50 protein-coding genes and 3 pseudogenes (1 of these 53 cut by a window edge) are annotated in these 57,019 nt (G+C 59.1%); 29 read left to right on the plus strand and 24 right to left on the minus strand.

The genetic code is table 11. The features are described from left to right. Nucleotides 1-97: 97 nt before the first annotated feature. The 7 genes and pseudogenes from AC2FNC_RS05425 to AC2FNC_RS05455 form a co-directional block, all read left to right on the plus strand. A pseudogene (locus AC2FNC_RS05425) lies at nt 98-667 on the plus strand (RcGTA-type gene transfer agent tail tape measure protein); the annotation flags it as partial. 15 nt (nt 668-682) lie between these two features. Continuing rightward, nucleotides 683-1,315, plus strand: coding sequence for a phage distal tail protein, Rcc01695 family (locus AC2FNC_RS05430; RefSeq protein WP_496714775.1), 633 nt, complete (start codon nt 683-685; stop codon nt 1,313-1,315). After that, nucleotides 1,315-2,202: a phage/gene transfer agent baseplate hub protein gene (locus AC2FNC_RS05435; protein WP_496714776.1), complete on the plus strand. Its 888-nt coding sequence runs from the start codon at nt 1,315-1,317 to the stop codon at nt 2,200-2,202. The genes AC2FNC_RS05430 and AC2FNC_RS05435 overlap by 1 nt, the downstream gene beginning before the upstream one ends. Then, nucleotides 2,199-2,645 (plus strand): C40 family peptidase, encoded by a 447-nt coding sequence (locus AC2FNC_RS05440; protein WP_480485302.1) that lies wholly within the window; start codon nt 2,199-2,201, stop codon nt 2,643-2,645. Before AC2FNC_RS05435 ends, AC2FNC_RS05440 begins: the two co-directional genes overlap by 4 nt. Next, nucleotides 2,645-3,976, plus strand: a pseudogene (locus AC2FNC_RS05445) (baseplate multidomain protein megatron); the annotation flags it as partial. The gene AC2FNC_RS05440 and the pseudogene AC2FNC_RS05445, both read left to right, overlap by 1 nt. Nucleotides 3,977-4,129: 153 nt before the next feature. Further along, nucleotides 4,130-6,745: pseudogene (locus AC2FNC_RS05450) on the plus strand (baseplate multidomain protein megatron); the annotation flags it as partial. Nucleotides 6,746-6,753: 8 nt separating this feature from the next. After that, complete coding sequence (locus AC2FNC_RS05455; RefSeq protein ID WP_480473365.1) at nt 6,754-7,050, plus strand: DUF7742 family protein; 297 nt, start codon at nt 6,754-6,756, stop codon at nt 7,048-7,050. On the opposite strand, the gene AC2FNC_RS05460 is transcribed toward AC2FNC_RS05455, so the two are convergent. Then, on the minus strand, nt 7,031-7,369 hold the full coding sequence (locus AC2FNC_RS05460) for a TraR/DksA family transcriptional regulator (protein ID WP_496714777.1): 339 nt from the start codon (nt 7,367-7,369) through the stop codon (nt 7,031-7,033). The genes AC2FNC_RS05455 and AC2FNC_RS05460 overlap by 20 nt on opposite strands. An 84-nt stretch (nt 7,370-7,453) precedes the next feature. Here AC2FNC_RS05460 and cysE point away from each other — a divergent pair, with 84 nt between their 5' ends. After that, nucleotides 7,454-8,263, plus strand: a complete 810-nt coding sequence (gene cysE, locus AC2FNC_RS05465; protein ID WP_496714778.1) for a serine O-acetyltransferase — start codon at nt 7,454-7,456, stop codon at nt 8,261-8,263. A gap of 72 nt (nt 8,264-8,335) precedes the next feature. Here cysE and AC2FNC_RS05470 read toward each other — a convergent pair whose 3' ends face one another. The 6 genes from AC2FNC_RS05470 to AC2FNC_RS05495 form a co-directional block, all read right to left on the minus strand. After that, a complete protein-coding gene (locus AC2FNC_RS05470) occupies nt 8,336-9,649 on the minus strand; it encodes a pyruvate dehydrogenase complex dihydrolipoamide acetyltransferase (protein ID WP_496714779.1) in 1,314 nt (437 codons plus the stop codon). Nucleotides 9,650-9,663: 14 nt separating this feature from the next. Beyond that, nucleotides 9,664-11,037 (minus strand): pyruvate dehydrogenase complex E1 component subunit beta, encoded by a 1,374-nt coding sequence (locus AC2FNC_RS05475; protein WP_480553772.1) that lies wholly within the window; start codon nt 11,035-11,037, stop codon nt 9,664-9,666. 15 nt (nt 11,038-11,052) lie between these two features. Further along, the gene (gene pdhA, locus AC2FNC_RS05480; protein ID WP_209503593.1) at nt 11,053-12,042 is read right to left on the minus strand and encodes a pyruvate dehydrogenase (acetyl-transferring) E1 component subunit alpha; all 990 of its coding nucleotides are present in this window, start codon (nt 12,040-12,042) and stop codon (nt 11,053-11,055) included. A gap of 159 nt (nt 12,043-12,201) precedes the next feature. Next, a complete protein-coding gene (locus AC2FNC_RS05485; RefSeq protein ID WP_209503595.1) occupies nt 12,202-12,501 on the minus strand; it encodes an FtsB family cell division protein in 300 nt (99 codons plus the stop codon). 141 nt (nt 12,502-12,642) lie between these two features. Continuing rightward, a complete protein-coding gene (locus AC2FNC_RS05490) occupies nt 12,643-12,987 on the minus strand; it encodes a lysozyme inhibitor LprI family protein (protein ID WP_480553771.1) in 345 nt (114 codons plus the stop codon). A 72-nt stretch (nt 12,988-13,059) separates the two neighbouring features. Next, nucleotides 13,060-14,250 carry a phosphoglycerate kinase gene (locus AC2FNC_RS05495; RefSeq protein ID WP_496714780.1) on the minus strand — a complete coding sequence of 397 codons (1,191 nt, stop codon included), beginning with the start codon at nt 14,248-14,250 and terminating at the stop codon, nt 13,060-13,062. A gap of 133 nt (nt 14,251-14,383) precedes the next feature. On the opposite strand from AC2FNC_RS05495, the gene AC2FNC_RS05500 reads away from it, so the two are divergent. Together AC2FNC_RS05500 and AC2FNC_RS05505 are read left to right on the plus strand one after the other, a co-directional pair. Beyond that, a complete protein-coding gene (locus tag AC2FNC_RS05500; RefSeq protein ID WP_209503601.1) occupies nt 14,384-14,890 on the plus strand; it encodes a peptidylprolyl isomerase in 507 nt (168 codons plus the stop codon). Next, on the plus strand, nt 14,883-15,440 hold the full coding sequence (locus tag AC2FNC_RS05505) for a peptidylprolyl isomerase (protein ID WP_480504760.1): 558 nt from the start codon (nt 14,883-14,885) through the stop codon (nt 15,438-15,440). The genes AC2FNC_RS05500 and AC2FNC_RS05505 overlap by 8 nt, the downstream gene beginning before the upstream one ends. A gap of 41 nt (nt 15,441-15,481) precedes the next feature. On the opposite strand, the gene AC2FNC_RS05510 is transcribed toward AC2FNC_RS05505, so the two are convergent. The 7 genes from AC2FNC_RS05510 to AC2FNC_RS05540 form a co-directional block, all read right to left on the minus strand. Continuing rightward, nucleotides 15,482-16,324 (minus strand): alpha/beta fold hydrolase, encoded by an 843-nt coding sequence (locus tag AC2FNC_RS05510; RefSeq protein WP_480553769.1) that lies wholly within the window; start codon nt 16,322-16,324, stop codon nt 15,482-15,484. Nucleotides 16,325-16,422: 98 nt separating this feature from the next. After that, nucleotides 16,423-17,112, minus strand: a complete 690-nt coding sequence (aqpZ, locus tag AC2FNC_RS05515; RefSeq protein WP_496714781.1) for an aquaporin Z — start codon at nt 17,110-17,112, stop codon at nt 16,423-16,425. A 102-nt stretch (nt 17,113-17,214) separates the two neighbouring features. Next, nucleotides 17,215-18,036, minus strand: a complete 822-nt coding sequence (locus AC2FNC_RS05520) for a M90 family metallopeptidase (RefSeq protein WP_496714782.1) — start codon at nt 18,034-18,036, stop codon at nt 17,215-17,217. 118 nt (nt 18,037-18,154) lie between these two features. Then, nucleotides 18,155-18,655, minus strand: coding sequence for a bactofilin family protein (locus tag AC2FNC_RS05525; RefSeq protein WP_209596778.1), 501 nt, complete (start codon nt 18,653-18,655; stop codon nt 18,155-18,157). Continuing rightward, on the minus strand, nt 18,645-19,976 hold the full coding sequence (locus AC2FNC_RS05530; protein WP_480492992.1) for a DUF5930 domain-containing protein: 1,332 nt from the start codon (nt 19,974-19,976) through the stop codon (nt 18,645-18,647). Before AC2FNC_RS05530 ends, AC2FNC_RS05525 begins: the two co-directional genes overlap by 11 nt. 173 nt (nt 19,977-20,149) lie before the next feature. Continuing rightward, nucleotides 20,150-20,968, minus strand: a complete 819-nt coding sequence (locus AC2FNC_RS05535; RefSeq protein WP_496714823.1) for a ferritin-like domain-containing protein — start codon at nt 20,966-20,968, stop codon at nt 20,150-20,152. An 89-nt stretch (nt 20,969-21,057) separates the two neighbouring features. Next, nucleotides 21,058-21,519, minus strand: coding sequence for a peroxiredoxin (locus AC2FNC_RS05540; protein ID WP_480492993.1), 462 nt, complete (start codon nt 21,517-21,519; stop codon nt 21,058-21,060). A gap of 80 nt (nt 21,520-21,599) precedes the next feature. Here AC2FNC_RS05540 and AC2FNC_RS05545 point away from each other — a divergent pair, with 80 nt between their 5' ends. The 4 genes from AC2FNC_RS05545 (at nt 21,600) to AC2FNC_RS05560 (ending at nt 28,134) form a co-directional block, all read left to right on the plus strand. Continuing rightward, nucleotides 21,600-24,971, plus strand: coding sequence for a YhdP family protein (locus AC2FNC_RS05545; protein ID WP_496714783.1), 3,372 nt, complete (start codon nt 21,600-21,602; stop codon nt 24,969-24,971). A gap of 42 nt (nt 24,972-25,013) precedes the next feature. Next, nucleotides 25,014-26,063, plus strand: coding sequence for a tRNA preQ1(34) S-adenosylmethionine ribosyltransferase-isomerase QueA (gene queA, locus AC2FNC_RS05550; RefSeq protein ID WP_496714784.1), 1,050 nt, complete (start codon nt 25,014-25,016; stop codon nt 26,061-26,063). 108 nt (nt 26,064-26,171) lie between these two features. Then, complete coding sequence (locus AC2FNC_RS05555; RefSeq protein WP_480485322.1) at nt 26,172-27,449, plus strand: MFS transporter; 1,278 nt, start codon at nt 26,172-26,174, stop codon at nt 27,447-27,449. 109 nt (nt 27,450-27,558) lie between these two features. Next, the gene (locus AC2FNC_RS05560) at nt 27,559-28,134 is read left to right on the plus strand and encodes a DUF924 family protein (RefSeq protein ID WP_480476775.1); all 576 of its coding nucleotides are present in this window, start codon (nt 27,559-27,561) and stop codon (nt 28,132-28,134) included. 38 nt (nt 28,135-28,172) lie between these two features. Here the strand turns inward: AC2FNC_RS05560 and AC2FNC_RS05565 are convergent, their stop codons facing one another. Further along, on the minus strand, nt 28,173-28,607 hold the full coding sequence (locus AC2FNC_RS05565; protein ID WP_480517426.1) for a hypothetical protein: 435 nt from the start codon (nt 28,605-28,607) through the stop codon (nt 28,173-28,175). 215 nt (nt 28,608-28,822) lie between these two features. Here AC2FNC_RS05565 and lpdA point away from each other — a divergent pair, with 215 nt between their 5' ends. Further along, on the plus strand, nt 28,823-30,217 hold the full coding sequence (lpdA, locus tag AC2FNC_RS05570; RefSeq protein WP_480517424.1) for a dihydrolipoyl dehydrogenase: 1,395 nt from the start codon (nt 28,823-28,825) through the stop codon (nt 30,215-30,217). A 153-nt stretch (nt 30,218-30,370) separates the two neighbouring features. Here the strand turns inward: lpdA and AC2FNC_RS05575 are convergent, their stop codons facing one another. Then, the gene (locus AC2FNC_RS05575; protein ID WP_480473343.1) at nt 30,371-31,756 is read right to left on the minus strand and encodes a M20/M25/M40 family metallo-hydrolase; all 1,386 of its coding nucleotides are present in this window, start codon (nt 31,754-31,756) and stop codon (nt 30,371-30,373) included. A gap of 327 nt (nt 31,757-32,083) precedes the next feature. On the opposite strand from AC2FNC_RS05575, the gene hemA reads away from it, so the two are divergent. The 4 genes from hemA to AC2FNC_RS05595 all read left to right on the plus strand — a co-directional run bounded on the left by hemA (nt 32,084) and on the right by AC2FNC_RS05595 (nt 36,820). Beyond that, the gene (gene hemA, locus AC2FNC_RS05580; protein WP_480480456.1) at nt 32,084-33,307 is read left to right on the plus strand and encodes a 5-aminolevulinate synthase; all 1,224 of its coding nucleotides are present in this window, start codon (nt 32,084-32,086) and stop codon (nt 33,305-33,307) included. A gap of 129 nt (nt 33,308-33,436) precedes the next feature. Then, complete coding sequence (locus AC2FNC_RS05585) at nt 33,437-34,642, plus strand: helix-turn-helix domain-containing protein (RefSeq protein WP_496714785.1); 1,206 nt, start codon at nt 33,437-33,439, stop codon at nt 34,640-34,642. 71 nt (nt 34,643-34,713) lie between these two features. After that, complete coding sequence (ispG, locus tag AC2FNC_RS05590) at nt 34,714-35,835, plus strand: flavodoxin-dependent (E)-4-hydroxy-3-methylbut-2-enyl-diphosphate synthase (RefSeq protein ID WP_480473338.1); 1,122 nt, start codon at nt 34,714-34,716, stop codon at nt 35,833-35,835. Between the two features lie 166 nt (nt 35,836-36,001). Beyond that, nucleotides 36,002-36,820, plus strand: coding sequence for a DUF2189 domain-containing protein (locus AC2FNC_RS05595; protein ID WP_480473337.1), 819 nt, complete (start codon nt 36,002-36,004; stop codon nt 36,818-36,820). A 57-nt stretch (nt 36,821-36,877) separates the two neighbouring features. Here AC2FNC_RS05595 and AC2FNC_RS05600 read toward each other — a convergent pair whose 3' ends face one another. Further along, entirely contained in the window at nt 36,878-37,636 is a 759-nt protein-coding gene (locus AC2FNC_RS05600; protein ID WP_480553759.1) for a DsbA family protein, read from the minus strand. After that, nucleotides 37,633-39,015 carry a M48 family metalloprotease gene (locus AC2FNC_RS05605; RefSeq protein WP_496714786.1) on the minus strand — a complete coding sequence of 461 codons (1,383 nt, stop codon included), beginning with the start codon at nt 39,013-39,015 and terminating at the stop codon, nt 37,633-37,635. Before AC2FNC_RS05605 ends, AC2FNC_RS05600 begins: the two co-directional genes overlap by 4 nt. Here AC2FNC_RS05605 and AC2FNC_RS05610 point away from each other — a divergent pair. From AC2FNC_RS05610 to AC2FNC_RS05620, 3 genes are all read left to right on the plus strand, one after another. Continuing rightward, nucleotides 39,014-40,177, plus strand: a complete 1,164-nt coding sequence (locus AC2FNC_RS05610) for a pyridoxal phosphate-dependent aminotransferase (RefSeq protein ID WP_480624511.1) — start codon at nt 39,014-39,016, stop codon at nt 40,175-40,177. The genes AC2FNC_RS05605 and AC2FNC_RS05610 overlap by 2 nt on opposite strands. Nucleotides 40,178-40,243: 66 nt before the next feature. Continuing rightward, nucleotides 40,244-41,464, plus strand: a complete 1,221-nt coding sequence (locus tag AC2FNC_RS05615; RefSeq protein ID WP_496714787.1) for an N-acetylmuramoyl-L-alanine amidase — start codon at nt 40,244-40,246, stop codon at nt 41,462-41,464. Between the two features lie 94 nt (nt 41,465-41,558). Further along, nucleotides 41,559-44,048 carry a penicillin-binding protein 1A gene (locus tag AC2FNC_RS05620; RefSeq protein WP_480493002.1) on the plus strand — a complete coding sequence of 830 codons (2,490 nt, stop codon included), beginning with the start codon at nt 41,559-41,561 and terminating at the stop codon, nt 44,046-44,048. Here the strand turns inward: AC2FNC_RS05620 and AC2FNC_RS05625 are convergent. Continuing rightward, entirely contained in the window at nt 44,042-44,872 is an 831-nt protein-coding gene (locus tag AC2FNC_RS05625) for an aminoglycoside phosphotransferase family protein (protein WP_480553754.1), read from the minus strand. The two genes, AC2FNC_RS05620 and AC2FNC_RS05625, sit on opposite strands and share 7 nt — an antisense overlap. Nucleotides 44,873-44,949: 77 nt before the next feature. Here AC2FNC_RS05625 and prfB point away from each other — a divergent pair, with 77 nt between their 5' ends. From prfB to AC2FNC_RS05645, 4 genes are all read left to right on the plus strand, one after another. Continuing rightward, a complete protein-coding gene (prfB, locus tag AC2FNC_RS05630) occupies nt 44,950-46,077 on the plus strand; it encodes a peptide chain release factor 2 (protein WP_480473323.1) in 1,128 nt (375 codons plus the stop codon). A 1-nt stretch (nt 46,078) separates the two neighbouring features. Beyond that, a complete protein-coding gene (locus AC2FNC_RS05635; RefSeq protein ID WP_496714788.1) occupies nt 46,079-46,783 on the plus strand; it encodes a M50 family metallopeptidase in 705 nt (234 codons plus the stop codon). 102 nt (nt 46,784-46,885) lie between these two features. Further along, nucleotides 46,886-48,286 (plus strand): amidase, encoded by a 1,401-nt coding sequence (locus AC2FNC_RS05640; RefSeq protein WP_496714789.1) that lies wholly within the window; start codon nt 46,886-46,888, stop codon nt 48,284-48,286. 22 nt (nt 48,287-48,308) lie between these two features. Continuing rightward, nucleotides 48,309-49,094, plus strand: a complete 786-nt coding sequence (locus AC2FNC_RS05645) for a DUF2189 domain-containing protein (protein ID WP_480553751.1) — start codon at nt 48,309-48,311, stop codon at nt 49,092-49,094. A 9-nt stretch (nt 49,095-49,103) separates the two neighbouring features. Here the strand turns inward: AC2FNC_RS05645 and AC2FNC_RS05650 are convergent, their stop codons facing one another. The 3 genes from AC2FNC_RS05650 to AC2FNC_RS05660 form a co-directional block, all read right to left on the minus strand. Beyond that, nucleotides 49,104-49,823, minus strand: a complete 720-nt coding sequence (locus tag AC2FNC_RS05650; protein WP_480553750.1) for a helix-turn-helix domain-containing protein — start codon at nt 49,821-49,823, stop codon at nt 49,104-49,106. A gap of 313 nt (nt 49,824-50,136) precedes the next feature. Continuing rightward, nucleotides 50,137-50,697, minus strand: coding sequence for an acetolactate synthase small subunit (ilvN, locus tag AC2FNC_RS05655; protein WP_209503637.1), 561 nt, complete (start codon nt 50,695-50,697; stop codon nt 50,137-50,139). Between the two features lie 68 nt (nt 50,698-50,765). Further along, entirely contained in the window at nt 50,766-52,517 is a 1,752-nt protein-coding gene (locus AC2FNC_RS05660) for an acetolactate synthase 3 large subunit (RefSeq protein WP_480493004.1), read from the minus strand. Between the two features lie 69 nt (nt 52,518-52,586). Here AC2FNC_RS05660 and AC2FNC_RS05665 point away from each other — a divergent pair, with 69 nt between their 5' ends. Together AC2FNC_RS05665 and AC2FNC_RS05670 are read left to right on the plus strand one after the other, a co-directional pair. After that, on the plus strand, nt 52,587-52,823 hold the full coding sequence (locus AC2FNC_RS05665; RefSeq protein WP_480473309.1) for a hypothetical protein: 237 nt from the start codon (nt 52,587-52,589) through the stop codon (nt 52,821-52,823). A gap of 114 nt (nt 52,824-52,937) precedes the next feature. Continuing rightward, nucleotides 52,938-53,783 carry a HalD/BesD family halogenase gene (locus tag AC2FNC_RS05670; protein WP_480493005.1) on the plus strand — a complete coding sequence of 282 codons (846 nt, stop codon included), beginning with the start codon at nt 52,938-52,940 and terminating at the stop codon, nt 53,781-53,783. A gap of 104 nt (nt 53,784-53,887) precedes the next feature. Here AC2FNC_RS05670 and AC2FNC_RS05675 read toward each other — a convergent pair whose 3' ends face one another. Together AC2FNC_RS05675 and AC2FNC_RS05680 are read right to left on the minus strand one after the other, a co-directional pair. Continuing rightward, a complete protein-coding gene (locus AC2FNC_RS05675; RefSeq protein ID WP_267363844.1) occupies nt 53,888-54,535 on the minus strand; it encodes a response regulator transcription factor in 648 nt (215 codons plus the stop codon). After that, on the minus strand, nt 54,532-55,965 hold the full coding sequence (locus tag AC2FNC_RS05680) for a cache domain-containing protein (RefSeq protein WP_480473303.1): 1,434 nt from the start codon (nt 55,963-55,965) through the stop codon (nt 54,532-54,534). The genes AC2FNC_RS05675 and AC2FNC_RS05680 overlap by 4 nt, the downstream gene beginning before the upstream one ends. 245 nt (nt 55,966-56,210) lie before the next feature. Between AC2FNC_RS05680 and AC2FNC_RS05685 the strand changes: the two genes are divergently transcribed. Next, on the plus strand, nt 56,211-57,019 hold the 5' portion of the coding sequence (locus tag AC2FNC_RS05685; RefSeq protein ID WP_480473301.1) for a TRAP transporter substrate-binding protein. Its footprint extends 274 nt past the window's final position; only the first 809 of its 1,083 coding nucleotides appear in the window; its start codon is at nt 56,211-56,213; the stop codon falls past the right edge of the window.

The raw sequence follows: 57,019 nt of genomic DNA on the forward strand, positions 1-57,019 counted from the left end.
CAACCTGCCGTAACTTTGAGACAATCTCTTCCGGCTTCGGTCGCTTGTTTGCCATTCTTGGTCCTCCGTTTCCTAAACATAGCGGTGGACCAGTTCAGATGGGGAGGCTCAGCGGATCAGCGCCGCGTTCGAGGAAACCGGCAAGGATGTCGCCACGTTGGAGCGGGGCATGTCCAGCGGTTTGCGCAAGGCGTTCGATGGTGTGGTTCTGGAGGGGATGAGCCTGTCGGGCGCGCTGGATGTGCTGAAGAACTCGCTGATCCAAACGGCTTATGCAGCCGCAATCAAGCCTGTGACGGATCACTTCGGTGGGTTGCTGGCAAACTCGGTCGGCGGGTTGGTGCAGGGTCTTCTGCCCTTTGCCGATGGCGGCAGTTTCAGCCAGCGCCGGGTGATGCCCTTTGCCAATGGCGGCGTGGTCAGCAGCCCGACGATGTTTCCAATGCGGGGCGGCACCGGGCTGATGGGCGAGGCCGGCCCCGAGGCGATCATGCCGCTGGCGCGCGGCGCGGACGGCAAGCTGGGCGTGCGCACGCAGGGCGGCGGGCGTTCGGTGAATGTGGTGATGAACATCACGACCCCGGATGTGCAGGGGTTCCGCCGCTCGCAGGGGCAGATTGCAGCACAGATGAGCCGTGCGTTGGGGCGCGGCAATCGCCACAGGTAAATCAAGGAGCAGGTGATGACTTTCCACGAGGTGAGATTTCCCGCCAGCCTGAGCTTTGGCTCGGTCGGGGGGCCCGAGCGACGCACGGATATCGTGACGCTGGCCAACGGGTTCGAAGAACGCAACACGCCCTGGGCCCATTCCCGGCGCAGGTATGATGCGGGGCTGGGGATGCGCTCGCTGGACGATATCGAGACGCTGATTTCGTTCTTCGAGGCGCGGCAGGGCCAGATGTATGGGTTTCGCTGGAAGGACTGGTCGGATTTCAAATCCGGCAAGGCCACGCTGGATGTCGATGTCGGAGATCAGGTTATCGCACGCGGCGACGGTGTGCGGACTGAGTTTCAGCTGATCAAGACCTATAGCTCGGGCGGGGTCAGCTATGCCCGCCCCATCGTCAAGCCGGTGCTGGGGACGGTGCGTCTGGGGCTGGATCAGGATGAGATCCGGGAGGGTGTGGAATTCGAGGTCGATCTGGCAACCGGCCGGATCACCTTTGCCGACCCGCCACCGGAAGAGGTGGATATCACCGCCAGGTTCGAATTCGATGTACCAGTACGGTTTGACACCGACAAGATCCATACCAGCGTCGCCAGTTTTCAGGCCGGAGAGGCGCCGAACGTTCCCGTGGTCGAGGTGCGTGTCTGATGGCTGTGGATGAACAGGGCCTGCACGCGCATCTGCAAAGCGGAATGACCACTGTGTGCCGGTGTTGGGCGATCAGACGCCGGGATGGTCAGGAATACGGGTTCACCGATCATGATCTGGAACTTGGCTTTGACGGATTGACGTTCAGGGCCAGCACCGGATTGACGGCGGCGGCCATCGAACAGGCCACCGGCCTGTCCATTGACAACACCGAAGCCATGGGCGCGCTGTCGGATGCGGCCATTCGCGAAGAGGATATCGAGGCGGGGCGGTTCGACGGGGCCGAGGTGCGCGCGTGGCTGGTCAACTGGGCCGACCCGGATCAGCGTATCCTTCAGTTCCGGGGCTCAATCGGGGAATTGCGGCGCGCAGGCGGCGCGTTTCACGCCGAGCTGCGTGGCCTGACCGATTTGCTGAACCGCCTGTTGGGGCGCGTGTATCAGAAACCCTGTACCGCCGTATTGGGAGACCGGACCTGTCGGTTCGACATGGATACGCCCGGCTATTGGATCGAGGGCGACGTCACCGGTTTCGATGGCGGAACCGTTCTGCTTGTGGCAGGCGGGGGAACCATCGATGACGGGTGGTTCGAGCGCGGCAGGGTCGACGTAGTGTCGGGAGCGGCGGAAGGGCTCTGGTCATCGATCAAGCACGACCGGCAGGTGGCGGAAGGGCGGCAAATCACGCTCTGGTCCGGTTTCGGGGAAAGCCTGGTGCCGGGTGACATGGTCAGGCTGCGGGCGGGGTGCGACAAACGCATGGAGACCTGCCGCCTGAAGTTCAACAACCTGCTGAACTTTCAGGGCTTTCCAGATCTTCCGGGCGAAGACTGGGTGATGGCCGTTCCCAAACAGAGCAAAGCCAACAGCGGAGGGAGCCTGAGGTGACGATACACAGGCAGGATATTGTCGCAGAAGCGCGCAGCTGGTTGGGGACGCCTTATGTGCATCAGGCCTCGACCAAGGGGGCGGGCACGGATTGTCTGGGCCTGCTGCGCGGCGTCTGGCGCGCCGTGATCGGGCAGGAGCCCGAGGCGGTTCCGGTCTACAGTCTGGACTGGTCCGAACCGCAGGGCGAGGAACGCATGTGGGCGGCGGCGCGGCGGCATCTGGTCGAAAAACCGGCCGCCGATTTCGCGGTCGCAGATGTGCTGCTGTTCCGGATGCGCGATGGCAGCGTGGCCAAACATCTTGGCATCGTCAGCGTCGCAGGCTCTGAGCCGAGGTTCATTCACGCCTATTCCGGTCATGGCGTCGTCGAGAACGCGCTGAGCGGGCCATGGCGTCGCAGGGTTGTTTCCTGTTTCGAATTCCCGTTGGAGGTGCTCTGATGGCTACTATTCTTCTTTCCGCAGCCGGGGCGGCGCTGGGCGGGTCAATCGGTGGCACCGTTGCGGGCCTGTCCACTGCGATCATAGGCCGGGCCATTGGCGCAACGGTCGGGCGGGTCATCGATCAGAGGTTCTTCAGCCAGTCCGTTATGGGCAGTGGCAGCGAAGTCGTCGAAACAGGCCGCATGGACCGGTTCAGGCTGACGGAAACCGGCGAGGGCGCGCCGGTGACCACTGTCTTTGGGCGTATGCGCGTTGGCGGTCAGGTCATCTGGGCGTCGGACTTTCTTGAGACCGAGACCCGGGAAACGCAGGGCGGCGGAGGCGGGGGTAAAGGCAAACCCAAGGCCCCCGAAGTGACCACCGTCAGCTACAGCTATTCGATTTCGCTGGCCATTGCCGTTGGTGCAGGCGAGATTGCCGATGTCGGGCGCATCTGGGCAGACGGGGAAGAACAGGACCGATCCGGGCTGAACATGCGCATCTATCACGGCACGCAGGATCAGTTGCCCGATCCCCTGATCGAAGCAATCGAAGGGGCGGGCACGGTACCAGCCTATCGCGGTACAGCCTATGTGGTGATCGAGGATTTCCAGCTTGCGAGTTTTGGCAACCGGGTGCCGCAGTTCTCGTTCGAGGTGGTGCGCCCCGCGCAGCGCGACATGCCTGATTACCCAAGCTCCTTGCCGCAAATCGTGCGCGGGGTGGCGATGATACCGGGCACGGGCGAGTATGCGCTGGCCCGTTCGCAGGTGAATTATACGCAATCCGGGTCAAGCTGGGCGGCCAATGTGCATTCTGCGTCCGGTGTATCGGATCTTGTGAGCTCGACCCGTGCGCTGGAGACCGAGCTGCCAAATTGCGATGCGGCCTCGTTGGTGGTTTCTTGGTTCGGTGACGATCTGAGATGCGGCACATGCAGGATCCGGCCCAAGGTCGAACAGAGCGACACGGACAGCCGCAACATGCCCTGGATCGTGTCGGATCAGGTCCGAAGCACGGCGGGCCAGGTCGCGCGGCAGGATGGTCGCCCGGTCTATGGCGGAACACCCGCAGACCCGGCGGTGGTCGAAGCGATCCGTCACCTCAACCAGTCGGGTAAGCGGGTCATGTTCTACCCGTTCATCCTGATGGAGCAATTGCAGGGAAACGGGCTGCCGGACCCCTGGTCGGAGGCCGCAAGCCAGCCCCATCTGCCTTGGCGGGGACGGATCACGCTGGATGTGGCACCGGGGCGCGCGGGGTCTGCTGATCAGACCGCTGCGGCGGACGCGCAGGTGGCCGCGTTCTTTGGGACAGCAAGTGCTGCGGATTTTACGATCAACGAAGGCTTTGACGACCCGGTAGGCTCGGGCGGCGGCAGTGGCTCGGGCCCGTTGCTTGGCGGGCGGCCGGATGATCGCGGGCTTGGCGATCTGCAATGGCTAAACGGTGGTGGCACGTTTGGCGGCTTGCTTGGCAATGGTCCCGTTCGGGCCACGAAAATCGTCAAATATTCTGGCCCGCAGGAATGGGGCCTGCGACGGTTCATTCTGCACTATGCCATGTTGTGCAAGGCGGCTGGTGGAGTGTCGTCCTTCTGTATCTCGTCCGAGATGCGTGGCCTGACCCAGATCCGCGGAGCCTCGGGCTTTCCCGCTGTTGCGCAACTGCGTGCGCTGGCGGCAGAGGTGCGCCAGATTCTGGGCCCGGACACCAAGATCGGCTATGCAGCGGATTGGAGCGAGTATTTCGGATACCAGCCCGACGGAAGCGGAGACAGGTATTTTCACCTCGACCCGTTATGGGCGGATGACAACATCGATTTCATTGGCATCGATAATTACATGCCGTTGTCTGACTGGCGCGATGGCGAAAATCACGTAGACGCCGCGGCAGGTGCGCCGTCGGTCTACGACCTGGGATATCTGCGCGGCAATATCGAGGGGGGCGAGGGGTATGACTGGTATTATGCCTCGCCGGAAGAGGCCGAGGCACAGATCAGAACGCCCATCGAAGATCAGGAGCATGATGAGCCATGGGTCTGGCGGTACAAGGACCTGCGCGGCTGGTGGTCAAATCTGCACCACGAGCGGATCGGTGGCGTTCGTCAACCCAATCCGACCGACTGGGTGCCCGGATCAAAGCCGATCTGGTTTACCGAGTTGGGATGTGCGGCAATCGACAAGGGCACGAACCAGCCGAACAAGTTTCTGGACCCGAAATCGTCTGAGTCGCTGCTGCCTGCATATTCAAACGGTCTGCGCGACGATTTCATTCAGGTCCAGTACCTTGCAGCGACACTTGGATATTGGAGCGACCCGGACGTCAACCCGGTGTCGCAAGTCTATGGCGGGCCAATGCTGGATTTGGCGAATGCCTATGTCTGGGCGTGGGATACCCGCCCGTTTCCGACCTTTCCCAATCTGCGAAGCCAATGGGATGATGGGGCGAACTATGACCGGGGGCATTGGCTGAACGGCCGGTCCGGCTCGCGGACGCTGGCCTCGGTCGTGACTGAGATATGCCACGCGGCAGGGGTGACGGATATCGATGTTTCCGGGCTTTATGGCGTGGTTCGGGGATATGTCATCGAAGATGTGACAAATGCGCGGTCGGCTTTGCAGCCGCTGATGCTGAGCTATGGGTTTGACGCGATCGAACGGAACGGCATCTTGCGCTTTCAGATGCGCGATGGCTATAGCGCGATTGCCCTGAATCCTGATCATCTGGCGATCAGCGGCGATCTGGATGGCACGGTTGAACACCGGCGTGAAGCCGAGGCCGAGATGACGGGCCGCGTGCGCCTGCGCTTTGTCCAGTCGGATGCGGATCACGATCTGGTTGCGGAAGAGGCGGTTCTGCCCGAGGACAGCACGCATTCGGTCTCGGTCAACGAGATGCCGCTGTCCATGACACGCACCGAAGGTCGGCAAACGGCTGAGCGCTGGTTGAGTGAGGCCCGTGTTTCCCGCGATACGGTGCGGTTTGCCTTGCCGCCATCGCTGCTGCATCTGGGCGCAGGTGATTTGGTGCGGTTGTCAGAAACCGAAAACAGCCCCCTTTACCGGATTGACCGTCTGGAATTGGCCGATCTGCAACTGGTCGAAGCGGTCCGGGTTGAACAAGGTGTGTACAAGGCATCGCACCTGCGCGACGACCCGGCGGTTGTCAGGCCCTATGCCGCGCCCGTTCCAGTGTTGCCGGTGTTTCTGGACCTGCCGATGATCACCGGGGCAGAGATCCCGCATGCACCTTATCTTGCGGTGACCGCTGATCCCTGGCCGGGGGCTGCAACGGTTTATTCCTCCTCAACCGATGAGGGGTACAGCCTGAGTGATGTGATCACCGGCCAGGCCATTGTGGGCGTGACCGAAACACCGCTGAGGCGCGCCAGCATCGGCGTCTGGGACGAGGGCCCGGCGGTGAAGGTGCGACTGTTGGCCGGTCAGCTGGAATCGCGCCCGCGCAGCGCGGTTTTGAACGGTGTCAATCTGGCGGCCATCGGCGACGGAACACCCGGCAACTGGGAGGTTTTCCAGTTCTCGGATGCCACGCTTGACTCCCCCGGCGTTTACGCCCTGTCCGGGCGGTTGAGGGGCCAGTTGGGGTCGGATGCCCTGATGCCGGATGTCTGGCCGGACGGGTCCCTTTTCGTGTTGCTGAACGACCAGGTGCAGCAGATCAACCTGTTGCGCAACGAGCGGGGGCTGGCCAAGCATTATCGCATCGGCCCGGCGACCCGTGGTTACGATGATCCGGCTTACCAGCATCTGATCGCCTCATTCGATGGCAATGGTTTGCGCCCGTATTCCCCGGTTCACCTTCGGGTGCGATCCGACGCAACCGGCGATCACCTGAGCTGGGTGCGGCGCGCCCGGTTGGATGGGGATGACTGGTCAGGGCTGGAGGTTCCACTGGGCGAGGAAAGCGAATCCTATCTTGTGCGTGTCGTTGCGGGGGGAACCCTTGTTCGTGAAGAGATGACATCCCTTCAGGGCTGGTCCTATTCGGCGGCGATGAAGGCGGCAGATGGTCTGACCGGGTCATATGAGGTCGGGATTGCGCAGGTGTCGGCCATTTACGGCCCCGGTGCGATGGCGCGTCTGGTTGTCGGATAAGCGGCCTGATGCGACCGGTTTTGCATGGTGATGTAAGTGCCGCGGCGCGCGCCTTGTTGGCGGCGCCGCCGACCGAGCGGACCCGCTTATGCGCCCGGATGATCCATGAAGCGGAACTGGCCGACAATCACCGCACGCGCACGGGTCGGCTGCATCCGGTTTACGGCAACGGATCGTTGATGGCGGTTGCGCGCAACAGGGTGCTGGCCGATGAGCCTGGGTTTGACGATTTGCAATATTGTCGGTGTTTTTCGACGGTTTTGCACCATCTTGCCGAGTTTCTGATCACCCGGTCGCGCAGCTGACACATTTGCTGGCGGCCAGATCCAGAGACAATCGTCCATCGGGAATACGGCCGCCACAATCCTCGCAATACCCGTACTCCCCCTCGTCCAGCCGCATAAGCGCGGCCTGAAGGCGGCGGGTTTCAACATTGCGATTCACCTGTTGCGCCTTTGCCATCGCCTGGTTTTGCAGCGCATCCATGCGGCTGAGCCGACCAACGGCCTGCTGATCCAGCTCAACAACGGCCTGAGCCTGCTGGCCTGATGCGGACAATTGATCCAGTTCGGCCAGACGCTCGCGAATTCGTGTTTCAAAATATGTGCGCTCGGACTCATTCATTTTCGTTGTATCGCGGATCACGGGTTTGCGTTTGGCCTTTTTGCCACTAAATGGCATTCTAGGCGCAGCAAAGGATCAAAAGCTATGTTTGAAAAACGCAGCCCTGTGACACCGGTCGATCCGGTCTGGAACCGTATCACATCCGAGGCCCAAGCAGCCGTCGAGACGGAGCCGCTTATGGGCGGGCTTGTACACGCCTGTATTCTGCATCACCGCAACCTTGAGCGTGCGCTGTCCTATCGGATCGCGGCCAAGCTGTGTTCGAACGAAATGTCGATGATGGTTCTGCGTGAGATCGTGGACGAGGCCTATGCAAACGATCCCGGATTGCTGGAAGCCGCCCGCGCCGATCTGATGGCGGTTTATGAGCGTGATCCGGCCTGCCATCGGTTGTTGCAGCCGATCCTGTATTTCAAGGGTTATCAGGCCATGCAGGCCTATCGCGTGGCGCATTGGCTGTGGCGCAAGGGGCGTTTTGATCTGGCCTATTTCTTCCAGATGCGATCGTCGGAGATATTCGGCATCGATATTCACCCGGCCGCGAGGATCGGCAAGGGGATCATGATCGACCACGCCCATTCCATCGTCATCGGTGAAACCGCCGTGGTCGGAGACAACGTTTCGATGCTGCATTCGGTGACGCTGGGCGGAACCGGCAAGGAGGAGGAAGACCGCCATCCCAAAATCGGAGATGGTGTTCTGATCGGGGCCGGGGCAAAGGTTCTGGGTAACATCAAGGTCGGCCATTGCAGCCGTATCGCCGCCGGTTCGGTGGTGTTGCAGGACGTTCCGCCGTGCAAGACCGTTGCCGGTATCCCGGCCAAGATCGTGGGCGAGGCCGGATGCGATCAGCCGTCGATCTCGATGGATCACATGCTGGGCAAAGATCAGTAGGTTGATTTGAAATAACAAAAAAGGCCGCCTCGATATTCGAGGCGGCCTTTTTTTTCGCGAGGTCGGTATGGCTTACGCCAGCATGACCATCGGGTTTTCCAGATTGTCGACAATGGCCTTGAGCAGCTCGGCCCCCAGCGCGCCGTCGATGACCCGGTGATCAACGGACATGGTGACAGACATCACCGTTGCCACGGTCAGCTCGCCATCATCCCCGACAACCGGTTTCTTGACGCCGGTGCCGACGGCCAGAATACCGGCATGGGGAGGGTTCACGATGGCGTCGAAATTGTCGATGCCGAACATGCCCAGGTTCGAGATGGCAAAGGTGCCGCCCTGATATTCATGCGGAGCCAGCTTGCGTTCGCGTGCGCGGGCGGCAAGGTCTTTCATCTCGGTCGAAAGGGCTGACAGGGATTTCATGTCAGCATCTTGCAGGACCGGCGTGAACAACCCGCCTTCGATTGCGACGGCAACTGCCACGTCTGACGGTTTCAGTTGCAGCACCCGGTCACCTGCCCAGACGGCATTACAAGCCGGAACCTGCTGCAACGCGTTGGCGACAGCCTTGATGATGAAGTCATTGACGCTTAGCTTGACGCCGCGGCCTTCCAACTGCTTGTTCAACTGACCACGGAATTTTAGCAGCGCATCGAGCTTGATATCGCGGCGCAGGTAGAAATGCGGGATGGTCTGTTTGGCCTCGCCCAGACGTGCGGCAATGGTTTTGCGCATACCGTCGAGCTTGATTTCCTCGTACCGGCGGCCTTCGTACATCCGCGCGACCATATCCGCCGATGGACCAGATGGAGCTGCTGGGGCAGCTGCGGGCGCGGCGGCGGCAGGAGCAGTGGCAGGAGCTGCTGCTGGAGCGGTAGCAGTTGCGCCTTCAACATCGACCTTGACGATGCGACCATGCGGGCCGGAGCCGGCAATCTGCGTCAGGTCGAGACCTTTTTGCGCAGCAATCCGGCGGGCCAGAGGCGAGGCAAAAATCCGACCACCATCAGCCTTGGCCGGAGCGGCCGGGGCAGGGGCGGCCGCCTCGGGTGCCGCTGGCGCGGCAGCCTCGTTGCCCGCGACGGCTGCGGGGGCAGCCGCCGTGGCTGCAGCCGGGGCCGTGCCAATGTCATCGGCGCTTTCGCCATCTTCCAGCAGAACCGCGATGGCGGTGTTGACCTTGACCCCTTCGGTCCCCTCGGGGATCAGGATCTTGCCGATGGTGCCTTCGTCAACGGCCTCGAACTCCATCGTGGCCTTGTCGGTTTCGATCTCGGCCAGCAGGTCACCGGAGGAGACGGTGTCGCCTTCCTTGACCAGCCATTTGGCGAGCGTGCCTTCCTCCATCGTCGGGGACAGGGCGGGCATCAGAATTTCTGTAGGCATCTGTCTGTCGCTCCTTACCGGTAGGTCACTTGTTTGACGGCGGCGATCACCTCATCGGTGGTGATCAGGGCCAGCTTTTCGAGATTGGCGGCATAGGGCATCGGAACGTCCTTGCCGGTGCAGTTGATGACCGGTGCGTCGAGGTAATCAAACGCCTCCTGCATCACGACCGAGCTGATGTAGCTACCGACAGATCCCTGCGGCCAGCCTTCTTCCACTGTCACCAGACGGTTGGTCTTCATCACCGAGTTGATGATGGCGCCAGTGTCCATCGGGCGGATGGTGCGCAGGTCGATCACTTCGGCGCTGATGCCGTCTTCGGCCAGCTTGTCGGCAGCTTCCAGCGCGTATTGCATGCCGATGCCAAAGCTGACGATGGTCACGTCCGAGCCCTCGCGCCAGATGCGGGCCTTGCCCAGCGGAATGGTCAGGTCATCCACCTGCGGCACTTCGAAGGAGCGGCCGTAGAGGATTTCGTTTTCCAGGAACACAACCGGGTTGGGATCGCGGATGGCCGATTTCAGCAGACCTTTGGCATCAGCGGCTGAATAGGGCATGACGACCTTCAGACCGGGGATCTGCATGTACCACGCGGCATAGTCCTGGCTGTGCTGTGCGGCCACGCGGGCCGCGGCCCCGTTGGGCCCCCGGAACACGATGGGGCAACCCATCTGACCACCGGACATATAGAGCGTTTTGGCCGCAGAGTTGATGATCTGGTCAATCGCCTGCATGGCGAAGTTGAAGGTCATGAATTCGACAATCGGTTTCAGACCGCCAAAGGCCGAACCCACCGCGATACCGGCAAACCCGTGTTCGGTGATCGGGGTGTCGATCACGCGTTTGGAGCCAAATTCATCCAGCAGACCTTGCGAGATTTTATAGGCCCCCTGATATTCAGCGACTTCCTCGCCCATCAGATAGACGTTTTCATCGCCGCGCATTTCCTCGGCCATTGCATCACGCAAGGCTTCGCGCACGGTTTCGGATTTCATTTCAGCATCCGCGGGCCAGTCGGGTGACAGGTCCACCGCTGGAGCCGCGGGGGCTGCTGCGGCAGGAGCCGGGGCCGGGGCTGCTGCGGGGGTGGCCTCGGGCGCCGCTGCCGCTGCGGGGGCTGCTGCGGGCAGGGCAGAGGCGTCTTCGCCTTCTTCGACCAGCACCGCGATGGGGGTGTTCACCTTGACCCCTTCGGTGCCCTCGGCGATCAGGATCTTGCCGACGATGCCTTCATCGACGGCTTCGAACTCCATCGTTGCCTTGTCGGTTTCAATCTCGGCCATGATGTCGCCCGAGGATACGGTGTCGCCTTCCTTGACCAGCCATTTGGCCAGCGTGCCCTCTTCCATCGTGGGGGAAAGGGCGGGCATGAGAATTTCGGTTGCCATGTCTTATTCGTCCTCTCAGGCGTAAATGTCAGTCCAGAGCTCTTCGACCGAAGGCTCGGGGCTTTCTTTCGAGAATTCGGCGGCCTGATTGACGATCTCCTTGATTTCCTTGTCGATCGCTTTCAGGTCATCCTCGGTCGCGTGCTTTCCGGTCAGCAGCAACTCGCGCACGTGTTCGATCGGGTCGCTTTGTTCGCGGACCTTCTGAACCTCTTCGCGGGTCCGGTACTTGGCCGGGTCGGACATCGAGTGGCCGCGATAGCGGTAGGTCTTGATTTCCAGGATATAGGGGCCTTTGCCCGCGCGGCAGTGCGCGACAGCCTTTTCGCCTGCTTCCTTGACCGCCAGCACATCCATGCCGTTGACGATCTCGCCCGGAATGCCGAACGCTTCGCCGCGATGGAAGATGTCTTTGGTCGAGGTCGAACGGGACTGAGCGGTGCCCATGGCGTATTGGTTGTTCTCGATCACGAAAATCACCGGCAAGCCCCAGATGGCCGCCATGTTGAAGGTCTCATACACCTGACCCTGGTTCGCGGCACCGTCCCCGAAATAGGTGAAGGTAACGCGGCCGTTTTCCTTGTACTTGTCAGCAAAAGCCAGCCCCGCGCCCAGCGGAACCTGCGCGCCGACGATACCATGCCCGCCGTAGAAATGCTTTTCTTTCGAGAACATGTGCATCGAGCCGCCCTTGCCCTTGGACAGGCCACCGATGCGCCCGGTCAGTTCGGCCATCACGCCGCCCGGATCCATGCCACAGGCCAGCATGTGACCGTGGTCGCGATACGAGGTGATGCGCTTGTCGCCTTCCTCTGCAGCGGCCTCAAGCCCGACAACAACGGCCTCTTGTCCGATATAAAGGTGGCAGAACCCGCCGATCAGGCCCATGCCATAAAGCTGACCGGCCTTTTCCTCGAATCGGCGGATCAGCAGCATCTCGCGGTAGTATGTCTGGAGTTCTTCCGCAGAAACATTTGGTTTCTTTGTGGTTTTTCGCGCAGCCATCGTGGCGATCTCCCCCTTTCGGACAGATAGTTTAGCGTTAAACTATCTCATAAAGCATTTGAGGCTTTCTGGCGAGGGGAAATGTGACGCAGCGTTCGGCACGGCGCATCCTGGCCGAAACGCCGGGCCTGAGTTGCCTTTTCTGAAAAGGGTCGTTGATCAGCGGATCACAATTTCGTCCGACCGGATCATGCCCAGAACCGAGCGCGCCTGCTGATCCAGCAGGTCCAGATCCAGATAGGTGTCGGACAGACGCCGTGTCAGGTTTTCCATCTCGGCGATTTCGACATTCAGTTTTTCCAGACTGCGTGACAGAGCGTCCCGTTCCGCCGCAATTTCGACCCGCCGAAACAGGCCGTAATCCCCCTGAACGGCGGCGAAGGTGAAATACACACCCAGCATGAAAGCCACCGAGAAGAAGAGAACTGCACCCAAACCGGGCCGATGGGAACGGGACACTCTGTTTACCGCCGTATGAAAACTTGCCTCAATAACGGGCTCTTTCCGAGCCTCTGATCGCACTATGTCACAGGCGATTCGGGTTGTGAATCCCCTGATTCGGTTTTTTCATCAGTATTTCGTGTGCGTCCCGGTTAAAGCTCAGCGCCAGGACTGAAGCTGCTGATTTCTTGCAAGCGTCTGCTCTTTCATACAGGTCCAGTAGAACATGGGCGCAGCGCTGCCGCCGCCGGACAGTTCCTTGTCGCAAGTGGCGTCCCGTGTCTTTAGCCACGCACGTTGTTCCGCCAGAAGGGCATCGCCGTTGCCACGCGCATCAGCGACCGGCTTGATCTGTTTCCATAACCGGTTGAGGTTGCGGTCAACGGCTTCCCATTGCTCCTTGGCACAGAAATTTGCGTCAAGCTGTGTCTGGCCACCGCAACTGGATTGTGCTGTTGCAGGCCACGGCATCGCGAGAAGGATGAGCAGGTATAATGACCTCATGACATAATCCCCCGTTCAAATAGGGGATAATACCATGAACCGTGACAAGCGGCCAAATGCGATCCGTGCTGCCTATTGTTCCAGCGCAGCGACACCGGGCAGGGTTTTGCCTTCCATCCATTCAAGGAATGCACCACCTGCGGTCGAGATATAGGTGAAATCCTTGGCCGCACCCGACGCGTTCAGCGCCGCAACCGTGTCACCGCCACCCGCGACCGAAATCAGCTGACCCGAACGGCTGAGGGCTGCGGCTTTCAGGGCCGCGGCATTGGTGGCCGCGTCGAACGGCTCCAGCTCGAACGCGCCCAGCGGGCCGTTCCAGATCAGGGTTTGGCTTTTGTCGAAAATCGTGGTAATCGCTGCGACGCTTTCAGGGCCCGCGTCCAGGATCATGCCATCCGCAGGGCATTGATCGGCGGGCAGAACCTTGTGGGGTGCGTTGGCCTCGAATTTTTCAGCCACCATAACATCACGCGGCAGGACGATCTGGCAGCCCGAGCTTTCGGCCTTGGCCAGAATTTCGGCGGCGGTGTCCTTCATTGCGGTTTCAGCCAGAGATTTGCCAACGCTGATGCCTTGGGCGACAAGGAATGTGTTCGCCATACCACCACCGATCACCAGATAATCGACCTTGTCGATCAGGTTACCCAGCAGTTCCAGCTTGGTCGAGACCTTGGCGCCGCCAACAACCGCCGTTACCGGGCGCTTGGGTGCACCCAGCGCGCTTTCCAGCGCCTGCAACTCGGCCTGCATCAGACGGCCCGCACAGGCCGGCAGCAGACGGGCGATAGCCTCGGTCGAGCTGTGGGCGCGGTGCGCGGCTGAAAACGCATCGTTGCAATAGACATCGCCCAGCTTGGCCATCCCAGCGGCCAGATCGGCGTCATTTTTGGTTTCGGCTGCGTGAAAGCGCGTGTTTTCGAGCAACAGGACCTGGCCGGGTTGCAAGGCACTGGCGGCCAGTTCCGCCTCGGCCCCGACGCAATCGGCAGCAAACAGAACCTTGGCGCCAAAAGCGCTTGCCAATGTCGGGACCAGTTGTTTCAGTGACAGGCTTTCACGCCGTTCGCCACCGGGACGGCCAAAATGAGCCAGAAGGATCGGTTTGCCGCCAGCGGCCAGAATATCGCGTACCGAAGGGACGATCCTTTGGATACGGGTGGCGTCGGTCACAACACCGTCAACCACGGGCACGTTGATATCCACACGCACCAGCACGCGTTTGCCGTTCAGGTCCATATCGTCCAGTGTTTTCCAGCCCATTGTGCGATCCTTGTCATTGGCAACCGATTTAGGCGGTTCTTTTCCTGCATTTTGCCCTCAGGTCAATGCGTCACTTGGCATTCGCACGCGTGCGTCATAGGTATTTGCGCAAGATAAACGACAGGAGGGCCTCATGGCCGAGATCAAAGACCCCGAAAACACAATCATCATCGAGCTGAAAGGCGGCAATGTCGTCATCGAGCTGCTGCCGGATGTAGCGCCTCTGCACAGTGCGCGGATGAAGGAACTGGCCCGTGGCGGTGAATATGACAACGTGGCGTTTCACCGTGTGATCGACGGTTTCATGGCGCAAACCGGCGACGTGCAGCATGGCGATATGGAAGACGGGTTCAACCTGCGCATGGCGGGCACCGGCGGTTCGTCGCTGCCGAATGTTCCGGCAGAGTTTTCCAAGCTGCCCCATGATCGCGGCACGCTGGGCGCGGCGCGCTCTCAGAACCCGGATTCGGCCAACTCGCAGTTCTTCATCAACTTCAAGGACAATCACTTCCTGAATGGTCAGTACACGGTCTATGGCCGGGTTATCGACGGGATGGAGCATGTGGACGCCATCGTACGCGGCGAGCCGCCTGCGAGCCCGGACCGCATGATCAGCGTCAAGGTGGCCGCAGATGCATAAACTGGCTGCGGCTTTTGCCTTGCTGGCAAGCCCGGCGCTGGCCAGCGGTTTGCAGATTGAGGTCGAAGGGGAAGGGGCCAATGGCACAATCTCGATCGACCTGTTCGAAGATGTGGCACCCCAGCATGTGGAACAGATCACCGCGCTGGCTGCTGACGGTCAGTACGATGGCGTCGTGTTTCACCGCGTGATCGATGGCTTCATGGCGCAGACCGGCGACGTGCAATACGGCAACTCGGGCGCGGACGGATTCGACATGCGTTATGCCGGGCGCGGCGGGTCTGATCGCGCGGACCTGCCGGCCGAGTTCTCGGACGTGAGTTTTGACAGGGGTGTGGTCGGCATGGCCCGGTCCAGCGATCCGGATTCGGCCAACTCGCAGTTCTTCATCATGTTCGCCCCCGGCCCGTTTCTGGACGGCCAGTATACCGTGGTTGGTCAGGTGACCGACGGTATGGATGTGGTCGACGCGATCAAGCGGGGCGAAGGTCAGAATGGTGCGATCATCGGTGCACCGGATATGATGAAAAAAGTCACCGTTACCGAATAAGATGATTTAGCCCGGCTCAAGCGCCGGGCTTTTTCTTTGGCCTATTGGTCGATGAAATCACGGATGGCACGGGTATAGTCAACTGGATCCTGAAAAGATGCGAAGTGACTGACATCTTCCAGAACAAGCAATTTGGCTTCGGGGATCACGTCAGCAATTGCTTGTGAATGCGCCATCAGAATGGCCTCGTCATGTGCGCTTTGAACCACGAGTGTCGGGACGGTGATCGATGACAGCGCCCCGAGCCCACCGGGTTTTTCGGTGCCCCACATGGCGGCAACCCCACCGAGAAATGCCTCGAACCCGTCAGGAGTGGGGGACATGGCCGCATAATCTTGGGCCATCATGCCCACGTAAGTGCCAAACACCTCGTTGGTTTCCACCGAAGGATCGATCCCGTCCAGCGTGACATTGCCTGCATGGGCAAAGTGACTGGCCAGCCGATCCGGGTTGGTGGTCGAGATTGAATACCCGATATTTGCCCCATCGGACCAGCCGACCAGATGCACCTGATCGACCCCCAGGTGATCCAGAAGCGCCAGATAATCCTGCGACAACAACGCGTAAGAATAAGGGCTGCCATCGTTTGTGGATCGTCCATGCCCGCGCGTATCCGCCACAATCACCCTGTGGTCCTGCGACAGGTCGGCAACCTGCGCAGCCCAGACATCGGCATGGGCAAGCCCGCCGTGGATCATCAGAACCGGGGTGCCGCCCGCATCGCCATACGTGGCGTAATACATGTCGATGCCGTTGATCTCTGCCGTGCCCGCTTCGGTGGCGGCGGGCATCTGGGGGGCTTGCGGGATGCTCAGCCATTTGTCTTCGGCCCAGCCTGCCGTCGCAGCGCAGCTTAGGAAAAGTGCTATGGAAAATGTCTTCATGGTATCCTCCCGTTGAATTAAAGGCTGTGACCAAGCCAGGTTGGGCGGAAGGATACCGTGTTTTTCAGAAAACGGGATAACTACCTTTCCCGCGCGGATCAGTCATCCGAGGACATTGCTTTCCATATCAAAGCGCCGATTGCGCCGCCAATCAGGGGGGCCACCCAGAACAGCCAGAGCTGAGCCAGAGCCGGGCCGTCGGCAAACAGGGCAACGCCGGTTGAGCGCGCCGGGTTGACGGAGGTATTCGTCACCGGGATTGAGATCAGGTGGATCAGGGTCAGCGCCAGACCGATGGCAATCGGAGCGAACCCGGCGGGTGCCTTTTCAGACGTCGCGCCCAGAATGATCAGAATGAAGAAAGCGGTCATCACGATTTCGATGATCAAAGCCGACATCAACGAATATCCCTGTGGTGAGGCCTCACCATACCCGTTTGACGCGAACCCTCCGACACCTGCGAAATCGGGTGCCCCGCTGACGATCAGGTACAGAACCACTGCGGCGGCAATTGCGCCAATGACCTGTGCAACCCAATAAGGCAGAAGGTCTTTGGCCGGAAACCGCCCTCCAATCATCAGGCCCAAACTGACGGCCGGGTTGAAATGCCCGCCCGAGATTGGGCCAACCGTGTAAGCCATCGTCAAAACGGTAAGGCCAAAGGCAAAGGAAACACCAAGCCAACCGATGCCCACATCGGCCACGCCTGCCGCCAGAACAGCACTGCCGCAGCCCCCCAGAACCAACCAGAACGTGCCGAAGAACTCGGCAAGTAGTTTCGATGACATAGAAAATCCTCCGCCCAATAATGAGGTTAACCGTAATTCAAGAATTAGCTTATGTTAAATTGTTGCGAACGGGGAATTTTTTTCGACGCTACCGCAATCTGGTCAGAACTGACCCCTGTGCCATTGAGCGGGATCAAGATGAAAAAGCTTTGACAGCTGTTCATAGATTGCCGGGTCAGAGGAACTCAGCGCATGTGGTCGTTCAAAGAACACCTCGACCGAAACGGCAAAGAATTCTTCGTGCCCTTCCGCGCCATAGGGATCGATCACTGTGGGTTTCCCACTTTCCACGGCGTGAACATGTGCCTTGTAACCGTTCAGAAAGGCGGTTTCCCACTCGCCAAAGCTTTGGTCATTGCTGAGCACGGGAACACCATTGGTTGCGCCCGAGAGGTCATCAAGCTGGTGCGCGAACTCGTGAAAGACGACGTTCCGACCATCGTGATCATTCAGGGCACCGCGCTGGCTATGGGCCCAGGACAGGATCACGGGGCCGCGGTTCCAGCTTTCCCCGCTGCGGATGATTTCCTGTTCGGTGACGACATAGCCACTGTGGCGGCGCTGTTTTGATTTGAAGGCACCGGGGTAAACCAGAATGGTCGTCAGGTTGTCGTACCACTGGTCTGTATTCACCACGAGCAGACAGGCTTGCGCGGCAATCGACACCTGCATATCTTCGGTGACGTCCAGCCCGTCGCAGCCGACGAAATCGACCTGATCAAGAAACAGGTTTATCTTTCCTTCCAGCGCCCCGCGCAAGTCTTTGGGCAGCTTCTGGATAATCGGCACCTGAGCGTTCACAATATCGCGCTGGTGCTGGGACAGCGACTTGGCCAGCAAGGTCAGGCGGGTTTGTCGTTTCGACCAGAAGTGAAAGGCCGCAGCGCCAGCGATCAGCGCGACAACCGTCAGAAAAAGCAACATGGATCGACTGTAGCGCGATCAGAAAGGGACGAAAACGGGAATCCCGGATCATCCGGACACTCAAAAGAAATGACGCCACGGGTTTCCCCACGGCGCCCTGACATGAAGTGCAGTCTGCTTACTGTTTGACTTCTGCCGCCGGGTTCGATCCGGCTTTGGCGCTGCGGCCGGGGTTCAGGGGATCGTCCTGACGCTGAACCGAGCCTTCGAAATGCGCGCCGCTTTCAATGGCGATGGTCTTGTGGATGATGTCGCCTTCGACACGGGCGGTCGAGGTCAGGCGAACCTTGAGGCCACGTACGCGGCCAACGATGCGACCGTTGATCACAACGTCATCTGCGGTGACTTCGCCCTTGATCGTTGCCGATTCACCAATGGTCAGCAAATGGGCGCGGATGTCGCCTTCGACAGTGCCTTCCACCTGAATGTCACCGCTGGTCTTGATGTTGCCGGTGATGTGCAGATCCGAGGACAGAACCGAGGCCGGCGGCTTGGGTTTGGGTGCCATTGCAGGTTTCGCGTCAGCCGGAGCAGGAGCCGCTGGGGTCGCCGGAGCGGCAGGTTTGGCCGCCTCAGGTGCTTTGGGTGCGGGCTCGTTGATTTTGCTTTTAGAAAACATTTTTCGCAGCCTTGATGTAAGTCATTGGGTTTACGGGATTTCCGTTCACGCGCACCTCGTAGTGCAGATGCGTGCCGGTGGACCGTCCGGTGTTACCCATATCAGCAATATGATCCCCGCGCGAGACCCTTTGGCCGACCTTTACGTTGATCTTGGTGTTATGAGCATAAAGTGTCTCAATTCCGAACGCGTGCTTGATTTTCACAAGGCGTCCGAAGCCTGATTGCCAACCGGCATGCGTGACCACGCCATCAGCGGTCGCAAAGATATCGGTGCCCGTTGCTGCAGCAAAATCCGTGCCGTTGTGCATCCGGCTACCGCCGGTTTTTGGGTCGCGGCGGCGACCATATCCGCTGGTAAAGCGAAACGCGCTTTTGACCGGGCTGGCAAAGGGGGCCTTTTCCGCTGCAATCCGGTACAGGTTCAGCTGATCCATCTGGCGCAGCAACGTGTTCGCGCGCACTTCTTCGGGCGAAAGCTCGTCTTCTTCGCCGCGTGTGCTAAGGGATAAAGGGGTCAGCGGACCGCCCATACCGCTATATCCGCGCCGGACCTCTTCGATGATGCGATCTGTTGGCATTCCGGCCTCTCGGAACATCTTGTCCAGAGGTTCGACCGAAATGACCATCGCCTCTTCCAGCTGGCGGAAAATCTCGTCGCTGCGTTCCTGCATCAGACGGATTTCCAGTTCCAGATCGTCCCGCTGTTCCAGCGCGTCCAGGGCGTTGGTGGCGATCAGGTCGCGTTCTTTGGCGGTCCGCGCCAAGGCGTCGGTCATAAAGGCCATCTGTACCGGGGCGCTGGAAACCGCGGCATACATATCGGAGCCGCTGGTGTCCTGTTTCAATTGGGCCAGCTCTGAGCGCGCCTCTTCGCGCTGTTTCATCGTGGTGCGCAATGTCGTCTGGATGACTTCGATACCTGTCTCAAGCTCGCGGCGACGGTTTTCCGAGGCCAGCAGTTCCGACTGCATCGCGGAAATCTGGTCCAGCGCGGCATTGAACCGGTCCTGAGCGGCCAGCGCCTCATGCGCACGGGCATCGCGTTCTGCCGACAAAGTGTTCAGGCGTTCCTGATAGATGGCCTGATCGCGCTTTGCCTGTTCCCGGAAATTCCCGGCCCCGATGCTGTCCATCAGCAGTATGGCTGTCGCAACCGCTGTCCACCCGACCATGACGGCAACTCCGGCCACTGCGACGACCTGAGTTTCCGAACTGAGCCGGATAAATTTCGTGTCTGTGTCGGATTTCAGAAAGACCCGGCGTTCCGGGAAATGTCTCTCAAGCAGTGAGTGCAGTTTTATTGCCAGACGTGTTCGCACGCGTCCCACCTTTCATCCCCAAGATCGGAACCGGTCGTGAGTGCCTGCCGTCCCTTGGGCCGATTGCATAAAGCGGCAGCGGCGTTCGGGCAAGTTTGTTGACCAATCAGGTGCAAATGGCGCTGAAATCCCGCAAAGATCGGCGAGATTTTGCCGAAAATAACGCAAAAGTGTCAGTTCGAGAGGTCTCCGGGCGCAGGCAGGTCTTCGGTCAGGGGCCAGTAGAAATCGGGGGGCAACCCGGCCTCGGCCCGTTTTTCTTCGTTGAAGGGGGGCTTGAGAACACCGTGGAAGTACCGCCGGACCAGCGCGTGAAACACATCCTTGGGGTCGGCGTTTTCCCGGCCACACAGGAAGTGGAACCATTTTGAGCCGTAAGCGACGTGGCCGACCTCTTCGGCATAGATCACTTCGAGCGCGGCGATGGCCTGTTCGGCCTTGGCCTTGCGGAATATCTCGATCATGCCGGGCGTCACGTCCAGCCCGCGCGCCTCAAGCACCATGGGTACAACGGCCAGCCGACCCACCAGATCTTCGGCAGTATCTTCGGCGGCGCGCCACATTCCGGCATGGGCGGGCAGGGCGCCGTAGTGGCTGCCCATCTGTTCCAGACAATCGCAAACCATCTCGAAATGGCGCGATTCCTCTTCGGCGCATTTCACCCAGTCATCGTAGAACCCGATGGGCATGGGTACATGGCCAAAACGCGCGATGATGTCCCAGTGCAGATCGACGGCGTTCAGCTCGATATGGGCAACCGCGTGCAGCAGGGCAATGCGCCCGGCTTCGGTACCCGGTTTCCGTTTGGGTACCTCACGCGGGGACAACAGCTCGGGCTTGTCCGGGCGCGCGGGGGACAGGGGCGGTGATGCGGTGCCGATCTCGATCGGCTCACCCTCGGCCGTGCGGGAGGTAAACCACGCGGCGGCATGGGCTTTGGACAGGGCGGTTTTGGCCCGCCCGTCCGCTGTTGTCAGAACCTCTGTCGCCATCTGTGTCAGTGTTTTGGGCACCGGGTTGCTCCGCCTTTGGCATGTCAGCGCGGGTGATAGACCGGATGGCGCGGCAGGTCGAGGGGGGCTTAGAGCGCCTTCACCGCTTCCAGCACCTCATCCACATGGTCGGGCACCTTGACCTTGCGCCAGACCTTGGCAATGCGTCCCTCGCTATCAATGACAAAGGTCGATCGCTCGATCCCCATCGATTTCCGGCCATACATGTTCTTTTCAACCCATACGCCATAGTCCTCGCAGACGGTCGAGCCTTCGTCCGACAAGAGCGGAGTGGTCAGCCCGTGTTTGGCGACAAACTTGTCATGCTTGGCGACGCTGTCCCGCGAAATGCCGAAAACGTGAGCCCCTGCCTCGGTAAACGCCTGAAGCTGCTCTGAGAAACCGATGGATTCCTTGGTGCAGCCCGGCGTATCATCACGGGGATAGAAGAACAAAACCACGGTGCCACCGCGCAACGCCGAAAGCGTCACCTCGCCACCGCCGTCGCGCGGCAAAGTGAAGTCGGGGGCGATGTCTGAAACGTCGGGCATTGGAAACTCCGCTAAAGGTTTTTAAAGGCTGCCCTTCATCATAGGGCAACGCGTGCGGGTTGGAAGGCGTGGATAGCAAATTGAAGCAGCACGAAGACGACGAAGCAAAACCGGGCAAGCCCGTGCGCCGTCGGTCGCGCCGCCGCACCGCTGGTCTGTGGGCTATGCGTGGGGCCATCGTGCTGGTGCTTCTGGCGATGTTTACCGGTTTCATGGTCGTGGGACAGAGAATGCACGCGCCGGTCTGGCTGCGCGATAGGGTCGAAGCCCGGCTGGAACGGGCGCTGGGCGGGCTGCAAATCCGGTTTGGAGACGTCAGTTTCATCATTCACGAAGGCTGGCGACCCCGTCTGCGGCTGACCGATGTTGCCATCAGTGACGCGGCGGGCCGGCAGATTGCGCAGGTATCCGATATGCGCGCCAGCCTGGCCATGCGCCCCTTGCTGCGCGGTCAGGTCCGGCCCAAGCGCATCATTCTGAGTGGCGCGCAGATCGCCATGACCCGCGATCAGGACGGGGCGCTGACCCTGACCGTGGGATCGGGCAGCGCGCCGGTTCAGGAAGCGCCGGACCTTGCACAGCTGATCGAGACCTCGGACGAGGTCTTTCAATCTCCGATACTGTCGGCGCTGACCTCGGTCGAACTTGATGCGATTACGCTGGATTACCGCGACCTGCGGCAGGGGCGGTCGTGGGTTCTGGACGGTGGGCATATTCAGGCGAACCGCAGTGATAACGAAGTGCGGCTTGCAACCGGGTTTTCGGTTCTGTCGGGGCGTGACTATGTCAGCAGTATCGAGGCCAACTATACCAGCGTACTGGGCACGCCTGCCGCCAGCTTTGGCATCTCGGTCACCGATCTTCCGGCCGAGGATATAGCAGGCCAAAGCCCGGCCCTTGCCTGGTTGCAGGTTCTGCGCGCACCGATTTCAGGGGCTTTGCGGGGCAGTGTCGATGAAAACGGGGCAACAGGAACCGTGTTCGCAACCCTCAATCTGGGGGCCGGGGCGGTGCAGCCCAACCCGGAAACACGCCCTGTCCCGTTCGAATCTGCCCGTACATATTTCACCTATGACCCGAACGCCCAGATGCTGGACTTCAATGAGGTGTCGGTGGTGTCGGCCTGGGGCACAGTTCAGGCCGATGGAAAGGCGTTTCTGCAAGGGGCTGAAGATGGTGTGCTGGACAGTCTGGAGACACAGTTGCGCTTGTCCGGGATCAATGTGAACCCGGCGAACCTGTTCCCGGAGCCGATTCAGCTGTCGCGCGCCAGCCTGGATTTCAAGATGGCGTTCAACCCGTTCCAGTTGCGCCTTGGCCAGATGACCATCGAGGATCCGGGCCACACCGTGCGCGCCTTTGGTGTTTTGCACGGACGTGCAGATGGCTGGGCTGTGGCGCTGGATGCCCATCTGGATCAGATGAGCTCGGACAATGTTCTGAGCTACTGGCCGGAGCGTCTGGCACCCAAGCCACGGGAATGGGTGACGGAAAATCTCTATCGGGGGGTTTTGTCGGACATGGATTTTGCCCTGCGTCTGGAACCCGGTTCCAAACCGGATCTGTATCTTGATTTTGGGTTCGAGCAGGCCAAAGTTCGCTTTGCCAAGACGCTGCCGCCGATCGAAGATGCACAGGGTCAGGCCAGTCTGATCGACAGCCGGTTTACGGTCACCGCGCAGCAGGGGATGGTGGTCGCCGATGACGGGGGGAGTGTGGATGCGGCGGGGACGTCCTTCATCATACCTGACACGGATATCAAGAAATCCGCACCCGGCATCGCCCGTATTCAGGCAAAGGGCAGCGTGACTTCTGCGTTGTCGCTGCTGGACCGGCCGCCGCTGGAATTGCTGAGCAAGGCGGGGTTGCCCGTTGAAGTTGCCAAAGGCACGGTTGCATTGACCGGAACGCTGTCCTTGCCGTTGATAAAAGAGCTGAAGTTTCAGGATACCGAATTTCACTTCAACGGAACGCTGGCCAATCTGTCCAGTGACCGTCTGGTGCCGGGATTTTCCATAAGTGCCCCGATGCTGGATATTTCCGGCAATCAGTCGGGCGTCCAGATTCAGGGACTGGGTCAGTTCGGCGATGTTCCGCTTGAGGCGCTTTGGCAGCAGCCCATTGACGGCGAAACCGAACAGCGCAGCACCTTCACCGGCCAGATCGAACTGTCCCCGCGTCTGATGGATGAGATCAAGGCTGGCCTGCCGCCGGGGATGCTGACGGGCAAAGGGGTTGCTGATATTACGCTGGGTCTGGGCGCTGGGGCGCCTCCGAAACTGTCTGTTGTTTCGGACCTTCAGGGCGTGGCGCTTTCCATCCCTGAACTCGGTTGGCGCAAAGACGTAAACACCACAGGATCACTGACTGCGGACGCGACGTTGGGCGCGCAGCTGAAAGTGGACGACCTGCGGATCAATGCAGCGGGACTGCGCACAAACGCATCCATTTCCTTTCACGAAAACGGTGAATATGACCGTGTCCAGTTCAGCTCGTTCGATCTGGGGGACTGGCTTGCGGTTCCGGCGGAACTGATCGGGCGGGGAGCCGCTGTCCCGGATATCCGCGTCCTTGGCGGTGTGCTGAACATGGGGTCTGCAAACTTCGGCGAAAGCGGCGGATCGGGCGGCGGCGGTGCCCCTGGGCCGAAACTGGACGTGGCACTGGACCGTCTTCAGGTTACCGAAACTGTTGCACTGACAGGTTTCCGGGGGGCGTTCCAGACAACCGGCGGCGTAAATGGCACCTTCACAGCGCGGGTGAACGGCGGTGCGGCTGTTGCCGGTCAAGTGACCCCACGGGGAAATCGAAGCGCCGTTGACCTGACGTCGAAAGACGCGGGGGCCGTTTTGCGATCGGCCGGGGTTCTGACACAGGCGCGTGGCGGTGATCTGGACCTCAAGCTTGAACCGGTGGCTGAGCCCGGCAGTTACGACGTCATCCTGAAAATCGTTAATACCCGGATCACCGATGCCCCGGCCATGGCCGCGATCCTGAACGCGATCAGCCTTGTTGGTCTGCTGGACGAGATGGCCGGGCAGGGGATCTTCTTTTCGGCGATTGACAGCCGCATGAGGATATCGCCCACCGACATCAAAGTGCTGAGTGGCAGCGCTGTTGGCCCGTCAATGGGGCTTTCGTTTGATGGAACAATCGACACCGTGAACAGCCTGCTGAACCTGCGGGGGGCGATTTCACCGATTTACCTTCTCAATGCCGTTGGCAGCGTGTTTACCCGCAAGGGCGAAGGTGTCATCGGATTCAACTACACGCTGACCGGGCCGATATCCTCGCCCAAAGTCGCGGTGAACCCTCTGTCCGGTCTGGCGCCCTTGTTTTTGCGTGATCTGTTGCGTCAGCCTGCGCCAAAGGTCTCGGACGGCCCCAATGCTGCGCCGGTGGAACCTGACGAGCCGAAACCGACATTTGGCTCTCCTCCCAGTGACCGCTGACGGGATATGGCCGAATCTTTTGCGGGGTTGTAAGGCGCGGTCATGAAGCTCAGCGATTTTGATTTCGACCTGCCCGACGACCTGATTGCCACGCGGCCTGCCAGCCCGCGATCCTCTGCGCGCCTTCTTGTGGTGCGGGGGGGTGCCACAGTGGACAGCCACGTGTTCGACCTGCCCGATTTCCTGCGGCCGGGCGACCGGCTGGTGCTGAACGACACGCGCGTTATCCCGGCGCGCCTGAACGGGCGGCGCCACAGAAGCAGCGCGCAAGGCCCGGTTTCCGCCGGGGTCGAGGCCACTCTGCTGGACCCGCAGGCCGATGGCACCTGGTCTGCGCTGATCAAGCCATTGAAGAAAGTGAAGCCGGGGGAAGAGATCGTGTTTTCGGCCGATCTGAGCGCGACGCTGGATCGGGTGGAAGACGGGCAGGCCTACTTGCGCTTCAATCTCAGTGGTCAGGATTTCGACAAGGCGCTGGATCAGGCCGGTGCGATGCCGCTGCCGCCCTATATCGCCGCCAAACGTCCGGCGGACGAGCAGGACAAGACGGATTATCAGACCATCTGGGCCCGCAGGTCCGGTGCGGTGGCAGCCCCGACCGCCTCGTTGCATTTTGACGATGCCCTGATGCAGGCTTTGTCGAAACGGGGTGTCGCCGTCACACATGTGACCCTGCATGTTGGCGCCGGAACCTTCCTGCCGGTCAAGGTCGAGGATGTGACAACCCACAAGATGCACGCCGAATGGGGGCAGGTCAGCGCCGAGGCTGTTGCCGAGATACAGGCGACAAAAGCTGCGGGCGGGCGTGTCATCCCGGTGGGCACCACCGCCTTGCGCCTGATCGAAAGTGCTGCGCGTTCGGGCACGATCGAACCGTGGGAAGGTGACACCGATATCTTCATCTATCCCGGTTTCCGGTTTCACGTGACCGATGCGCTGATGACAAATTTTCATCTGCCGAAATCCACGTTGTTGATGCTGGTTTCGGCGTTGATGGGTCAGGACCGGATGCGCGAGGTTTACGCCCATGCCATCGCGCAGAAATACCGGTTCTTTTCTTATGGCGATGCGTCGCTTTTGATCCCCGGATAGGCGCGCATACGGCATCACCGACAGGGAATGTCGTAGACAAGCGCGATGGAAGCGGTCTTTGATCGCAGAACAAAACTCAAACCAGCTTGGCACCTATCGGAGGCCCAAATGATTCAGGTTCTGTCCAGCGCATGGGCATTGTTGCTCGGCATGGGGTTGCTGATGGTCGGAAACGGCCTTCAGGGCACGATCCTGGGTGTTCGCGGACAACTCGAGGGGTTTTCGACCCTTGAGATGTCTTTTGTAATGTCAGCATATTTTGTTGGTTTTCTGGGTGGTTCACGGCTTGCGCCCGAGATGATCCGGCGTGTTGGTCATGTGCGGGTCTTCGCGGCGCTGGCGTCTTTCATTTCTGCCGTGATGATCATGTATCCGATGCTGGCAGACCCGATTGCCTGGGTTCTGGGACGCGTAGTGATCGGGTTCTGTTTTTCGGGCGTTTACGTCACTGCGGAAAGCTGGCTCAACAACGCAGCCAATAATGAAAACCGCGGTCAGGCCCTGTCGCTTTACATGATCGTTCAGATGTTGGGTATCATCGGCGCGCAGGGCCTTTTCCTGTTGGGCGACCCTGCCGGATACGAAACATTCGTGATCGCCTCGATCCTTGTTTCGGTATCTTTCGCACCGATTTTGCTGTCAATTTCGCCAACGCCGGCATTCGATACTACCAAGCCGATGACGTTGCGGGAATTGATGAAAAGCTCTCCGCTGGGGTGTGTCGGCATGTTCCTGCTAGGCGGCGTGTTCTCGGCGCAATTCGGGATGTCTGCGGTTTACGGGGCCCAGGCCGGTCTGTCCTTGGTTGAGATCTCGGCATTTGTGGCGGCGTTCTATGTTGGGGCAATTGTCCTGCAATACCCGCTGGGCTGGTTTTCCGACCGGATGGACAGGCGTTTCCTGATCCTGTTGGTCGCGGCAACCGGAGCAGTTGGCGCCGTCAGTGGTATGCTTTATGGCTTTTCCTTCGAAATCCTCCTGGCGTCTGCTTTTGTGATCGGCGGAATGACCAACCCTTTGTATTCATTGCTGATTGCGCACACCAACGATTTTCTGGAATACGAGGATATGGCCGCGGCATCCGGTGGTCTGATCTTCATCAACGGCCTTGGGGCAATTACCGGACCCGTTATCACAGGCTGGCTGATGGGTGACGCAGTCTTTGGCCCGCCGGGCTTTTTCCTGATCATTGCCGTGTTGCTTGTCGCATTGGCCGCCTATTCGGTCTACCGGATGACCCAGCGTGCAGCAGTTCCTGTTGATGAAACCGGCACCATGTCGACGCTTTATCCCACTGCATCGCCCGTTGCATTCGAGGTTGCACAGGAAGTTGCCATAGAGGCGGCAGAAGCAGAGTTCGAAGAAGGTGCGCGCGAAACCGCTTGAGACACGAAATTATGTCGGTTGTGTTGCAATATGTTACTGTAACAGTTCTGTAAAAGGGACTTAAATGACGTTACGTCTGGGGCGCGGGCAATTGACGGAGTTTGAGGCAATGGTAACGCCTGAAGAAGTATTGAGTTTTTGGTTAGATGAAGTTGGCCCTAAGGGCTGGTATATTGAAAATGAGGCGCTGGACGCAGACATTCGGGCGCGGTTTCAGTCAACTTGGGAAGCAGCGGCAGCGGGTCGGTTTTCGCTCTGGCTGACTTATCCCAGCGGGGCGCTGGCCTATATCATCCTGACAGATCAGTTCCCGCGTAACATGTTCCGAGGTGAGGCGCGTGCCTTCTCGACCGATCGTGCGGCATTGGCGGCGGCGAAATGCGCAGTCGACAAAGGCTGGGACAAGAAGATCGACGAACCAGCCAGACAGTTCTTTTACCTGCCGATGATGCACTCGGAAAACCTGTGCGATCAGGAACGCTGTGTGCGTCTGATCTGCCAAAACATGAGCAGCGACGCAAGCAACCTGCTGCACGCCAGAGCGCATCGCGAGGTGATCCGCAAGTTCGGTCGTTTCCCGTATCGGAACGCGGCGCTGTCCCGCAGCTCGACTCCGCATGAAACTGCCTATGTCGATATGGGCGGGTACGGCACGACCGTGCGCGAACTACAAGCTACGGGCTGAACGCGAAGCCGCAACCGCTCTTTGGTCACGGCTGCGCTTTATGACTCAGGTGTGCATCCCCGCAATGCCAAAACGCGTTCCGCTGCGATATCGGCGCCGGTTTGGATCGCCTGCGCAATCAGCATTTCTGGCGTGTCAGCCAGTTCCGAAATCCGCTCCTGAACCGTTTGCAGCTTCTGTTCTGCTGCATTCAGGCGCCCCAGCGTTGCCCGGAGGTTTTGCGCGGCTTGGCTGTCTGCAAACGTGTCTTGCTGTGAAAGCGCCGCCAAATCAGTCCGCAACGCCGCAAGCTCGTCCCGAATGCCCTTCGCCTCATCCCGGATGGGGGCCAAGGCCTGAACCGTTTGCGAGACTTCAGCAGTGATGTTTTCGGCTTTGGACGCCAGTTTCCAGCCCAGAAACAGGCACAGCGCAACAAGTATCAATGTGGCATTGAGCAGGGCAAGCAGCAGATCTTTCAGAGTTTTGGCCATGGTCAGCCCCTTGAATGGGTTGAGAAAAGAATAGGTCCGACCGGTGTCGGCGTTTCTTTTCTAGCCATTGCATGGCCCGGGGTATAGGCTGAAATCCGCAAGTTCAGGCATCGCTTACCCTGCGTCCTATTTGTCGCGGGAACGGTGTGTTGATGCGTTCCGAATAATAGTTTAATGGTAAACTAAATTTTCAACTCCTGCGCCGAGAGGAACACATGGCTGCACAATCCTATGATCTGATCGTAATCGGGGCTGGCCCCGGCGGCTATGTCGCTGCAATCCGCGCAGCCCAGCTGGGCCTGAAAACCGCAGTGGTCGAGCGCGAGCATTTGGGGGGGATCTGCCTGAACTGGGGCTGTATTCCGACCAAGGCGCTGTTGCGGTCGTCCGAAGTGTTCCATCTGATGGAGCGCGCCAAGGATTTCGGTCTGAAAGCCGAAAAGATCGGATATGATCTGGACGCGGTGGTCAAACGATCCCGTGGCGTGGCCGCGCAGCTGTCAGGAGGCATTGGCCATCTGCTGAAGAAGAACAAGGTTGCCGTTGTAATGGGGCAGGCCACGATCCCTGCAAAGGGCAAGGTCAGCGTCAAGACCGACAAAGGCACCGAGGAACTGACCGCCAAGAACATCATTCTCGCAACCGGGGCACGGGCGCGGGAACTGCCGGGCCTTGAAGCTGACGGCGATCTGGTCTGGACGTACAAGCACGCACTGCAACCGCCGCGGATGCCGAAAAAACTGCTCGTCATCGGGTCTGGTGCGATCGGCATCGAGTTTGCCAGCTTCTACAATACGCTGGGCGCAGACACCACAGTTGTCGAGGTGATGGACCGGGTGTTGCCGGTCGAAGACGCCGAAATCAGCGCATTGGCCAAGAAGGCGTTCACCAAACAGGGCATGACCATCATGGAAAAAGCCATGGTCAAGCAGCTGGACCGTGGCAAGGGGAAAGTGACCGCGCATATCGAGGTAAAGGGCAAGGTCGAGAAACAAGAGTTCGACACAGTGATCTCGGCTGTCGGGATCGTTGGCAATATCGAAAACCTTGGTCTGGAAGCTCTGGGCGTCAAGATCGACCGGACACATGTGGTTACGGACGAGTATTGCCGCACCGGCGTTGAGGGCCTTTATGCGATCGGTGACATCGCAGGCGCGCCCTGGCTTGCACATAAAGCAAGCCACGAGGGTGTCATGGTCGCGGACCTCATCGCGGGTCAACATGCGCACCCGGTCAAACCCGAAAGCATCGCGGGATGCACCTATTGCCAGCCTCAGGTTGCCTCGGTTGGATATACCGAAGCAAAGGCCAAAGAGCTGGGTTACGACATCAAAGTCGGCCGCTTTCCCTTTATCGGCAATGGCAAGGCCATAGCCTTGGGTGAGCCGGACGGGCTGATCAAAACCGTGTTTGATGCGAAAACAGGCGAGTTGCTGGGCGCCCACATGATCGGTGCCGAAGTTACCGAACTGATTCAGGGTTACGTGGTCGGTCGCCAGCTGGAGACAACGGAAGAAGACCTGATGAACACCGTCTTCCCGCACCCGACACTGTCAGAGATGATGCACGAAAGTGTGCTGGATGCCTATGGTCGCGTGATCCATATGTAAGAACGGCGTAGTTCCCCGTCAGGGTTGGGGGCTCTGCCCCCGCCGCGCGTGCCGCGCGCCTCCCCCGGGATATTTTAGGCCAGATGAAGCAGGGATCCTTTATTCATCTGGCTGCAAATATCCCGGAGCGCGAGGCAGAGCCTCGCATAAGACCTATTTGTTCAAAGCATCCAGAATGCGCGCCCATGACCGGATGCCCTTGTGGAAGCTTTTCACGTCATATTTCTCGTTCGGCGAATGGATGGCATCATCTTCGTTTGCATAGCCAACCAGCATCGAGTCGAGCCCCAGAACGGTGTTGAAATAGCCGACAACAGGGATTGATCCCCCCATTCCAGTGAACACTGCCTCGCGGTCCCATTCATCCGACAATGCGCCGCGCGCGGCTTCGAATTCGGGGCGGGTGATATTCATGACCGAAGCGGGAGACCCTTCCATATCGTTATCCCAGACCACTTTGGCGTCCGGGGATAGCTGATCCTCGACATGTTTGCGGATTTTGGCGCGCAGCGCGTCCGGGTCCATGTCACCAACAAGACGGCAGGTGATTTTGCAATGGGCCTTGGACGGAATAACGGTTTTGGAGCCCGCACCGTTATAACCACCCCACAGCCCGTTCACTTCGAGCGTTGGTCGTGCCCATTGTTGCTCCAAGGTGGAGTAACCCTTTTCGCCATGCGGCTGGGTGTAGCCGACCGAATTCAGATAATCCGCTTCGTCGAAGCCGCAATTCTGCCATTGGCGCAACTGGTCTTCGGGTACTTCATGCACGCCTTCGTAGAACCCGTCGACAGCGATCCGCCCGGTTTCGTCGTCATAAAAAGAGGTCACGATTTTCGACAGTTCGCGCAGCGGATTCAGGCCCGGGCCGCCATAGTGGCCGGAATGCAGGTCGATGCGCGGCCCCACAATGGTAAACTCGTCCTTCAGCATGCCCCTCAACTGCGCCGCAATCGACGGAACGCCGCGTGATACCATGGATGTATCGCAGACCAGCGCCAGATCCGCTTTGAGTTCGGCGGCATTTTCCTTGAGGAAAGGAACCAGTGAGGGCGAGCCTGATTCTTCTTCGCCCTCGAAAAAGAAAGTGATGCGGCAGGGCAAGGATCCGTGTACGGCCTTCCAGGCGCGGCAGGCTTCGACAAAAGTCATTAGCTGGCCTTTGTCGTCTGACGCTCCGCGTCCGCGGATGACCGGTCCGGTTTCGGTGTCCTCAATGGCGGGATCGAATGGATCCCGGTTCCACAGGTTCAACGGATCGACCGGCTGCACATCGTAGTGGCCATAAAACAGGAAATGCGGCGCAGTCGCGTCCTCACCCACGTGGCCAACAACCATCGGGTGGCCCGGTGTTTCCCGTTTCTCTGCCGCAATCCCGATGCTGTTCAGATCGGCGACCAGCCAGTCCGCGGCGCGGCTAACCTCGGCCTTGTATGCGGGGTCAGTCGAGATCGACGGGATGCGCAGCAGTTCCATCAGGCGGTCGATCGAGGTTTGCAGATCTTCGTCAATCCGGTTCAACACGGCGTCTAGCGACATGGGGGGCTCCTGCCTGTTTTTTGTTCCCGCGAACCCTAGCAGCGTTGTCGGCGCCGTCCAGAGTTGTTGACACGAATTGCGGCCCGGCGGTGTAAGCTTTGGGTAGGGAGGCGGGACCTGCGTCGTTTCCACGCGTTCGATGGCCGTAACTTTACTTGTCGGATGGGGTGCAAACTTATATTTGATGCAAATCAAAGTTGGGTTCACCTTTTCGGCTGTAACCAGCTGAATAAGGGAACACAAAGCCACCGAAACAGGGTAAGCTGTGGGAGGTGGCGAAAATATCGCCCAATGGGAAACCGGATACGGGCGTTCAAGGAGGGTCCTTTGGACTATACTGCTCAGCTCGATTCAGCGATTGCCAGGCTGCATGATGAAGGTCGTTACCGGACCTTCATCGATATCGAACGTCGCAATGGGTATTTTCCCCATGCGGTGCGCACACGTCCGGACGGGTCACAGCAGAACATCACCGTATGGTGCGGCAACGATTATCTGGGCATGGGGCAAAACCCGGTCGTTCTGAATGCAATGCACGAAGCTGTTGATGCAGCCGGTGCAGGTTCAGGCGGTACGCGCAATATCTCGGGCACCACGGTTTATCATAAAAGGCTTGAGGCTGAACTGGCCGATCTTCACGGCAAGGAAGCCGCGCTGCTTTTTACCAGCGCCTATATCGCCAATGACGCAACGCTCAGCACGCTGCCCAAACTGTTCCCGGGCCTGATCATCTACTCTGACGCGCTGAACCATGCCTCGATGATCGAAGGCGTGCGCCGGAATGGCGGGGCCAAGCGCATCTTCCGGCACAACGATGTGGCGCATCTGCGCGAGCTGCTTGAAGCGGACGATCCGGCCGCACCCAAGTTGATCGTATTCGAGTCGGTTTATTCTATGGACGGCGATTTTGGTCCGATCGAAGAGATCTGCGATCTGGCAGATGAGTTCGGCGCACTGACTTATATCGACGAAGTGCACGCGGTAGGCATGTATGGCTCGCGCGGCGGCGGTGTGACCGAGCGCGATAACCTTGCCCACCGGATCGACATCATCAATGGCACGCTGGCAAAAGCCTATGGCGTGATGGGCGGCTATATCGCGGCCAGCGCCAAGATGTGCGACGCCGTGCGGTCATATGCGCCGGGCTTTATCTTTACCACGTCCCTGCCACCTGCGGTTGCGGCCGGGGCTGCTGCATCGGTTGCCTACCTGAAAACTGCACCTGAACTGCGTGAGCAGCATCAGACGCAGGCCAAAATCCTCAAGCTGCGGTTGAAGGGGATGGGGTTACCGCTGATCGACCACGGAAGCCATATCGTGCCCGTGATCGTTGGAAACCCGGTCCATACCAAGAAGCTCAGCGATATGCTGTTGGATGATTACGGCATTTATGTGCAACCGATCAATTTCCCGACCGTTCCGCGCGGAACCGAGCGTCTGCGCTTTACCCCTTCTCCGGTGCATGGGCCTGACGAAATGAACCGTCTGGTACAGGCGATGGACGAACTTTGGTCACATTGTGCGCTAAATCGCGCCGAACTTGCCGGTTAACCTCACGCCAAAGTGTGCAACGTATTTGCCGCGTGTTAAGCTTACGCTAACAAAATCGGCGGACGAATCGTTTTGGGGATGATTCGCCGCTAACGCGAAACGCGCGACAGGCAGAATGGGGCAGCAGGAATGATTGGGCGCAGATCACAGCGCGAATCTGATGAGGATGTAGATGTCAGACCGAAAGGGTTTGACGACTACGAGGTACGCCTTGGTGACAAGATGCGCGGCGAACGCGCAACCATGGGCAAATCCCTGTTGGATGTTCAGCGCGAGCTGAGGATCAAAGCCAACTACATTGCTGCCATCGAAAACGCAGATCCTGATGCCTTTGACACGCCCGGCTTTATCGCCGGGTATGTGCGTTCTTACGCGCGTTATCTGGGGATGAACCCGGATGAAACCTTCTCGACTTTCTGCGCGGAAAGCGGTTTTTCGGTCGCGCATGGCATGTCGGCCGAGGCTTCGGTGGTGCGAAAGCCGACCGGCGCGCTTCCGGCGCGTGGGCCAATGGGGCGCGATCCCTTCATCTCGCCCAATACGCCGTATATTCCGGGCAAGGAATCTCTGGTCAGTCAGATTGAACCGCGCGCCATCGGATCGTCGCTGGTACTTTTGGCGGTTATTGGTGGCATCGGCTATGGCGGGTGGGCGGTTCTGAACAAGATCCAGCAGGTACAGGTCAGCCCGGTTGAACAAGCGCCTGTGGTGCTTTCCGACCTTGATCCGCTGGATGCCGTGCGCGACGGCGTTGTCGATGATGCGGTTGCTGCGGCGAACACCGAGGCACTGGACCGCCTCTATCGTCCGCAGGCCTTGGATGTTCCGGTTCTGGTTGCCCGCGATGCGCCGATTTCGACCCTTGATCCACGCGATGTCGGAACCTTCCGCCCGCCAAGCCTGCCGCAGTTCGAAGTCGCCGAAGTGCACACGGTTGAACGACCATCCTTGCCGCAGGTCGTGGAACAGATTGATACCATGCTGAAAATCGTTGCTGTCGATCCTTCTTGGATGCGGGTGACGGCGGCGGATGGCAGTGTTATTTTCGAAGGGACCCTTGGAACGGTCGAGCAAGGCAGTGTCTTTGAGGTTCCGCTAACGGAAGAACCACCGCTGTTGCGGGCAGGGGCGTCGGGATCGGTTTATTTCTCAATGAACGGCGAGCACTATGGCCCGGCAGGGGCACCCGGCACGGTTGCCAAAGGGGTGATCCTTTCGAAAGACGCGGTGTCTGAAGTTTATGCCGTTGCCGATCTTGAGGCGGAACAGAACAGCGCTCTCAAGCAATTGGTGGCTGAACTGCAAACCGAGGCGACAGAAGCGCCCGCCGAGTGATCTTGCCATTGCGGTAACCCCTTTGCCGGACTATCTACAGTCGCAACTCAGGCAGACGCGGATCCGTCCTTATGTCCCTTAATCACGTGCGCCCCTGGCGTGACATATATCGTCGTAAATCCCGTCAAATCATGGTCGGTAACGTTCCCGTCGGGGGGGATGCCCCGATCGCCGTTCAGACCATGACCAACACCCTGACCACCGATGTGGCGGCAACGGTGGCGCAAGTTCAGGCCGCAGCCGAGGCTGGCGCGGATATCGTGCGCGTTTCAGTCCCAGATGAGGCGTCGGCTAAGGCATTGAAAGAAATCGTGCGCGAAAGCCCGGTGCCCATCGTTGCGGACATCCATTTTCACTATCGCCGTGGTATCGAAGCGGCCGAGGCAGGCGCTGCCTGTCTGCGTATCAATCCCGGCAACATCGGCGATGAAAGTCGGGTGAAAGAAGTCATTCAGGCCGCGCGCGACCACAATTGCTCGATCCGCATCGGCGTAAATGCAGGCAGCCTGGAAAAGCACCTGCTTGAGAAATATGGCGAACCGTGCCCCGAGGCGATGGTCGAAAGCGGGTTGGAACATATCCGCATCCTTCAGGACAATGATTTTCACGAGTTCAAGATCAGTGTGAAGGCCAGCGACGTATTCCTGTCCGCCGCCGCGTATCAGGGCATAGCCGAAGCCACTGATGCGCCCATCCATCTGGGTATCACCGAGGCGGGCGGACTGGTGTCCGGCACCATCAAATCCGCCATCGGGTTGGGCAACCTGCTGTGGATGGGGATCGGCGACACGATCCGCGTCAGCCTGTCTGCCGATCCGGTGGAAGAGGTGAAGGTCGGCTTTGAAATCCTCAAATCCCTTGGTCTGCGCCACCGTGGCGTCAACATCATCTCATGCCCGTCCTGCGCGCGGCAGGGGTTTGACGTTATCAAGACCGTCGAGGCGCTGGAACGTCGTCTGGAACACATCAAGACACCGATGAGCCTGTCAATCATCGGCTGCGTGGTCAACGGACCGGGCGAGGCGCTGATGACCGATGTCGGGTTTACCGGTGGCGGGGCAGGATCCGGGATGGTCTATCTGGCGGGCAAGGCCAGCCATAAGATGTCCAACGATCAGATGATCGACCACATCGTGGAGCAGGTCGAAAAGAAAGCCGCGGAACTGGACGCGGCTGCGGAAGCGGCGGAGTAGTGTGGGGTCGGCTGTGTCGGTAAGGCAGACATAGCGACCTTACTCATCCCTTGCCCTGATGCCTGAGCTGTTGCAAACTTGTTTCGTGACCGAACGATGCCTGTTTCGCCGCCGGTTCAGTCGGTAAACAGAACAGCGCGGACCCATGCTTTGGGAGGAGTGTGTCATGACATCCAAGACCGCAGGCCCTACGCCACCTGAGAACCTGACGCCACACCAGCAGGCCATGCCCAAGGTCAATCGGGTTACTTCGGATGATATAAAGGCGTCGCTAAAAGCTGGGTTCTCCGATTTTCTGGCGCGCCCCTTCATGAGCGGTTTCTTCGGGTTTTTCTATGCGGCTTTCGGCATCCTGATGGTCTGGAGCTTGGTCTGGCTTGGCAAGATCTGGATGATCATCCCAGCGATTGTCGGGTTTCCTCTGGTCGCGCCTTTCGCCGCTGCAGGACTTTATGAGATGTCCCGGCGGTTACAGAAGGGAGAGAAATTTGGCTGGTATGAAATCCTCACAGTCATGGCCGATCAACGCAAGCGCGAAATGGGCTGGATGGCCTTTGTTACGCTGTTCATTTTCTGGGTTTGGGTTTACCAGGTCCGGCTTTGGCTTGCGATCATCCTGCAGAATTCATCCTTTTCGGATTTTGACGGATTCTTGAACATCATCTTGTTCACCCCGCAGGGCTGGACATTCCTAGCAATCGGCACCTGTGTCGGGGCGTTTCTGTCGGCTGTCTTGTTTTCGGTCACTGTCGTCGCCATGCCCATGCTTCTGGACCGGGAAACAAATTTCGTTTCAGCCATGTTGACGTCTTTACGCGTCGTCTCGGAAAGCCCTGTGGTCATGCTCGGCTGGGCAGCGATCATCTCGGTCACAATGTTATTGTCGATGGTTCCGGCGTTTATGGGCTTGATCTTTACCTTGCCGATCCTTGGCCATACCACGTGGCATCTCTATCAACGGGCCGTGGAACCGGTAGACGGCTGAGGTCAGCGATCAGTCCGCCTTTTTGTCTGGGGGCAGCTGTGCCGCCCCCAATACCTATCAACCCTGTTCTGCGCGAACGCCATCTGCAATCTGCTGCATCTGATCGGCAGGCAGATAGCCGCGCAGCAACTCGGTTCCCAACACGAATGAGGGCGTGCCCGAAATCTGCATCCGTTGCGCCAGGGCGCGGGTGCGGCTGATCTCATCCGTGACGCTGTCGCTGTCCATCGCGGCGATGATCGCGTCACTGTCCAGACCCAGCCCGTCAGAGATGCGGCGAAGAGTTACTTCTGAGGGTTCGCCGCTGAATTCCATCAGCGCATCGTGAACCTGTTTATAGGCGTCATTGCCCGCCACTTGCTTGGTTGCCACCGCAAAGCGAGAGGACAAAACAGATGCGTCGCCCAGAATTGGCAGTTCTTTGATCACAAAGCGGATATTGCCATCGCTGGCCAGCAGGTTTGCCACTTCGGGCACCGCGCGGCGGCAATAGCCGCAGCGGTAATCCATAAACTCGACCAGTGTGATATCGCCATCCGGGTTGCCCCCAACCCAGCTAAAGCCATCGTCGAACAGTTCGGCCGCATTGGCGGCAACCAGTTCCTTGTCTGCGGCCGCTTCGGCCACTGCGTTTCGCTGTTCGAGGATATTGATTGCCTCGATAATGACTTCGGGGTTTTCCAGCAGGTATTCGCGTACCTGAGCGCCAAACTCTGCCTTTTCGGCATCATTCATCGCGTTCAGGTCCAGCGCCTGCGCTGAGGTCGCCGCCATGGAAAGCCCCAGAAGGGCAGGTGCAGCATGTCTGAGGATCATTTCCGTTTCCTTTTATCTTTCTTGAGTCGTTCTGAGGCAATCAACACGTCTTGAGCCCTTTGCCAACCCGGAGAGCCTTCCGGCAATTGCGCCACGGCCCGTTTCGCGTGAATTCCGGCATCCTCCATCCGACCCTGCAGCGCATAGCGCTCTGCCGTCACGGTCGAAGCCATGCCGTTATTTCCGGCCTGCGCGTAAGCCACACCCAGGTCCTGCATCAGGCGTGCATTACGAAAGTCGCGCGCACGCGCCTGTTCCAGTGCATTCAATGCCTGTTTTGTTTCCCCTTGCGCCAACAGTGCGCGCCCATAGCCCGCAAGGATCAACGCATTGTTAGGTGCCATTTCAACAGCGCTTGCATAGGCTTTAACAGCCTCGCTTACCCTTCTGTTTTCCAATAGGATTTGCCCTTTCAGGTCGTAATAGAACGGGTCATCAGGACGCTCGGCAAGCGCCGAGTCTATCGCGGCACGAGCGCGGGACAGATCGCGATTCTGATGATAGGCCGAAGCCTCTCGCATCAGGCGGATGTCGCGGTAGGGTTCTTCGCCGGCGCGCCGCAAGGTCCAACTGGGCGACCGCAGAAAGGCCGACAGCTTGCCTTTAACCCGCGCAAACCAGTAATCCGCATTGGGGTTTGGAACGGCTCGGTCGCCAAACTCATCCAGGAAAGCCTCGGCGGCGCGCAGACGATCACGGCTTGTCGGGTGTGATCGCATATAGGGGTCCTGGTTGGCGACACTCAGCAGTTCCTGACCGGCGAACTTTCGGTGCAACTCCACCATCCCGCTGGGTGAGATTTCGGCCCATCGCAGGTAACTTGCGGCGCTGCGGTCGGCGGATGCCTCTTCCGCGCGGGTGTGACCCAGAAAACCGCGGATTGCCGCGCCTTGGGTGCCAGCAGCGATCCCGATGGCGGCCTCGCCCCCACCCGCCGCTGCAGCCAGCAGGGCCAAAGCCGTGCCGAGGCTGGCGTTGCGCTGCGCGGCTTTCAGGTTCTCAGCCCGTCGCGCCAGATGACCATTCGAGATATGGGCGGCCTCGTGGGCGATGACAGCCTGCAACATCTCAGGGCTTTCGACGGTCAGAATCAGCCCGTAGTTCACATAAATCGCGTTGTAGTCGATGACGAATGCGTTGAACGTGTTGTCGTTTACGACCAGAATCTGAACCCGGTTCGTGTTCAGCCCCGCAGCCCGCAACACCGGAAAGGCCAGTTCACGCAGGCCATGTTCGATATCAGGGTCGCGGATTAGGCTCTGCGCGTGCGATTGCATCGCTGCCGCCAGCCAGACGACAACGGCAACCATCAGGGCCGGGATTGACGCCAACCGGGATACGCGCTCAAAAGCCATGACTGCAACATGGGAGATGGGCATGAGAAACTCAACCCGGTCCGGGGTCGATCCGTTCATCGTGATGGATGTGATGGAGGCGGCACGCAAGGCCGAAGAGGCGGGTCGCCACGTGATCCACATGGAAGTCGGCCAACCCGGAACCGGCGCGCCAAAGGGCGCGACCGAGGCTTTGGCAGCGGCGATGGAGCAAGGCCCGCTGGGCTATACGGTTGCCCTGGGTCTGCCCGCCCTGAGGCAGCGGATCGCCCGGCTTTACGGGGATTGGTACAATGTTGATCTGAACCCAGAGCGGGTGGTGATCACACCTGGCTCGTCCGGCGGATTCCTGCTGACCTTTACCGCATTGTTCGACAGCGGTGACCGTGTCGGTATCGGGGCGCCCGGCTATCCGTCCTATCGCCAGATCCTGAAGGCGCTAGGGCTGGTCCCGGTCGACCTGCCGACCGCGCCGGAAAACAGGTTGCAGCCCGTGGCGGCGGATATTCAGGGGATGGACCTGAAAGGGCTGATGGTTGCCTCGCCCGCAAATCCGACCGGTACGATGCTGGACCGTGCCGCCATGAGCACCCTGATCCAGGCGGCGCACGGGCAGGGCGCGTCGTTCATCAGTGATGAGATTTACCACGGGCTGGAATACGAAGCCAAAGCCGTGACGGCGCTGGAGCTGACTGATGAATGCTATGTGATCAACTCGTTCTCGAAATACTTTTCGATGACCGGATGGCGCGTAGGCTGGATGGTGGTGCCCGAGGATCAGGTGCGCGTGGTCGAACGGATTGCTCAGAACATGTTCATCTGCGCCCCTCATGCCAGCCAGGTCGCAGCGCTGGCTGCGATGGATTGCGACGACGAGTTGCAAGCCAATCTGGATGTGTACCGCCGCAATCGCGCGCTGATGCTGGACGGGCTGCCCAAGGCCGGGTTTTCGAACATAGCGCCGCCCGACGGGGCGTTTTATGTTTATGCAGATGTATCCGACCTGACCGACGATAGCCGCACATTTGCGGCCGAGATTCTGGAACTGGCCGGTGTGGCCGTGACGCCAGGGCTGGATTTCGACCCGCAGCGCGGCCATACCGCATTGCGTTTTTCCTATGCGCGCGCGACGGATGACATTCAGGAAGGGCTTGAGCGTTTGCGTCAGTTTATGACCCGGCGCGGTGCTGTCAGGGAAAGGGCCTGAACCGTTCACAAACCGCCGCTTGTGGTATAGGGTGCCCGACAAACGATCTCGGGAAAACTTGAGGCCATGAGCAGGATCTTCTTTAGCATTGCGCTGTTCTGGGCGTTGGCTGGTGGTGCCATTGCGCAGGATTTCAGCGCGTTGGCGCGTGTCCAGCCTGACCAGAGCCGTATTACGGATGTCGGGCGTACCGGTGTTCGGGTGGACATCGCCCTCAGTCAGGGCGTTCCCTACAGGATTTTCACCTTGCAGGATCCCTACCGTATGGTTCTGGACTTCAACGAAGTGGATTGGGTCGGGCTGATCCGCGAAGATTTCCTGCAATCCGATCGCATCAGCGGCGTGCAGTTTGGCGCATATGTTCCGGGTTGGTCACGTCTGGTGCTGGAACTGGGGGCGCCGATGGCAGTGACGAAAGCAGAAATGTCGGTGGCAGAGGATTCAGGTGCTGCATTGCTGTCGCTCGACCTCAAGGGGACGGATTTCGATGCCTTCAACGCCTCGGCAGGTGCGCCGCGAAACCCGGGCTGGGACTTGCCGGAACCGGCGGATGTGCCTCAAGCCGCGGTGCGCGGTGCCGACCGACCCTTGCGTGTCATGCTGGATCCGGGCCACGGAGGCATTGACCCGGGGGCCGAGACTGACGCGATTGATGAAAAAACCCTGATGCTGACTTTCGCACGTGAGCTGCGCGAAATCCTTCTAAGATCAGGCGGGTACGAGGTGGTTCTGACGCGGGTCGACGATCAGTTCGTCTCGCTGGAGCGCCGAATTGCGCTGGCGCACCGGGCCGGTGCGGACCTGTTCATTTCGCTGCACGCTGATTCCCTGTCCGAAGGGCGGGCGCATGGCGCTGTGGTTTATACCCTGTCCAACGATGCCTCGGATGTGGCCAGTGCGAAGCTGGCGGAACGGCACGACCGCGGGGATTTGATTTCCGGTATCGATCTGAACGGGGCGGATGATCAGGTCACCGATGTTCTGCTGGACATGGCCCGTCAGGAAACGATGCCACGCACAAGCGCGCTGGCCAAGGCCATCGCAAACGGCCTGGCACAACAAGGCGGGCCGATGAACGGCAAACCCTTGCGTACCGCATCTTTTTCAGTACTCAAGGCGGCGGACATCCCGTCGGTTCTGGTCGAGCTTGGATTTCTGTCCAGTCCCAGAGACCTGAAGAACCTCAAAGATCCTGATTGGCGTGCAAGAATGGCGCTGGGAATTCATCGGGGGCTTGAGGATTGGCGCCAGCAGGATGTGATCCGCAAATCCCTTATTGGTCAGTGACCTTGCGGCGTAAAACGGCTAGAATACGCTCGGTGTTTTGACCCTTGGGTGGCGCATCACTATATATGCAGCACCGCGAAAAAAAGGCAGTAACGTGATCCGGTTCATTCTTTCGATTTTCGGGGCGATTTTCAGCCTCGTGACATTGGGTATTTTCATGGCCGCGCTGGTGATCGGCGCGGTGTTCTGGATGTATGGGCGCGACCTGCCCAGCCACGAGTCACTGGCACAGTACAAACCACCCACGATCAGCCGGATCTATTCGGGTGAAGGCAAGCTGATTGATGAATTCGCGCAGGAACGCCGCCTGTTTACGCCATCCGAGGAAATCCCGGATCTGGTGAAGCAGGCGTTTATTTCGGCGGAAGACAAGAATTTCTACAACCATCAGGGCTATGACCCGCGCGGCATCATTGCCGCCGGGGTCGAGGCAGTGCGGACCAAGGGCGAAACCGTACGCGGTGCATCAACCATCACGCAGCAGGTCATGAAGAACTTTCTGCTGTCCGGTGACCGCCGGGCCGAGCGTAAGATCAAGGAAATCATTCTTGCGACTCGGCTTGAGGATACATTGGACAAGGAACAGATCCTCGAACTTTATATGAACGAGATCTTTCTGGGCCAGAACTCGTACGGTGTGACTGCCGCTGCGCAGACCTATTTCAACAAGACTCTCCAGGAACTGGCCCCGCATGAGGCCGCCATGCTGGCTGCCATGCCCAAAGCGCCGTCAGATTACCACCCCGTTTGGGAAAAAGAACGCCTTCTGGCCCGGCGCAACTACGTGTTACGTGAGATGCGGCAGAACGGTTACATTGATCAGGCGACCTATGAGGCCGAGGTCGAGCTGCCTCTGCGCTCGGTCCAGAACGGAGATTTTGAAAGCTTCCGTACGGCCCTGCCGCCCCGCGACTATTTCACCGACGAAATCCGCCGCCAGCTGAGCGAAGATTTTGGTGAGGGCGAGTTCTTTACCGGGGGCTTCACCGTGCGTGCATCGGTGGACGAGGAAATGCAGGTTGAGGCCGCACGGGCCTTGCGCGAGGCGCTCGAGAAATACGACCGGTCCCGTGGCAAATGGCGCGGAACAGGTGACGTGATCCCGGAAGAAAAACTGGCGGATGAGGCGCAATGGCGCGAGGCGCTGGCGACCATGGAAATTCCGCGCGACGTTATTCTGCCAACCCGTTGGTATCCCGCCGTGGTTCTGGGCGTGACCGACCAGCAACTGACCGTTGGTGTCGAAGAAGGTCCTGCCGATGGGATTATCCCGCGCGCGGACATCAAGTGGATGCAGGGTGATTTTGCGGCCAACTTCAAGCGTGGTGATGTCATTTTTGTCGTTGCGGGTGAAGATGGGCAATGGTCGGCGCGCCAGGTGCCCGAGGTACAAGGCGGCTTTGTCGCGATGGATGTGAACTCGGGTCGTGTTCTGGCGATGCAGGGCGGGTTCTCGTATCAGGATACCGTGTTCAACCGGGCCACACAGGCACAACGCCAGCCGGGATCGTCGTTCAAGCCGTTTGTCTATGCTGCCGCGCTGGACAGCGGATACAGCCCCGCGACCATCGTTGTCGATGCGCCAATCGAAGTGAACACGCCGCAGGGTCTGTGGCGCCCCAAGAACTCCTCCAACAAGTTCTACGGCCCTACACCTTTGCGAACAGGGATCGAACAGTCGCGGAACCTGATGACCATCCGTCTGGCGCAGGAAGTTACAATGCCCGTTGTTGCCGGCTATGCGGAACGGTTCGGTGTCTATGACCGGATGGGCGCGTTTTTGGCCAATTCGCTGGGGGCCGAGGAAACCACGCTTTACAAGATGGTCGCGGCCTATGCGATGTTCGCCAATGGCGGCCAACGTGTGGAACCGACTCTAGTCGACCGCATTCAGGACCGGTTCGGAAAAACCATCTATCGCCACGATGACCGTCAGTGTCTGGACTGTAACTCGACCTGGCTGGAACCAGATGAATCGCCGACCCTTGTCACGGATCGCGCGCAGGTCATGGATGCGATCACGGCCTATCAGCTGACATCGATGATGAAGGGCGTGGTGGATCGCGGGACAGCATCCGGCGTAGTGAATCTGCCGGTGCCAACAGCAGGCAAAACCGGAACCACCAACGACTCCAAGGATGCGTGGTTCATCGGCTTTACGTCGAACATCGTGGCGGGTTGCTACATCGGCTATGATCGACCGCGTCCGATGGGACGTGGGGCCTATGGTGGCACGTTGTGCGGCCCAGTTTTCCAGAGCTTCATGGAAAAAGCGGTCGAGAAATACGGCGGTGGTCCGTTTGAAGTGCCCGAAGGCGGCCATTTCATCAAGATCGACCGTTTCAGCGGGGCCCGCCTGCCAGATGATGCCACCGGTGATTATGTCGTGGCCGAATTCTTCCGCGACGGTGTCGATGGATTCATCGACCGTGTCTATGATGGTGGTTTTGCCATCGGATCGGATCTGCCATTGTTTGAAGAAGTGCAGCGCGCGGGGGTTCAGGTTCAGACGTCAACGGGCGAAACCGTGACCGTTGGACCGAAAGCTTCCCAAGGGGACCTGAGCACCGGCGGGCTTTACTGACCGGCCGCTTTCAGAAACAGGTTTAGTAGATCAGCTTCTGCGTCACCGCAGATCGGGCCGTCAGATCGCCAGTAGATGGACAATGCGCATTTCGCGGCAGCCCATTGAGCCAGCCGTATTCGTGGTACACTCATTGCTTTGGAATACTCCGACAGACAGGTTTCGATTTGCAGGGGCTGGCGCACAAGATCCGGCATTCCCTTAGGGTGTCGCAACGCGTTGGCCAGTTCAAAAGCGGGATCGCCTAGATAACCTTTTGCATCGATGATCCGGGGTCCTGATGGTGTCATAATGACATTGTCTGGGTGAAAGTCCCCGTGAAGAGGTACGGGTAATGGTTGGCTGTCTAACAGGTCTTCACTTAGTGCAATCGCTGACTTCACCGCGTTACGCAGTTGGGCAGGGCACTCGGCCGCAAAGGTGCATTCAGCCAAAGGGGCGAACACCTTTTGCAAGGGTTTCATGCCAGTGGCGCTGACCGGGCCCCCTGCGTGCAAACGTGCTGCTGTTTCTGCAAGTGTCTTGACGGCGTCTTCGGGCCTGCCCGCGCGGGCGATATCCCCCAGAGATGGTCCATCCAACCACTCCATCAGCACGGCGCTCCGTGCCTCTTCCAAAATCCGAACAGCGCCCCTGTCGCGCCACCCGACCAACAAGCTGGTGCCCGGTTTTTCGTTCCCGCGATCTTGCCTGCGATAAAGCTTCAAGGCAGCCGGGCCGCAATTGGATTGTACTTTCCACACTCTTGCATGGCCGGTGTCCGCAACCAGTTCAGGCAAGTGCAAATCCCATCTGCCCAGAAACTCTTCGACTGTGTTTTGCATTCAGGTCAAGCCTGTCTTGTGGTGTCTCGCACCTCTTGCTATCACGCAGGCCTGATTGAGCAAGTTGGGACAAGACCATGCGCGCCGAAACCCAGAACATCGTGGCGGATATCAAAAAGTCGCTGGAGCTGCTGGCGCAGCGTATGGACTATGAAACCGCGCCGCATCGCCTTGAGGAATTCAACGCGCGCGTCGAAGACCCCAACCTTTGGGATAACCCTGAAAACGCGCAGAAACTGATGCGCGAGCGGCAGATGCTGGTCGATGCAATCGAGACGTATGAATCCATCAAGACCGATCTCAGCGACAATATCGAACTGATTGAGTTGGGCGAGATGGAGGAAGACCAAGAAGTCGTTCAGGATGCCGAAGCGGCGATCAAGACGCTGAAAGCCAGAGCCGCCAAAAAAGAGCTTGAGGCGCTGCTGGACGGTGAGGCTGACAGCAATGATACTTTCCTCGAAATCAACTCGGGCGCGGGGGGAACCGAAAGCTGCGACTGGGCGTCGATGCTGGCGCGCATGTATGTGCGCTGGGCAGAGAAAAAGGGTTACACGGTCGAGCTGCAATCCGAAACACCGGGCGAAGAAGCTGGGATCAAATCCGCAGCCTACAAGATTTCTGGTCACAACGCCTATGGCTGGCTGAAATCGGAAAGCGGCGTGCATCGGCTGGTGCGGATTTCGCCCTATGACTCGGCGGCCAAGCGCCACACGTCGTTCAGCTCGGTCTGGGTCTATCCGGTGGTCGACGACAATATCGAGATCGAGGTGAACCCGGCCGATATCCGCATCGACACCTACCGGTCTTCGGGGGCTGGTGGCCAGCACGTGAACACCACCGACTCGGCCGTCCGGATTACACACATCCCGACCGGGATTGTTGTGACCAGCTCGGAAAAGTCGCAGCACCAGAACCGCGATATTGCCATGAAGGCCCTGAAGTCGCGTCTGTACCAGCAGGAACTGGATCGCCGCAACGCGGATATCAACGCCGCGCACGAGGCCAAGGGCGACGCAGGCTGGGGCAACCAGATCCGGTCTTACGTGTTGCAGCCCTATCAGATGGTAAAGGACCTGCGAACCAATCACGAAACCTCGGATACCAAAGGCGTTCTGGACGGCGATCTGGACGGATTCATGGCGGCAACCTTGGCCCTGAACGTGGCAGGCAAAAGCCGATCCGAGGCGCAGGGCGACAGCTAAGGTGACACGCCAGCGTTCCCTTCTGGACCTGCTGAAAGGGCACTGGCAGCTTATCCTGATCACCGGTCTGGTCTTTGCGCTCTGGAATACGCCGGTTGTTGTTCCGCTTAAAATTCTGGTCGTTTTTCTGCATGAGCTGTCTCATGCCGGGACAATCCTACTGACTGGCGGCTCGGTCGAGAGTTTCACGATTTCACCCCAGCAAGGCGGAATGGTGATCGGCCGGGGCGGCAGCAGATTTCTCAGCCTGTCCGCCGGGTATCTCGGCTCGCTTGTGTTTGGCATTGCGCTTTTGATCATCGCCTTGCGGACAAATGCTGACCGTGCTGTTCTGGCTGTTTTCGGCGCAATCATGTGTCTGATCGCACTGCTGTACATACGCGATGCTTTCGCCTTACTGTTTTGCGCAGGGGTCGGGACGGCAATGATTGCGACAGCGTGGTTTATGAGCCACGAGGTCAGTGATCTGGTGCTGCGCGTCATCGGGCTGACCAGCATGATCTACGTGCCGTTTGATATCTTTGATGACACCATCCGACGATCCGGTGCGCGCTCGGACGCGTTCCTGCTGGCCGAGGAATTCGGCGGCACCGCGATGCTGTGGGGTGGCGTCTGGCTGGTGTTGAGTGGTGGCGCCATTGCCCTTTGTCTACGGTATTGGCTGGGCCGGAACAGCAACCTGCCATTGCACGGCAAAGCGTTGTGATGCCGTTGTATGTTAAGCAAGAAAAGATACATCTAAACAGTGGGTTTAAATGAGGTGAGCCGCTCGCTAGGCTGTTGAAGAACAACAACAGACTGGCGTGTTATGGACCTGACCCGGATATCTGCAACAGAGCTTCTGAACCAACTGGCTACCCGGCAGGTTTCGGCCATGGAAGTCATGCAGGCCACGCTGGATCGCATTGCCAAGGTCAACGGTGGGGTGAACGCCATAGTGGCGCTGCGGGACAAGGGCGAGCTGATGGCCGAAGCACAGGCCCGCGACAGCGGCCCCGTCGCTGGCCCGCTGCACGGCTTGCCAATTGCCGTCAAGGATTTGGTCAATGTAGCAGGTATTGTCTCTTCGCATGGATCGCCTGTTTTCAGGGATGTCGTCCCTGACAGGGATGATCTGATTGCCGCTAGGATGCGGGCCGCAGGCGCCATCCTGATCGGCAAGACCAACACGCCGGAGTTCGGGCTGGGCTCGCACACGTTCAACCCGGTCTATGGTGCGACGCGCAACCCGTATGATGCCAGTTTCACCTGCGGTGGCTCATCCGGTGGAGCAGCAGTGGCTTTGGCGACGGGTATGGTGGCATTGGCCGACGGGTCCGACATGATGGGCAGCCTGCGCAACCCGGCGGCGTGGAACAACATCTATGGCTTTCGCCCAAGCTGGGGCAGGGTGCCGTCTGATCCTGTGGGTGACAGTTTCCTGCATCAACTGTCCACGCTGGGGCCGATGGCGCGAAGCCCCGAGGATCTGGGTCTCCTGCTCGATGTGATCTCGGGGCCTGATCCACGCCTGCCGCTGGCCAGAGATTGTACGCCGGTGTCACCGGTGGTCGCAGCAGATCTGAGCGGGCTGCGCATTGGCTGGCTGGGCGATTGGGGCGGGGCCTTTCCAACAGAGGTCGGAATTCTTGAGCTGTGCCGGGATGCGTTGAAGGTGTTCGAAATGCTCGGCGCGCGCGTTGAACATGTCGCCCCGCCTTTTGATGCCGAACGGTTATGGACCAGTTGGATCACCCTGCGGTCCTGGAGCGTTGCCGCAGGGCTTGAACCCTTGGCTGAACGACGGGACCACCTGAAAGACACAGCACAGTGGGAGCTGGATCGGGGTCTGACGATGAGTGCCATGGATGTGCATCACGCCAGTGTTATCCGGTCAGACTGGTTCCGGCGCGCGGCTGAACTGTTCGAGCAGTTTGATGCCCTTGTCCTGCCATCCGCACAGGTTTGGCCGTTTGGGATTGAAACACCATACCCCACACGGATCGCGGACTGCGCAATGGATACATATCATCGCTGGATGCATGTCACGGTACCGGTCAGCCTGATCGGCTTGCCTTGTCTGGCTGCGCCTGCCGGATTTGGTGTGCAGGGCCTGCCCATGGGCTTTCAACTGTTTGGACCAAGAGGGTCGGATCAGAAATTACTGTCGGTCGGGGCGGCCTATCACGCCGAAACCGACTGGCCCAACAAGAGGCCGGCGATGTCATAACGCCGATCAGGGAGGAGACTTAATGGAAAAGCCATTTGGCGTTCCGGACATGCGTCCGGTAGATACTGCCATGCTACGCGCCGCGTTGGGGCGCGCCTGGGCCGACTTTCGGCGTGCGCCGCAGTTCGGGTTGATCTTTGCCGGGTTCTACGTGCTTGCGGGATGGGCGATGGCATGGGTCACCATCCAGACCGGTACAACCTTCTGGCTGGTTCTGGCAGCCATTGGCTTTCCGTTGATCGGCCCGTTTGCCGCTGTTGGCCTTTACGAGGTGTCGCACCGGCTGGAACAGGGTGAACCGCTGGATCTTGGCGCAATCTTTGGTGTCGTGCTGCAACAAAGCCGTAGGCAATTGCCGTCGATCTGCGCCATCATCGTCGTGGTGTTTCTGTTCTGGTTTTTTCTGGGGCACATGATCTTTGCCCTGTTCCTTGGGCTGGCCACGATGACAAACGTGTCATCCTCGCTTGAGGTCTTTCTGACGGCGAATGGCCTGACAATGCTGGCTGTGGGCACGGTGGTCGGGGCGGTTTTCGCAACCGTTCTGTATATGATCACCGTTTTGTCGATCCCACTGCTGCTGGATCGCGAGTTGGATTTTGTCACGGCAATGATTGCAAGCTTTACCTATGTGTCCGGGAACTTTCCGGTGATGCTTGCCTGGGGGGTGATCATCGCTGTTTTGACGTTTCTGGCCATGGTGCCCTGGTTTTTGGGCCTTCTGGTGGTCCTGCCACTGTTGGGCCACGCCAGTTGGCACCTGTATAGGCAAATCACCCAAGTCGAAGGCGAGGGCACATCGTCCTGAGAAAACCGGTCAGGGATACTGTGCCGGATTGTTGGTCGACAACCGTGCAGCGGCGAAAATCGCCGTTGCATCGTGCCCGAGATATTTTAGAACCACGGGTTCCGGTGTCGAAGGGTTGGCCGGGCTTATGACCGTGCCGCGCCACTGAACTGCTGTTCCCGTCGGATCGGGTGCAATCATATAAACACGACTGTTCTGACCCGCTCGCTGAGAGGTCAGCATATAGACGGAACTGCCGGTGCAGGCGACGATCCCCTGTATTTCGCGCGCCTGTGGTGTTGCTTCGGGCATCGCGGCGCGCGACACATATCCGCGTATCAACGTGCATTGGGCCAGTGGTCGGGCGTGCAGCAAGGTCATACGGTGCGAGGCCGAGACGCTTTCGATCACGGCATAAAACCCCGGAGAAAACGCAGTTCTGGCGATCATGTCCACACCTGATCCCAGGAACTCGGTCAAGGCCGCCGCTGCGGGGTGGTCCTCGATCTTTTCAATTTCGTCCAGAGGCTTCAGGAGAATGCGCGCATCCACGTCGAAAAACCGGCAGATGCGATCCAGAACATCCGGCCGTGGAACACTTTCGCCCGAAAGATACCTGTTGAATTGCGTCCGATTCACGCCAAGCTTGCGGCACAGTGCTGAGACTGACCGATACCTTCGTGCCAGTTGCCGCAGGTTCGCACCAAACATCGCGCGAAGTTCAGACGGGCTGCGAATGTCGTCGGTCATGGATGCCCACGCCTTGCTGAGTTTCCCGAAAAACCATCGCAACACCGGGCCAGACCCTGGCGCGCATTCAAAAATCGTACAGATTGACCCCAAGCAACGTATCCCCACGTCGCGTTGCGGCATCGAGGCTAATGCCATTAAGTGCAATGGCAATAGGCTTTATGTGAAAATACCTGATCCTTATTCGGAAAAGCCGGCCCTATGGCAAATTTAGCGCATAGAAGGGCGCGTGGGTTGGTTTTAAAAATGCCCACCAACCTCAAATAGTGTTCCCGCCTTGGGTGCAAGAAAAGTCCCAAGGCGGGTACGTTGTTCAGTCGCCGCGCAGTAGGGCCGCCACGCCGGTGCGGGCGATTTCCATCAGGCCCAGCGGGCGCATCAGGTCAGCAAAAGCGTCGATCTTGTCCGGCGCGCCGGTGATCTCGAAGATGAAAGAGTTCAGAGTGCTGTCGACCACATTGGCGCGGAAGATGTCAGCCAGGCGCAGCGCCTCGACGCGTTTGTCGCCTTCGCCCACGACTTTTATGATGGCCAGTTCGCGTTCAACCGACGGGCCTTCGACCGTCAGGTCATGCACGTCATGGACAGTCACGATCCGGCCCAGCTGCGCCTTGATCTGCTCGATCACCTGCGGCGTGCCGGTGGTGACAATGGTGATGCGGCTCAGGTGTCCTGTGTGATCCACCTCGGCCACGGTAAGGCTTTCGATGTTATATCCACGCCCCGAGAACAGCCCAATCACGCGGGCCAGGACACCGGGTTCGTTTTCGACCAGCACGGCAATGGTGTGGCGTTCCTGCACGTCCGAAAAAGTAGGCCGTAGGTTATAGGCCGAATGGCGGTTGGAGCCTTTTTTGATATGTAGGGCAGACATTTATGTCCCTTTCATCATCCTGTGTTTGCCGGGCGCAATGGTCGCCCGGCGGTAATCCTCGGACGGTATCAGACCAGAACCGAACCTTTGCTGTCGATCACGCCCTGCGTTTCGGCCTCACCCAGAAGCATCTCGTTATGCGCTTTGCCGGACGGGATCATCGGGAAGCAATTCTCGTGCTTTTCAACCAGACAGTCGAAGATTACCGGACCGTCGTAGTTGATCATTTCCATGATTGCGTCGTCCAGATCGGCGGGGTCGGAACACTGGATGCCTTTGGCGCCGAACGCTTCAGCGAGTTTTACGAAATCGGGCAGGGCTTCGGACCAGGAATGCGAATACCGCTCGCCATGCAGTAGCTCTTGCCACTGGCGGACCATGCCGAGGCGTTCGTTGTTCAGGATGAACTGCTTGACCGGAAGACGGTACTGAACGGCCGTTCCCATCTCCTGCATGTTCATCAGCCACGAGGCTTCACCGGCGACGTTGATCACCAGCGCGTCCGGATGTGCCATCTGCACGCCGATCGAAGCGGGGAAGCCGTAGCCCATGGTGCCCAACCCGCCCGATGTCATCCAGCGGTTGGGATCTTCGAACCCAAGATACTGTGCCGCCCACATCTGATGCTGGCCAACCTCGGTGGTGATATAGCGGTTATACTTTTTCGTCAGTTCTTCAAGTCGTTGCAGCGCATATTGCGGTTTGATCGACTTTTCGCTGTTGGTGTAGGACAGACAGTTGATCTTACGCCACTCAGAGATCTGCGCCTGCCATTTCTTGACAGCCGCTGCATCGGTCTTGCGCCCGCGTGACTTCCACACCTTCAGAATGTCTTCCAGAACATGCGCCACGTCGCCGACAATTGGAATATCCACACGGATGACCTTGTTGATCGAAGACGGATCAATATCGATATGGGCTTTCTTCGACTTTGGAGAGAACGCGTCGATGCGCCCGGTGATCCGGTCGTCGAACCGTGCACCGATGTTGATCATCAGGTCACAGCCGTGCATCGCAAGGTTCGCCTCGTAGAGGCCATGCATCCCCAGCATACCCAACCAGTTTTCGCCTGAGGCGGGGTAAGCGCCCAGACCCATCAGGGTTGAGGTGATCGGGAAGCCCGTGGAATCCACCAGTTCGCGCAACAACTGGCTGGCTGCGGGGCCAGAGTTGATGACACCACCGCCCGTATAGAAAACCGGCTTCTTGGCTTTCTCAATGGCTGCAACAAGCTCGTTGATTTCCTCCAGATCGCCTTTCAGCACCGGCTGGTAATGCGAGGTCGAAGGTTTCGGACTGTTGTATTCACCCGTGGCAAACTGCACATCCTTGGGAATGTCGATCAGAACCGGGCCGGGACGACCCGATTTGGCCACATGGAAAGCCTCGTGCAGCGTCTCGGCCAGCGAATTCGTGTCCTTTACCAGCCAGTTATGTTTGGTGCAGGGGCGCGTGATGCCAACGGTGTCGGCCTCCTGAAAGGCATCCGATCCGATCATGAAGGTCGGGACTTGTCCGGTCAGAACCACAATCGGGATCGAATCCAGCAACGCATCGGTCAGGCCGGTAACTGCGTTTGTGGCACCGGGACCAGAGGTTACAAGCGCAACACCTGGCTTGCCGGTCGACCGCGCATAGCCTTCGGCGGCGTGGATTGCACCCTGTTCGTGACGCACCAGAATGTGACGAATGTCGTTTTGCAGAAAGATCTCGTCATAGATCGGTAGGACGGCGCCACCGGGGTATCCGAATACCGTGTCCACGCCCTGATCCTTAAGGGCCTGAACTACCATCTTTGCGCCGGTCATCTCACGTGTCATCTGCTTTGCTCCGTTCGCGACATGTGTCTTGCGTTTGACAAAAAAAAGCCCCCGAAATTTCGGAGGCGCATGGGTTCGATTATGGTTTACCGTTACCGGCCCATGCGCGTGGTTCCTACGATTACGACTAGCGTTCTCATCGCCAGAGGCTCCTTTTTGCTTGGAGGGGACATTATGGTCGGTGGGGAGGAGCGTCAACAGGCAAATCCACCAATTTTCTATCTCAATGGCGGTATTTTGCGAAATTTTGTTGCGCAGATTGCCGCATGCTGGGAATTTCCGGGAAAAGGGCAGTCGTTTTCCTGAGGGCGGGACAGGTATGAAGGTCTGAATGCGTCAGGCCGATGTCTGAAACTGGCATGATCCGGTGATTTGTCTGCGTCACGCTGACCCTGTGGTCGCAAACGAGGGAGGCGGAGCATGTTACAGGACCTGGTAGATCTGGGACGATATCCGATTGATCGCCCGGATTCGCCAGCTTACAGGCGATTGATCGGGGATTTGCGGCGCGAGTTGGAACAGGACGGCTGTGCGGTTCTGCCGGGTTTCGCACATGCGCAAGGGATCGAGCTGTTGGTGCAGGAGGCCGACGAGGTGGCGCCCAATGCACACCGGTCTTTCAATCGCACAAATGCCTATTTCACCAAAGACGACCCACGGTTCGACGCCGCCCATCCGATCAGACGGTTCTATGACCGGTCGAACGCGTTTGTTCCTGCTGACAATTTTGCGCATTCCGGTCCTTTGCGCAGGATTTACGAGTTTAGCGGATTTCTTCCCTTCATTCGGGATGCGCTGGATGAGCCTGAGGACCGCTTCTTTCGTTACGATGACCCTCTGGCAGATGTGATCATCAATGTCGTGGAAGAGGGGCAGGGCTTTCCCTGGCATTTCGACACCAACAACTACACCGTGACACTGGCGATCCAGAATGGCGAGCAGGGCGGTGCATTCGAATACGCACCCAATCTGCGCACAGCCGAGGATGAGAATTTCGATCAGGTCGCGTCGGTTCTGGACGGAAACAATGAGCGCGTTCATCGGTTGGAGCTGCGACCTGGGGACTTGCAGATATTCAAAGGCCGCTACTCCCTGCACAGGGTCGCCCCGGTCAAGGGCACGCGGCGGCGGTATGTGGGTATCTTTTCATTTGTCGAGGCCGAAGGCATGTGTGGTGGGATCGAACGGACGCAGCAGCTCTATGGACGCGTGTTGCCACACCATTATGAGCGTGCGGGTTTGCGAAAAGATCAGTTGCTGGATTGAAGGGGCACTACCGGAGGTCAAGGCTCCCGCCCGTCGTCAACGCGCCTGTGGCGCGTCTTATCTGCTTGGGCCGGGCAGCGCTGCGCGCTGCGGTTGCGCAAAGATCAGAAGCCGACCCCCGTGCCTTGCAGCATGCCATGTTCCAGCGCATAGCGGGTCAGCCCGGCGGTCGAGGATATTCCCAGTTTGCGCTTGATGTTCTTGCGATGCGTTTCAACCGTTCGCACCGAGATATCCAGCTTTTGCGCAACTTCTTTGTTTGATTTGCCCTGAGCCAGTTCCAGCAGAATTGTTTGCTCGCGCCCAGTCAGCGCCTCGCGTGCGTTGTCGCCTTTGGGTTTCAGGGACCCACTTGCACCTGTGCACAGATACTGCTCACCCCGCATGACCGCATCGATGGCCTGCTTGATCTCTTCGGTTGGGACATCTTTGAGAACATAGCCTTTTGCGCCGTGGCTGAGCGCGGTCGAAATGTATTCGGGGCTGTCATGCATCGACAGGATCAGGATGCGCGTATCGGGCAGACGTTCCAGAATGATCTCCGTGGCGCTGAGTCCGCCGAGGCCAGGCATGTTCAGGTCCATCAGGATGACATCCGGGGCGAGGCCAACCGCCTGATCAACCGCGGCCTGACCGCTGCCGAGTGTTCCAACCACTTCGATATCGTCGTAGCTTTCAAGGATCGACTGAATGCCCTCGGCCACCATGGGATGATCGTCGACAATAAGAACTCGGATGTTTTTGGCGCTCATGTACCGGCCTTTCGGTTCGGAGTTGCGTCTTCCTGCGGAGGCAACAGGTGGCTCAGCGGCAGGCTGGCCTCGATTACCGTACCGCCGCGCGGTCCGCGTGATGACAGAATACGCAGCGATCCGTCAAGTTGCTCAATTCGCTCCTGCATGTTGCGCAGACCGATGCCGGTGGTCGGGGTCCCGGATTCTGCGCGCAACCCACGGCCATTGTCGGTGATCCGCATGGTTGCGCCTTTCTTGTGGCCGCGCAGGTCAATCGTCACATAAGAGGCATCCGCGTGGCGTTCGATATTTGTCAGCGCCTCTTGTGCGATGCGGTAGAGTGCGATCTTGCTGTCCTGATCCAGCCGGTTGCGGAATACGACGGTGGAAAACTCGGTCTCGATCCCGGTTCGTTCGCGAAAATCGTCGGTCAGAGCCTTCAACGCAGGTCCAAGGCCAAGGTCATCCAGCACGCCGGGGCGCAGGTCGCGGCTGATGCGGCGCACCTCGGTGATAGCGGTGCGAAGATGGTCAATGCCTTTGTCCAGCGGATCGCGCGCGCCTGCATCATCGCCGCGCAACAGCCGGCGGCGCGCATTGTCCAGCGCATAGCGCACACCCACAAGGATCTGGCTTATGCCATCATGCAGTTCGCGGGCAACCCGGCCGCGTTCCTCTTCCTGCGCGTCGAAGACACGCTGCGTCAGTTCTTTCAACTTGGCATCCGCCAACCGTCTCTCGCGAATGTTCAGCAACATGCCCGAAGCAAAAACAATCAGAACCGCAGCAACAACAATGGCGCCGATATACATGAAGGTGCGCTGCACGCGGGTCTCAACCTCGGCCCTTGCGTTGGCGACCGTGGCGACAATGTCGTCAATGAAGACCCCGGTACCCACGACCCAGCGCCAGTCCTGCAACCCGACGACATAGGCGATCATCTGCGCCTCATCCCCGGTCGAGGGTTTTTCCCACATGAAGCTGTGCCACCCGGCTCCCTGACGGGCGAGGCGAATGAACTCGTCAACGATAGGTGTGCCATCGCTGTCGGTCAGACCTTCCCAGTTGCGGTTGATGAATTGTGTCTGACGGGGGCTGACCAGATTGTTGCCATCATAATCGTAAACGAAAAAGAACCCGTCCTGCCCATAGATCATTGCCGAAAGTATCTGCGAGACAAGGTTCTTCGACACCTCATCGTCCGGTTCAGCGCGGCCATAGATATAGGCAAAACCATTGCGCGCCTGCGTCACGTAGTTGCGCAGTTCTTCTTTCTTGGCCTCGATCAGGCTGCGCTCCAGGGCTTCGATCTCGCGCTCAGCGGTCGCACGCGCCTCATATGCGACAAGCACAGCGATTGCTGCCACGGCCACAACCAGCGGGATTGCGGCCACCAGCGACAGTTTCTGCGCATAGGTCAGCGAAATCAGATGTCGGAGTCTTTGCATGGACGAATCGATACGCAAGCGGCGGCAAAAATGCAAAAAGATTGGCGTTGGTCGGTGAAATTCCGGTATTTGGGACGTATTTGTTGGAGTTTTCAATCGGAAATTTCACCGCATCCCCCAAAGAAATCGATTCTCTACGCAGTAGTAGGTATTCCCTTTCGCTTCGCTCACATTAGGCTGACGCGCACTGAATGCGACAGGTCCGGTTCTGCCGGATCGTGACTATGAAGGGGAGGAACACTCATATGGATCGTCGTTCATTTCTGAAAAAATCCGCGCTGGGCGGTTCGGCAGCCGCAGCAACCGCTCTGGCGGCTCCGGCCTATGCACAGGGACAGCGCACACTGACCATGGTGACCTCGTGGGGTCGTGGTCTGGCTGGCGTGTTTGACAGCGCGCAGCGTTGTGCCGACAGCATCAACGCCATGTCGGATGGCAGCCTGAATGTTGAGATCAAGGCGGCAGGCGAACTGGTTGGCGCGTTCGAGGTGTTTGACGCGGTGTCGTCCGGCCAGGCCGACATGTATCACGCCGCTGACTATTACTTTGTCGGTCAGCACCCGGGCTATGCGTTCTTTACGGCAGTGCCTTTCGGCATGACCGCACAGGAACTTGTGAACTGGTACTATCATGACGGCGGTATGGAGCTGCATGATGAGCTGGGCGAAATCTTTGGCCTGAAGTCATTCCTGGCCGGTAACACCGGTGCGCAGGCGGGCGGCTGGTTCTCGAAAGAGATCAACAGCCCCGAAGACTTCAATGGTCTGAAGTTCCGTATGCCCGGTCTGGGCGGTAAAGCTCTGGGCAAACTGGGCGCGTCCGTTCAGAACATCCCCGGTTCCGAAGTGTATCAGGCGCTGTCGTCCGGCGCGATTGACGGAACCGAGTGGATCGGACCCTGGGCCGACGAAAAGGCAGGCTTCCAGGAAATCACCAAGACCTACTACACCGCGGGCTTCCACGAGCCGGGCGCAGGTCTGTCGCTGGCAACCAACCGCGACGTGTTCAATGAACTGACCCCGGCCCAGCAGAAGATCATCGAGATCGCTGCCGC

This window comes from Ruegeria sp. BHSA123, from assembly GCF_059613425.1.

What these genes read in the sequence shown, in the direction of transcription:
- AC2FNC_RS05600 (WP_480553759.1), bottom strand. Translation starts at nt 37,636, where the DNA reads ATGATCCTCAGACATGCTGCACCTGCCCTTCTGGGGCTTTCCATGGCG.
- AC2FNC_RS05660 (WP_480493004.1), bottom strand. Translation starts at nt 52,517, where the DNA reads ATGACACGTGAGATGACCGGCGCAAAGATGGTAGTTCAGGCCCTTAAG.
- AC2FNC_RS05585 (WP_496714785.1), top strand. Translation starts at nt 33,437, where the DNA reads ATGATTGGGCGCAGATCACAGCGCGAATCTGATGAGGATGTAGATGTC.
- queA (WP_496714784.1), top strand. Translation starts at nt 25,014, where the DNA reads ATGAAGCTCAGCGATTTTGATTTCGACCTGCCCGACGACCTGATTGCC.
- lpdA (WP_480517424.1), top strand. Translation starts at nt 28,823, where the DNA reads ATGGCTGCACAATCCTATGATCTGATCGTAATCGGGGCTGGCCCCGGC.
- pdhA (WP_209503593.1), bottom strand. Translation starts at nt 12,042, where the DNA reads ATGGCTGCGCGAAAAACCACAAAGAAACCAAATGTTTCTGCGGAAGAA.
- AC2FNC_RS05455 (WP_480473365.1), top strand. Translation starts at nt 6,754, where the DNA reads ATGCGACCGGTTTTGCATGGTGATGTAAGTGCCGCGGCGCGCGCCTTG.
- AC2FNC_RS05675 (WP_267363844.1), bottom strand. Translation starts at nt 54,535, where the DNA reads ATGAGCGCCAAAAACATCCGAGTTCTTATTGTCGACGATCATCCCATG.
- AC2FNC_RS05645 (WP_480553751.1), top strand. Translation starts at nt 48,309, where the DNA reads ATGGAAAAGCCATTTGGCGTTCCGGACATGCGTCCGGTAGATACTGCC.
- AC2FNC_RS05540 (WP_480492993.1), bottom strand. Translation starts at nt 21,519, where the DNA reads ATGCCCGACGTTTCAGACATCGCCCCCGACTTCACTTTGCCGCGCGAC.
- AC2FNC_RS05555 (WP_480485322.1), top strand. Translation starts at nt 26,172, where the DNA reads ATGATTCAGGTTCTGTCCAGCGCATGGGCATTGTTGCTCGGCATGGGG.
- AC2FNC_RS05640 (WP_496714789.1), top strand. Translation starts at nt 46,886, where the DNA reads ATGGACCTGACCCGGATATCTGCAACAGAGCTTCTGAACCAACTGGCT.
- AC2FNC_RS05535 (WP_496714823.1), bottom strand. Translation starts at nt 20,968, where the DNA reads ATGGCGACAGAGGTTCTGACAACAGCGGACGGGCGGGCCAAAACCGCC.
- AC2FNC_RS05435 (WP_496714776.1), top strand. Translation starts at nt 1,315, where the DNA reads ATGGCTGTGGATGAACAGGGCCTGCACGCGCATCTGCAAAGCGGAATG.
- prfB (WP_480473323.1), top strand. Translation starts at nt 44,950, where the DNA reads ATGCGCGCCGAAACCCAGAACATCGTGGCGGATATCAAAAAGTCGCTG.
- AC2FNC_RS05680 (WP_480473303.1), bottom strand. Translation starts at nt 55,965, where the DNA reads ATGCAAAGACTCCGACATCTGATTTCGCTGACCTATGCGCAGAAACTG.
- AC2FNC_RS05430 (WP_496714775.1), top strand. Translation starts at nt 683, where the DNA reads ATGACTTTCCACGAGGTGAGATTTCCCGCCAGCCTGAGCTTTGGCTCG.
- AC2FNC_RS05500 (WP_209503601.1), top strand. Translation starts at nt 14,384, where the DNA reads ATGGCCGAGATCAAAGACCCCGAAAACACAATCATCATCGAGCTGAAA.
- AC2FNC_RS05565 (WP_480517426.1), bottom strand. Translation starts at nt 28,607, where the DNA reads ATGGCCAAAACTCTGAAAGATCTGCTGCTTGCCCTGCTCAATGCCACA.
- AC2FNC_RS05615 (WP_496714787.1), top strand. Translation starts at nt 40,244, where the DNA reads ATGAGCAGGATCTTCTTTAGCATTGCGCTGTTCTGGGCGTTGGCTGGT.
- AC2FNC_RS05460 (WP_496714777.1), bottom strand. Translation starts at nt 7,369, where the DNA reads ATGAATGAGTCCGAGCGCACATATTTTGAAACACGAATTCGCGAGCGT.
- AC2FNC_RS05625 (WP_480553754.1), bottom strand. Translation starts at nt 44,872, where the DNA reads ATGCAAAACACAGTCGAAGAGTTTCTGGGCAGATGGGATTTGCACTTG.
- AC2FNC_RS05475 (WP_480553772.1), bottom strand. Translation starts at nt 11,037, where the DNA reads ATGGCAACCGAAATTCTCATGCCCGCCCTTTCCCCCACGATGGAAGAG.
- aqpZ (WP_496714781.1), bottom strand. Translation starts at nt 17,112, where the DNA reads ATGTCATCGAAACTACTTGCCGAGTTCTTCGGCACGTTCTGGTTGGTT.
- AC2FNC_RS05495 (WP_496714780.1), bottom strand. Translation starts at nt 14,250, where the DNA reads ATGGGCTGGAAAACACTGGACGATATGGACCTGAACGGCAAACGCGTG.
- AC2FNC_RS05575 (WP_480473343.1), bottom strand. Translation starts at nt 31,756, where the DNA reads ATGTCGCTAGACGCCGTGTTGAACCGGATTGACGAAGATCTGCAAACC.
- AC2FNC_RS05665 (WP_480473309.1), top strand. Translation starts at nt 52,587, where the DNA reads ATGGGTTCGATTATGGTTTACCGTTACCGGCCCATGCGCGTGGTTCCT.
- AC2FNC_RS05510 (WP_480553769.1), bottom strand. Translation starts at nt 16,324, where the DNA reads ATGAAGACATTTTCCATAGCACTTTTCCTAAGCTGCGCTGCGACGGCA.
- cysE (WP_496714778.1), top strand. Translation starts at nt 7,454, where the DNA reads ATGTTTGAAAAACGCAGCCCTGTGACACCGGTCGATCCGGTCTGGAAC.
- AC2FNC_RS05470 (WP_496714779.1), bottom strand. Translation starts at nt 9,649, where the DNA reads ATGCCTACAGAAATTCTGATGCCCGCCCTGTCCCCGACGATGGAGGAA.
- ilvN (WP_209503637.1), bottom strand. Translation starts at nt 50,697, where the DNA reads ATGTCTGCCCTACATATCAAAAAAGGCTCCAACCGCCATTCGGCCTAT.
- AC2FNC_RS05505 (WP_480504760.1), top strand. Translation starts at nt 14,883, where the DNA reads ATGCATAAACTGGCTGCGGCTTTTGCCTTGCTGGCAAGCCCGGCGCTG.
- AC2FNC_RS05595 (WP_480473337.1), top strand. Translation starts at nt 36,002, where the DNA reads ATGACATCCAAGACCGCAGGCCCTACGCCACCTGAGAACCTGACGCCA.
- AC2FNC_RS05610 (WP_480624511.1), top strand. Translation starts at nt 39,014, where the DNA reads ATGAGAAACTCAACCCGGTCCGGGGTCGATCCGTTCATCGTGATGGAT.
- AC2FNC_RS05490 (WP_480553771.1), bottom strand. Translation starts at nt 12,987, where the DNA reads ATGAGGTCATTATACCTGCTCATCCTTCTCGCGATGCCGTGGCCTGCA.
- AC2FNC_RS05560 (WP_480476775.1), top strand. Translation starts at nt 27,559, where the DNA reads ATGGTAACGCCTGAAGAAGTATTGAGTTTTTGGTTAGATGAAGTTGGC.
- AC2FNC_RS05650 (WP_480553750.1), bottom strand. Translation starts at nt 49,823, where the DNA reads ATGACCGACGACATTCGCAGCCCGTCTGAACTTCGCGCGATGTTTGGT.
- AC2FNC_RS05605 (WP_496714786.1), bottom strand. Translation starts at nt 39,015, where the DNA reads ATGCCCATCTCCCATGTTGCAGTCATGGCTTTTGAGCGCGTATCCCGG.
- AC2FNC_RS05525 (WP_209596778.1), bottom strand. Translation starts at nt 18,655, where the DNA reads ATGTTTTCTAAAAGCAAAATCAACGAGCCCGCACCCAAAGCACCTGAG.
- ispG (WP_480473338.1), top strand. Translation starts at nt 34,714, where the DNA reads ATGTCCCTTAATCACGTGCGCCCCTGGCGTGACATATATCGTCGTAAA.
- AC2FNC_RS05520 (WP_496714782.1), bottom strand. Translation starts at nt 18,036, where the DNA reads ATGTTGCTTTTTCTGACGGTTGTCGCGCTGATCGCTGGCGCTGCGGCC.
- AC2FNC_RS05670 (WP_480493005.1), top strand. Translation starts at nt 52,938, where the DNA reads ATGTTACAGGACCTGGTAGATCTGGGACGATATCCGATTGATCGCCCG.